The organism is Bradyrhizobium sp. Ai1a-2, from assembly GCF_000426245.1.
In the GTDB taxonomy this organism is placed as follows: domain Bacteria; phylum Pseudomonadota; class Alphaproteobacteria; order Rhizobiales; family Xanthobacteraceae; genus Bradyrhizobium.
Map to the genome: position 1 here is coordinate 1 of NZ_AUEZ01000010.1, position 57671 is coordinate 57671.

General features: G+C 62.6%; 44 protein-coding genes and 3 pseudogenes (1 of these 47 running past the window's edge). 15 read left to right on the forward strand and 32 right to left on the reverse strand.

The genetic code is table 11. The features are described from left to right. The coding region (locus K288_RS45105) for a transposase domain-containing protein (RefSeq protein WP_043159543.1) at nt 1-276 on the forward strand (276 nt) is incomplete at its 5' end. A gap of 61 nt (nt 277-337) precedes the next feature. Next, nucleotides 338-595: pseudogene (locus K288_RS50435) on the forward strand (transposase); the annotation flags it as partial. A 119-nt stretch (nt 596-714) separates the two neighbouring features. Here K288_RS50435 and K288_RS45110 read toward each other — a convergent pair. The 3 genes and pseudogenes from K288_RS45110 to K288_RS0109520 all read right to left on the reverse strand — a co-directional run. Then, nucleotides 715-2325, reverse strand: a pseudogene (locus tag K288_RS45110) (IS66 family transposase); the annotation flags it as partial. 44 nt (nt 2326-2369) lie between these two features. Next, nucleotides 2370-2717: an IS66 family insertion sequence element accessory protein TnpB gene (tnpB, locus tag K288_RS0109515; RefSeq protein ID WP_027579333.1), complete on the reverse strand. Its 348-nt coding sequence runs from the start codon at nt 2715-2717 to the stop codon at nt 2370-2372. After that, nucleotides 2714-3208: a transposase gene (locus tag K288_RS0109520; protein ID WP_152535458.1), complete on the reverse strand. Its 495-nt coding sequence runs from the start codon at nt 3206-3208 to the stop codon at nt 2714-2716. Before K288_RS0109520 ends, tnpB begins: the two co-directional genes overlap by 4 nt. A 2-nt stretch (nt 3209-3210) precedes the next feature. On the opposite strand from K288_RS0109520, the pseudogene K288_RS50440 reads away from it, so the two are divergent. After that, nucleotides 3211-3368: pseudogene (locus K288_RS50440) on the forward strand (IS5/IS1182 family transposase); the annotation flags it as partial. Nucleotides 3369-3431: 63 nt separating this feature from the next. Here K288_RS50440 and hxsC read toward each other — a convergent pair. Together hxsC and K288_RS50445 are read right to left on the reverse strand one after the other, a co-directional pair. Then, nucleotides 3432-4610 carry a His-Xaa-Ser system radical SAM maturase HxsC gene (hxsC, locus tag K288_RS45115; RefSeq protein ID WP_084799530.1) on the reverse strand — a complete coding sequence of 393 codons (1179 nt, stop codon included), beginning with the start codon at nt 4608-4610 and terminating at the stop codon, nt 3432-3434. Nucleotides 4611-4612: 2 nt separating this feature from the next. Beyond that, nucleotides 4613-5119: a hypothetical protein gene (locus K288_RS50445; protein WP_152535459.1), complete on the reverse strand. Its 507-nt coding sequence runs from the start codon at nt 5117-5119 to the stop codon at nt 4613-4615. 79 nt (nt 5120-5198) lie between these two features. On the opposite strand from K288_RS50445, the gene K288_RS0109535 reads away from it, so the two are divergent. Then, the gene (locus tag K288_RS0109535) at nt 5199-6116 is read left to right on the forward strand and encodes a TIR domain-containing protein (RefSeq protein ID WP_027579336.1); all 918 of its coding nucleotides are present in this window, start codon (nt 5199-5201) and stop codon (nt 6114-6116) included. Then, nucleotides 6113-7006: a hypothetical protein gene (locus K288_RS0109540; protein ID WP_027579337.1), complete on the forward strand. Its 894-nt coding sequence runs from the start codon at nt 6113-6115 to the stop codon at nt 7004-7006. The genes K288_RS0109535 and K288_RS0109540 overlap by 4 nt, the downstream gene beginning before the upstream one ends. A 143-nt stretch (nt 7007-7149) precedes the next feature. Here the strand turns inward: K288_RS0109540 and K288_RS0109545 are convergent, their stop codons facing one another. From K288_RS0109545 to K288_RS0109570, 5 genes are all read right to left on the reverse strand, one after another. After that, nucleotides 7150-7386, reverse strand: a complete 237-nt coding sequence (locus K288_RS0109545; RefSeq protein ID WP_027579338.1) for a hypothetical protein — start codon at nt 7384-7386, stop codon at nt 7150-7152. Nucleotides 7387-7758: 372 nt separating this feature from the next. Beyond that, entirely contained in the window at nt 7759-8178 is a 420-nt protein-coding gene (locus K288_RS0109550; RefSeq protein ID WP_152535460.1) for a hypothetical protein, read from the reverse strand. A 1379-nt stretch (nt 8179-9557) separates the two neighbouring features. Next, complete coding sequence (locus K288_RS0109560; protein WP_027579341.1) at nt 9558-9980, reverse strand: CBS domain-containing protein; 423 nt, start codon at nt 9978-9980, stop codon at nt 9558-9560. A 76-nt stretch (nt 9981-10056) separates the two neighbouring features. Then, complete coding sequence (locus tag K288_RS0109565; protein ID WP_027579342.1) at nt 10057-10527, reverse strand: YbaK/EbsC family protein; 471 nt, start codon at nt 10525-10527, stop codon at nt 10057-10059. 275 nt (nt 10528-10802) lie between these two features. Next, nucleotides 10803-11702 carry a LysR family transcriptional regulator gene (locus tag K288_RS0109570; RefSeq protein WP_027579343.1) on the reverse strand — a complete coding sequence of 300 codons (900 nt, stop codon included), beginning with the start codon at nt 11700-11702 and terminating at the stop codon, nt 10803-10805. A 176-nt stretch (nt 11703-11878) separates the two neighbouring features. Between K288_RS0109570 and K288_RS0109575 the strand changes: the two genes are divergently transcribed. Continuing rightward, on the forward strand, nt 11879-12883 hold the full coding sequence (locus K288_RS0109575; protein WP_051334445.1) for an alpha/beta hydrolase: 1005 nt from the start codon (nt 11879-11881) through the stop codon (nt 12881-12883). A 248-nt stretch (nt 12884-13131) separates the two neighbouring features. Here K288_RS0109575 and K288_RS0109580 read toward each other — a convergent pair whose 3' ends face one another. Both K288_RS0109580 and K288_RS0109585 read right to left on the reverse strand, forming a co-directional pair. After that, on the reverse strand, nt 13132-15369 hold the full coding sequence (locus K288_RS0109580; protein WP_027579345.1) for an ATP-binding cassette domain-containing protein: 2238 nt from the start codon (nt 15367-15369) through the stop codon (nt 13132-13134). Continuing rightward, nucleotides 15366-16976 (reverse strand): ABC transporter transmembrane domain-containing protein, encoded by a 1611-nt coding sequence (locus K288_RS0109585; protein ID WP_027579346.1) that lies wholly within the window; start codon nt 16974-16976, stop codon nt 15366-15368. The genes K288_RS0109580 and K288_RS0109585 overlap by 4 nt, the downstream gene beginning before the upstream one ends. 238 nt (nt 16977-17214) lie before the next feature. On the opposite strand from K288_RS0109585, the gene K288_RS0109590 reads away from it, so the two are divergent. Continuing rightward, complete coding sequence (locus K288_RS0109590; RefSeq protein ID WP_027579347.1) at nt 17215-18498, forward strand: diguanylate cyclase; 1284 nt, start codon at nt 17215-17217, stop codon at nt 18496-18498. Nucleotides 18499-18538: 40 nt separating this feature from the next. Here K288_RS0109590 and K288_RS49495 read toward each other — a convergent pair whose 3' ends face one another. Genes K288_RS49495 through K288_RS49500 form a run of 3 tightly spaced genes read right to left on the reverse strand, consistent with a single transcriptional unit; the run spans nt 18539 to nt 29365 of the window. Next, nucleotides 18539-19888, reverse strand: coding sequence for a GGDEF domain-containing phosphodiesterase (locus tag K288_RS49495; RefSeq protein ID WP_051334446.1), 1350 nt, complete (start codon nt 19886-19888; stop codon nt 18539-18541). Further along, the gene (locus K288_RS0109600; protein ID WP_027579348.1) at nt 19875-27995 is read right to left on the reverse strand and encodes a VCBS domain-containing protein; all 8121 of its coding nucleotides are present in this window, start codon (nt 27993-27995) and stop codon (nt 19875-19877) included. Before K288_RS0109600 ends, K288_RS49495 begins: the two co-directional genes overlap by 14 nt. Nucleotides 27996-28006: 11 nt before the next feature. After that, complete coding sequence (locus tag K288_RS49500; protein WP_027579349.1) at nt 28007-29365, reverse strand: HlyD family type I secretion periplasmic adaptor subunit; 1359 nt, start codon at nt 29363-29365, stop codon at nt 28007-28009. A gap of 524 nt (nt 29366-29889) precedes the next feature. On the opposite strand from K288_RS49500, the gene K288_RS0109610 reads away from it, so the two are divergent. Beyond that, nucleotides 29890-30906 (forward strand): sugar ABC transporter substrate-binding protein, encoded by a 1017-nt coding sequence (locus K288_RS0109610; RefSeq protein ID WP_043159545.1) that lies wholly within the window; start codon nt 29890-29892, stop codon nt 30904-30906. 75 nt (nt 30907-30981) lie between these two features. On the opposite strand, the gene K288_RS0109615 is transcribed toward K288_RS0109610, so the two are convergent. Together K288_RS0109615 and K288_RS0109620 are read right to left on the reverse strand one after the other, a co-directional pair. Continuing rightward, nucleotides 30982-32022 carry an alpha/beta hydrolase gene (locus K288_RS0109615; RefSeq protein WP_027579351.1) on the reverse strand — a complete coding sequence of 347 codons (1041 nt, stop codon included), beginning with the start codon at nt 32020-32022 and terminating at the stop codon, nt 30982-30984. Nucleotides 32023-33018: 996 nt separating this feature from the next. After that, on the reverse strand, nt 33019-33564 hold the full coding sequence (locus tag K288_RS0109620) for a hypothetical protein (RefSeq protein WP_027579352.1): 546 nt from the start codon (nt 33562-33564) through the stop codon (nt 33019-33021). A 459-nt stretch (nt 33565-34023) separates the two neighbouring features. On the opposite strand from K288_RS0109620, the gene K288_RS45135 reads away from it, so the two are divergent. Beyond that, a complete protein-coding gene (locus K288_RS45135; RefSeq protein WP_051334447.1) occupies nt 34024-34893 on the forward strand; it encodes a DUF3313 domain-containing protein in 870 nt (289 codons plus the stop codon). 28 nt (nt 34894-34921) lie between these two features. Here K288_RS45135 and K288_RS0109635 read toward each other — a convergent pair whose 3' ends face one another. Then, a complete protein-coding gene (locus tag K288_RS0109635) occupies nt 34922-35734 on the reverse strand; it encodes a lytic murein transglycosylase (RefSeq protein ID WP_027579354.1) in 813 nt (270 codons plus the stop codon). A gap of 98 nt (nt 35735-35832) precedes the next feature. Between K288_RS0109635 and K288_RS0109640 the strand changes: the two genes are divergently transcribed. Next, nucleotides 35833-37095: a serine hydrolase domain-containing protein gene (locus tag K288_RS0109640; protein ID WP_027579355.1), complete on the forward strand. Its 1263-nt coding sequence runs from the start codon at nt 35833-35835 to the stop codon at nt 37093-37095. Between the two features lie 10 nt (nt 37096-37105). Here K288_RS0109640 and K288_RS0109645 read toward each other — a convergent pair whose 3' ends face one another. From K288_RS0109645 to K288_RS0109675, 7 genes are all read right to left on the reverse strand, one after another. Beyond that, complete coding sequence (locus K288_RS0109645) at nt 37106-39001, reverse strand: TRAP transporter large permease subunit (RefSeq protein ID WP_027579356.1); 1896 nt, start codon at nt 38999-39001, stop codon at nt 37106-37108. Further along, complete coding sequence (locus K288_RS0109650) at nt 38998-39666, reverse strand: TRAP transporter small permease subunit (RefSeq protein ID WP_043159546.1); 669 nt, start codon at nt 39664-39666, stop codon at nt 38998-39000. The genes K288_RS0109645 and K288_RS0109650 overlap by 4 nt, the downstream gene beginning before the upstream one ends. A 109-nt stretch (nt 39667-39775) precedes the next feature. Next, complete coding sequence (locus K288_RS0109655; RefSeq protein ID WP_027579358.1) at nt 39776-40912, reverse strand: TRAP transporter substrate-binding protein; 1137 nt, start codon at nt 40910-40912, stop codon at nt 39776-39778. Nucleotides 40913-41100: 188 nt separating this feature from the next. Then, complete coding sequence (locus K288_RS0109660; protein WP_027579359.1) at nt 41101-42312, reverse strand: alpha/beta fold hydrolase; 1212 nt, start codon at nt 42310-42312, stop codon at nt 41101-41103. 39 nt (nt 42313-42351) lie between these two features. Continuing rightward, nucleotides 42352-43257: an AEC family transporter gene (locus tag K288_RS0109665; RefSeq protein WP_027579360.1), complete on the reverse strand. Its 906-nt coding sequence runs from the start codon at nt 43255-43257 to the stop codon at nt 42352-42354. Nucleotides 43258-43500: 243 nt separating this feature from the next. Then, nucleotides 43501-44520, reverse strand: a complete 1020-nt coding sequence (locus tag K288_RS0109670) for an aldo/keto reductase (protein ID WP_027579361.1) — start codon at nt 44518-44520, stop codon at nt 43501-43503. A 74-nt stretch (nt 44521-44594) separates the two neighbouring features. Next, complete coding sequence (locus tag K288_RS0109675) at nt 44595-45017, reverse strand: PaaI family thioesterase (protein WP_027579362.1); 423 nt, start codon at nt 45015-45017, stop codon at nt 44595-44597. Between the two features lie 73 nt (nt 45018-45090). Between K288_RS0109675 and K288_RS0109680 the strand changes: the two genes are divergently transcribed. Next, on the forward strand, nt 45091-45714 hold the full coding sequence (locus K288_RS0109680) for a CoA pyrophosphatase (RefSeq protein WP_027579363.1): 624 nt from the start codon (nt 45091-45093) through the stop codon (nt 45712-45714). Nucleotides 45715-46039: 325 nt separating this feature from the next. Further along, nucleotides 46040-47020, forward strand: a complete 981-nt coding sequence (locus tag K288_RS0109685) for a tripartite tricarboxylate transporter substrate binding protein (protein WP_027579364.1) — start codon at nt 46040-46042, stop codon at nt 47018-47020. 2 nt (nt 47021-47022) lie between these two features. Here K288_RS0109685 and K288_RS54490 read toward each other — a convergent pair whose 3' ends face one another. Further along, nucleotides 47023-47271: a hypothetical protein gene (locus K288_RS54490; protein WP_152535461.1), complete on the reverse strand. Its 249-nt coding sequence runs from the start codon at nt 47269-47271 to the stop codon at nt 47023-47025. 132 nt (nt 47272-47403) lie between these two features. Between K288_RS54490 and K288_RS0109690 the strand changes: the two genes are divergently transcribed. Continuing rightward, entirely contained in the window at nt 47404-48597 is a 1194-nt protein-coding gene (locus tag K288_RS0109690) for a hypothetical protein (RefSeq protein ID WP_027579365.1), read from the forward strand. A 111-nt stretch (nt 48598-48708) separates the two neighbouring features. On the opposite strand, the gene K288_RS0109695 is transcribed toward K288_RS0109690, so the two are convergent. After that, a complete protein-coding gene (locus K288_RS0109695) occupies nt 48709-48999 on the reverse strand; it encodes a hypothetical protein (protein ID WP_043159562.1) in 291 nt (96 codons plus the stop codon). 232 nt (nt 49000-49231) lie between these two features. Here K288_RS0109695 and K288_RS0109700 point away from each other — a divergent pair, with 232 nt between their 5' ends. Beyond that, a complete protein-coding gene (locus K288_RS0109700; RefSeq protein ID WP_027579367.1) occupies nt 49232-49711 on the forward strand; it encodes a hypothetical protein in 480 nt (159 codons plus the stop codon). 3 nt (nt 49712-49714) lie between these two features. Here K288_RS0109700 and K288_RS0109705 read toward each other — a convergent pair whose 3' ends face one another. From K288_RS0109705 to K288_RS0109725, 5 genes are all read right to left on the reverse strand, one after another. Beyond that, nucleotides 49715-50932: an EAL domain-containing protein gene (locus tag K288_RS0109705; protein WP_051334449.1), complete on the reverse strand. Its 1218-nt coding sequence runs from the start codon at nt 50930-50932 to the stop codon at nt 49715-49717. A gap of 440 nt (nt 50933-51372) precedes the next feature. Continuing rightward, a complete protein-coding gene (locus tag K288_RS0109710; RefSeq protein WP_027579369.1) occupies nt 51373-52545 on the reverse strand; it encodes a beta-propeller fold lactonase family protein in 1173 nt (390 codons plus the stop codon). A 135-nt stretch (nt 52546-52680) separates the two neighbouring features. Then, nucleotides 52681-53688: a tripartite tricarboxylate transporter substrate binding protein gene (locus tag K288_RS0109715; RefSeq protein WP_027579370.1), complete on the reverse strand. Its 1008-nt coding sequence runs from the start codon at nt 53686-53688 to the stop codon at nt 52681-52683. 163 nt (nt 53689-53851) lie between these two features. Next, complete coding sequence (locus K288_RS0109720) at nt 53852-54826, reverse strand: TAXI family TRAP transporter solute-binding subunit (RefSeq protein ID WP_027579371.1); 975 nt, start codon at nt 54824-54826, stop codon at nt 53852-53854. 15 nt (nt 54827-54841) lie between these two features. Next, nucleotides 54842-56881 carry a TRAP transporter fused permease subunit gene (locus tag K288_RS0109725; protein WP_027579372.1) on the reverse strand — a complete coding sequence of 680 codons (2040 nt, stop codon included), beginning with the start codon at nt 56879-56881 and terminating at the stop codon, nt 54842-54844. 378 nt (nt 56882-57259) lie between these two features. On the opposite strand from K288_RS0109725, the gene K288_RS0109730 reads away from it, so the two are divergent. Beyond that, nucleotides 57260-57671: the 5' portion of a glucose 1-dehydrogenase gene (locus K288_RS0109730; RefSeq protein WP_027579373.1), read on the forward strand. The gene runs 392 nt beyond the window's last position; only the first 412 of its 804 coding nucleotides appear in the window; its start codon is at nt 57260-57262; the stop codon falls past the right edge of the window.

Consider the following 57671-nt stretch of genomic DNA (forward strand, 5'->3'; position numbering starts at 1 on the left):
TACACCGGGGACGGCAGCATGCCGATCGACAACAATCTTCTGGAGCGCGACATCAGGGTTTTTGCAACTGGCAGGAAGAGTTGGTTGTTCAGCGATACCGTGGACGGAGCCAAGGCCAGTGCCGTCGTCTACAGCCTGATGCTGACCTGCCGCGCCTCACGTGTCGAGCCGTTAGCGTGGTTGCGCCACGTCCTCACCGAATTGCCTCAGCGCGCCGGCGACGCCGATATTACCGACCTGCTGCCCTTCAACTTCCACAAAGCCGCCACTGCCTGAACGGACCGGTATCGCCCCGATACTAGGGCAATCCATCAAAACCGCCGGCGTCAACGTGCGGGGAAAATCGCGCTTACGCTTGACCAGCAAACTTCATGCGTTGGTCGATAGCAATGGTCTGCCGGTACGGCTGGCGTTGAGCCCCGGTGAGGCCCACGACGTTCGACTTGCCGGAAAACTGCTGTCTCGTCTGAAATCCGGGTCAACGCTGCTTGCCGACCGGGGCTACGATGCCGACTGGATCAGGGAGCTTGCGATGGAGAAAGGGGCGTGGGCCAACATCCCGCCGAAAAGCAATCGCAGCGATCCGATCTGCTTCGTACGCATACGAAGAAGACCGCCTGATTGACGCATGCGCGCGGGCACGGCGAGTTCTATGATGGCGATGCGTGAAGGTCGGGCGGCTTGCAGATCGGTGGGGTTGTCGGCTTGGCGCAGGAGCTTCCATTCCCAGGGCAGCAGCTCGTGCAGGCGCGATGCGGGAAGATCGGCGATACGGGCGAGGATGTCGGCGAGCCAGGCTTTGGGATCGACGTCGTTCAGGCGACAGGTCGTGATCATCGTCAGCATGATGGCGGCGCGGTCAGCGCCGCGCAGGCTGCCGGCGAAGGTCCAGTTGCGCCTTCCCAAGGCGATGCCGCGCAACGCTCTTTCGGCGGCGTTGTTGCTGAGGCAGATCCTGCCGTCGTCGAGGAAGCGGGCGAAGCCCTCCCAGCGCCTGAGCATGTAGTTGATCGGCTTCAGGACCTCGGAAGAGTGCGAGAGGGTTTCGCGCTCTCGGAGCAGCCAGGCGTGCATGTCGTCGAGCAGCGGCTTGCTTCTCTCCTGGCGTACGGCACGCCGCTCGTCGGCATTTCGGCCGTTGATGGCGCGCTCGACCTCGAACAGGGCGTCAAGACGCCTGACCGCCTCCAGCGCGATCGGGGAGACCGGTTTGCCTTTCTGTCCGTCCCGGGCGGTTTTCTCGATGTCAGCCAGCTCGAAGAAGCCCCGCCGCGCATGGGCCAGGCAAAATGCCGGCGTGATCGGCATCCCTTTCCTTTTCGGGTCGAACAGCGGCTCGAAGCCATTGTAGCAGTCGGCTTGCAGGATACCGGCGAAGGCGGCCAGATGCTTCTGGGGATGTTCGCCCCTTCGATCACTCGAGGCGTAATAGACCGCCGCCGGCGGCGCAGGCCCACCGAAGGGCCGGTCATCCCGCACATACGTCCAGATCCGGCCGGTCGTGCACTTGCTCTTTGCCAGGATGCGGATGGTGGTGTCGTCGCCATGCAGGCGCTCGGCCGCGAGCACATGACGCTCGATCAGCTGGAACAGCGGCATGACGGCGAAGGTCCCGTGGCCGACCTGGTCGGCCAACGTCGACAGCGGTAAATCGATCCTCTCAGCCTTAAAGCGCACGCTCTGACGGTTGAGCGGGATATGCATGCCGAACTTGTCGAACAAGATTGTCGCCAGCAGTTGCGGACCGATGAAGCCGCGCGGCGTGGCGTGGAACGGTGCTGGCGGCTGGCTGATCTTCTCGCAATCGCGGCAGGTGAACTTTTCGCGCACCGTCTCGATAACCTTGAAGCGACGCGGGATCTCCTCCAGCGTCTTGGTCACATCCTCCCCGATCTTCGCCAGCCGAGATCCACCGCAGCAGTCGCAGCTCGTTGGAGCCTCGATGACGACGCGCTCGTGTTCGATGTCGTCCGGCCATGGCTTGCGAACCGGCCGCTTGCGCATGAAGGGGCGGACGTTCTGCGTCTTCGCTGCTGCCGCCTGCGCGACAAGCTCATCCTCACTCGCCGTGGTGACGAGTTCCTCGAGCTCCAACTCCAGCTGCTCGATCAGCCGCGCTGTGCGCTCGGATCGCTGCCCGTGCAGTTCGCGTTTGAGCTTCTCGATCCGAAGCTCAAGATGCGCGATCAGCGCCGCGTTCTCCGACAGCTCCGCCTGAGCGCTGGCAGCCATCGCCTCGGCTCGCAGCCGGGCCTCACGCTCGGCTTGCAGCGCCGCCAGGGCACTAACAAGGTCCGACGGGAGGTCGTCCGGCTTCGATATCATGCAGCCATTGAATCAGATCGAGCAGCAGATTCAACCCAAAACGGTTATCCGACCCGCGTCGGACGCTGGACTTCTTGCGGGGTTCGCCAATCGATTCCGGACAACAGATAGCTCAACTGCGCCGACGAGATCGTCACTGCCTCGCCCGCAACCGATGGCCAGATGAACCTTCCTCGCTCGAGCCTTTTGGTAAAAAGGCATGCTCCCTGGCCATCGTGCCAGATCAGTTTCACAAGATCGCTTCGGCGACCGCGGAAGACGAACAGATGACCGCTGAGCGGGTCCTTGCGCAGCACCTCCTGCACTTGGAGTGCCAACGACGGAAAGCCTCGGCGCATGTCCGTGTAGCCTGTCGCGAGCCACACTCGCGCGCCCGTCGGAACCGGGATCATCGGCGAACCAAAGCATCGAGAACGCGACGTAGCGCGTCTCCATCAACGTCGCCATCGACCCGGACGCGGTGCCCGCTTCCAAGATCAATCTCGATAATGCCCTGGCTCCTCCGTCGACGCGCCGCCGTGGTCGTCACCGGTGCTTCGGCCACCTCCCGCGGCGGCACGGACGGCCCAATCGCCACCGGCACGAACGGCGCTATACTCGCTTCGCCGTGCTTGCAAAGCTCTTTGCGCCACCTGAACAGCTGGCTGACATGAAGGCCAGCCACGCGAGCCACCTCGGAAACACTGGCTCCGGGCTCAAGCGACGCTGCAACCAGCCGCTCCTTCTCGTCCTGCGACCAACGGCGCCGCCGCTCAACCGATGTGATAACCTCCGCCCGCGAAATCGTCATAGCGCTTCTCCTAGGATTACCCCTAGGACCTGCAGCGCTCGCGTCCATCAAACAAGGCGGCTCCCAGCGCAGGGATACTCTGCTTCGGCCCATATCTCTACCGCGCCCGCAACTGGGTCAAGCGGTTCTTCAACAGGACCAAACAATGTCGTCGGGTGGCGACGCGCTACGACAGGCTGCCGCCAACTACCTTGCCTTTGTTCAACTTGCGTCAATCAGGCTATGGCTGCGTCTTGGTCAGTCCGCGGCCTAATTAGACAGCTACATTCTCGAATCCGGGCGCCGTGTCGCCGGATAGCCATCTCCAACTGAGAGATTATGGAACAATCGCTCTTATCCCGCGGCTCAGCCGCGGCCGCCCTGAAGTGAACAGACCGCTGCATCGCTCGCGCTCGCTGCACGGATCGCATTCTTCCACGTATCCATTTTTCCAGTCAGAGATGGATTGAACAGCGAAACGCCACACAGAGCGATCAAGAACACAGCGTGGCAGATTATAAATCGAAACGTTGATACCTGCAGCGCTCAGCACGTCTACGCCATCGGCGAGTGCTGCCAGGTACTCCATCGGATCTATCCAGAGCAGCGCATCATTTGCGAGCGCGAAGCCGGTATTCTCTAGTCCCATCAATGCAACATGATCAACGAATGGGAAGTTACGGGCCAACCAGCGGCAGGTATCTGCAATCGTGGGGGCGGTCCAAGCGTGAAGCACCACGCGAATTTCAACGCGATGACCTCGATCTTTTAGTTTTAGAATTCCAAGAATAGTTTCGTCGAACGCGCCTTTTGCCTGCACCACGTAGTCATGAATATGATCAACAGCCGAATAGACCGGAATTGCAGCCATCAAATTGGGATGCCGAATGGCACTCCAAGCATCCACAATCTTTGAATCGGCAAATGCCCTGCCGTTTGTTAAAACTTGGATTGCGGTATTGGGCAATTGGTCCCTGCATTGAGCAAGCACCTCCACAAACGCGCGCCAGTTTGTAAGTGGCTCCCCACCTGTAAACGTCAGATAACTTAGACTCGGCTCAACGAGCGGTAGGCTCTCCACTATCTCGTCCAAGATCCAGCCGTCATCTGCGTCTTTTGGCGGCTGTGAGCACATCAGGCAATAGTTATTGCATCGCTCCGTAACCAGGAAAGAGTTGTGTCTGGAATTCTTTCGATAGAGCGTGCGAAACCGTTTCGAAGCGTGATGAATGCCGATTACGTCTCCATCGGCAAGATAGTCGAATTGATGCGATACAGCTATCGCGCGGCCTGATTGCTGTCGTAAGACTGGGCTAAATTCCTCTCCCACGCAAAAGAAGGATCGCCAATCTAGTGCCCTCGCGCGCTCAAGCTCTTCGATGGTCCGAACGAGCGCGAAGTCGGACGCATGCTTCGTGCCGGACTTGTCAGCCACTCTCACCCTTGCGACGGACCGATCAGTCGCCCGGTTGAGTCCGATGCACTCGATGGCCGTCCCGAACAATTGCAGCTTCATGATCAGGCCCAGCGGCGCATAATGGAGGCATCTTCCGGCGAGTTCTCCAGAATATCGAGAAGCAGCGTCATGATTCCCTTTTGCCGCGCACAAAATGCCGAAAGAGGCTTGATACCAAGTGTGTCGCCTTGGGTAGCATGATGATAGACAGGATCAGCGCCACAATGGCTTTCAAAGGCACATGTGGAGCATTCTGGCGCGCATTGGGTAAGCGACGAAGAGACCGCTTCAATGAGCCGATCGGAGAGGATCAGCGACGTGTAGTCGTCCTCGTTAACGTGCCCAAGCCGGAAAGTGTTGTCGCCGGTCTCGGCCAGCATCCTGCCTTCATCCGACGCGAAAACACATCCATCGTAGTTGTAAACAAGCGCGCCAATGCCAACACCTGCCGGACTGCGCAGGTCAACGTAGCCGATGGGGCGGTCCGTAAGCATCCTAGTGAGAATGAGTGCCGCGTAGAATTCCCTGAACGGCGTTCCAGAGCGATTGATTTGGAGAATGCGTCGCAAGCCTCGCTCGTAGAATCCAAGCCATTTGTTGATGTCGTAACGGTGGTATAACGCGATCGTCCTCCTTCACGATGGCTATATGCAGGAGGATGCCGCCGAGTGGAGCGGCTATGTGGCGGAGTTGCGGGCCTCAATGGATGAACGCGGTGACGCTGATATCTACATCCCGTTCGGCAGCCCTGATCGGGATCCTCCCTTAGTCTCCGATAGCACCAGGCATACGCAATATGCTCGCCGTGACATCTGGGCATCTACTCTCGATGATGAAGCAGCCCGAGATGCGCGATTTCTTCTTCACTTGGTCTTCAGCCTACGGCAGCATCTGCGAGGGATTTTCGGAGGCGATACTAGAGATGAACCTCTCTTCGTAAGTCACGCGAAGGCAGATGGCGACAGAACAGCGCGGGCGATCATCGACTACGTCAACGACACGCAACATGATGTGCCGCTCCAGACGTTCTACGACGCAATGGAACTTTCTCCGGGTGAGGACTATGAAGCTCGATTTATCAGCGAGATAAATCGTGGCACGCTCCTGGCTGTCGTTTCAGATGTCTACGATTCTCGACCTTGGTGCATTTTCGAGCTCACTGTTGCGAAGCGAGCTAGGCGCCCAATTGTGCTCGCTGACATTGGACACGTTCGAACGAGTAGAACGTATCCTTATGGAGCAAATCTTCCAAAGGTGCGTGTGACGACAGATTCCAATAAGACAACTTGGATCGAACAGCTACTTGTTCAGACCCTCTCTGAAGGCCTGCGCTGCGACATTTTCCAGGCTCAAGCGATGCGGCGTCTCACAAAAGTTGGACGTCGTGGTGCTCTCGTCCTGCCGCGGCCGCCAGAGCTCTTTGATCTCATAGATCGCGATGATTTAGGAACAGCGATAGTCTATCCAGATCCTCCTCTGGGCAACATCGAGGCGGAGTTGCTTGCTAAGGCGATACGCCAACTCAGACCTGATGTACCTATTCTCACCCTGAGCGAGCTCAGATGAGCAGCAAACAGCGTCGCGCAATCGCCATATCAATCGGGAACTCCCCTGATCGCGAGAAACTTGGGTTTCCCGAACGAGAGGTGCAGCGTGTGCTGCTAACCATCTGCACGGCCTTGATTCGAGAGTCCTGCACCATCCTCTATGCCGGAGATCTTAGGCCGGGCGGCTACACGCTGACGATGTTCAAGTTTCTAACGGGAACTTATGCGGGCCAGGGAGTAACACCATTCATCAATGTTCTGCCTGAGCCCGTCGTAAGGCGACTGAATTTTCAGATGCTGATGGACTCTGCGAGAGCAGCCCATGGAGTAGCGAAAATCATGCTCGCTGCAGGTGGGGCTCTGCATCCCGTACAACGTATCGGGGGCGACTTGTTGATTGGGGAGAGGGGGGCGGATCGCCAGACTATCCGTGATCAAGCGCAGCTTTCTACGTGGCTTGCTCAGCATCCCGTTGCAGGAACTGCGGACGGGTTCAGCTTTGCGCGGCAGGCCGTTACCTCAATGGTTCAGGGTCGTGTCGCGATGGGTGGCAAAATGGGCGTAATCGGTCGTGCGAACGACCAGTACGAGGGCAGCATGCCAGGCATTGCAGAAGAGGCGATCCTGAGCATCGAGGCGGGACATGCATTTATACCGCTTGCAGCATTCGGAGGAGCCACACGCGATGTAGCCGTTGCTCTTGGGCTTCTCTTGCCTGATGCAAAGACACCTCGCGGTGAGCAGGCTCCGAGCTATTCTCAAGCAATGGACCGGTTGCAGCAACTTCAGGACAGGATTCCGGCTCCGCAGTTTCCTCGTCTTCAACGCCTTGCCAACAATGATAGTGCTGAGGACCTCGCCCAAGAGGTTCTTGCCCTCTTTAGGGAATGGATTCCAGTTCCTAGTTGATCTAACTAAATCGCTCTCTTCGGCAGAGACACCTGTTCATTGGCGGATAGGATTGTGGCGGACACGCCTGCTGTCTTTTTTGAATATATCTCAACAGACACGGAAAATGCGATCATTCACGATTAGCTCGGCGCGATATTGACTTAGACTTCTTGATAAAAGGCACTCGGTCTTGAAAGCATCCCGCGGCGCTGCCAGCGATGTTCGGGATAGCAAAGGCGGGGCAGCGCGAATGCCTCTCCGATGAGATCCACGCTGGACTCCTGGCCGCTCGAATTCTGCATCTTCAGTACGACGCGCCCGCTCTCTACCATGGCCCGGAACGTGACGCCGCCGACTTCCTGCTCGTGGAACACGAATTTCGTCACTGGCTGCTTCATGGCTTCCTCGATAGGCGATCGGGCGGATTACGCGTGCGTCGGAGGACCGAAGAGGCTGATTAGATCCCCCTCACTTTTTTAGGGTCCAAATTCGGCGAAAAAATCGAGGAGAAATTCGATAGGCGTTTCAGGGAGATCTTAGATCGAGTCGTTTTCAAAACGAAATCGAGTCGTTCTTAAAGCGGAAATCGAGTCGTTTTCAAAGTGTCCGCATAAGAACAACCGAACACAGGGCGGGCGATCCCAGCGGACTCGAACCTTCAACCAGACTGTTATGGGCGGCTAGTTCTAACCATTAAAACCACGCGTGCTAGGTCGTCGCCTGGACCGATAGCCGGCCCCCTAGTGGCGCGTTCGACGCTTTGCGGATCGCTAATCAACGACTCCTCGGCGAAGCAGGTAAAATCCGTCGCCCCATTCCTTTGGAAGCGCATCGCGCCAAGAGCCGGTGGGATCGCATCGATCTAGCAATTGTCTCGCCACGCTTCCCAATCCTTCGAGTTCGAGCACGCTCATCTGGAGAGAATCCCGCGCGCAAAACTCCTCATCGGTAAGATCGTCATCCAGAGGGCTTAGCGGCAAGTCGCGCCGACTCCGGTAGCTGTCCCAAGACTTGAATCCGAGAAGGCGGGCGGAAAGCTCAAGGCATTCCATCTCGGTGCGCTCGATGCCCACATCTTGAAGGAGACGCTTCAGTCGCTTGCCCGAGTCCATCACGCGCGTCTGCGACATGTTGATCACCACTGTCGATTGTCCTTGTCTGCTTAGGCTAGGGACGAGCGTCTTGCCCAAGCGATCCTCCATGACGTCGTTTCTCGTTCGATCCGAGTCGGCCTCAGATAGGCACCATGGACCCGGTCGGGCGAAGCTAGTCACTCGTCGCAAGCGTACCTCGCGAAGGCGCTCTCGCCACCTGATGGCAGATACCGCGCGAAGCTACAAATTCGCGGAATTCCCACCTCATGAACTCCTTGCTAGAATCGCTCCTTATCCCCGAAGGCAAGCCGAAATCACGTATCACTCCTTCGAGGAACTCAATGATTGAGGAAACCGAAAGCGACTTCAGCGGACGGCAGACGTTTCCACCGCGCGCGTCTGCCACGCAACACTCGAAGCCGGATTCCAACCTCCAAATGTCCAGATCCCAAACTGTGGAGCCTTCCCGATTGGATACGGCACCAGCAGCTTTCCTAGGGACGGTATTCTTGCGCATGCAATCCTATGCAACAAATCCAGCACCAAAGGAGTGTTATTATATAACAACGGGAAGTCGTCATGGCTGTCGTAGCTGACTTTCTCGCCCGCGTTTTCTCTTGAAAGCGCAAAGGACTGCTTGCGATCGAGATAGCTGTCGCGACCTTTGGCTCATGTTGAGCTCTCTCGCGGGAAAGGCGGTCCCCACACGACTTCGACGGTGCTCCGTGCGCTCCACTCTTTGACCGACGAAGGCGAGAATTTGAAACCCTTGTCGATCCAAATTTGGTCGGGACGCCCCGAATGCGTGCAGGCCTCATCAAGCGTAGCGACAATGTCCGGGGGATTGTGGAATACCGCGGACGCTACAATCAGTCTCGTTCGCATATCGACGGCCAACGCGCAGAAGTGGCTCTCGAACAGGTCCAATGTCGTGATCTCGACCTTCCAAATGCAGGGTTCACGCCTTGGTTCGCCAGAAAAAGTCGTACGATCCATAGACTTCCCACGCCTTAGAGGAGGTTTTGCGGAAGATCTAACGGCAACAAGCGCAGAACGTGTGCTCAGCTTTGCTCGGAACCGCTGGAAACTAACACTGCGCGGAACTCCTTACCTGATGCAGTGCTTACGGTAACGAACTTCAATGATTTCAGGGCGATGCCCAGCGACCGGCCTCTCGCATTGCGGCCGCACGCACCTGCTGGCAGACTCAGTTCCAAGATATGTGGCGCGTGGACGTTTGAAGTTTCAGCCAACGTGGCGGGGAGTTGCAAATGCCTGGCGGGGATAGAAGAAAAAAGCAAGGAAAATCAATGCACAGAGTTTTAACTTAGCTGTCGCGCTACAGCTTCGCCTATCGGCTACGCGCGGCGAGCCGGACGAGCGTTTCCGCGGAGATCATGCTCAAACAAAGAGCCAGAGCGGGATGACGATTCGAAGAAAAGTCATCACGCTTCAGTTGTCACGCCGGTCGCGCCTCAGTGATGGGCCGAAACGCTCCTGAAGCACTCGGACAGCAGATTGTCGCCAGACGCAGAATGGCTGAGATCACCCAGACTGAGGATGCCGACCATCCGCTTGCTCTTATTGATCACCGGCAGCCTGCGGACCTGCAGCTTCTCCATGTGATGTATCGCCTTTGCGAGGTCATCGTCCTCCCGGCAGCAATGGATGCCTTCGGTCATGACATCGCGTGCCATCGCGCGACGAGCATCGAAGTTGGTGCTCGCAAGCCCTTTGCAGACGATATCGCGGTCGGTGACCATCCCGATCAGCCGATCGTCCTCTCCGATCGGAATGCAGCCGATGTCATGCCCCCGCATCAATTTCGCGATTTCGGTGATGGGGGTGTCGGGGCTGACCCAGTCGACGCCCTTGTGCATCACTTCTTTTACTTTCATGGCGGACCTCCGTTACTAAATTCAGGTGCACTTGCTGCGACGCATTTGCCCGACGGCAGATGCGAGCGACCAAGCCTCAGTCGTGTGCGCTAAAGCGCCCATGCGGCGCGTTCGCCGTCAGGCGCGCAAACTGCTCATGCGTGAGATGAAGCAGGGTCTCATGATCGCCGGCTTCGATGTAGATTTCCGGCTGTGTCTCGATGCTATCGTCGACGATGATATCGAGCCCATAGCACTTGCCGATGGCAGGAACGGCGCCGCGTGCGCAGTCGCGGAACAGTTGATTGATTTCGGTTTCATCCGCCATATCGACATTGTCACCGAGGGTTGTCCGCAGCTCCGACAGGCGGAGGTGATGCGATGCGGGCACGACGGCGAGAATATATTCGCCGTCGCGTCGCAACACGATGCCCTTGGCAAGACGATCGCCCGAGATATGGCATGCTTCGGCCGTGCGCGTGGACGACATGCTCAGCTCGTGCTGGATCTCCTCGTATTGGATGTTTTCAGCGGCCAGGTACTTTTGCAGTGTGGGAGCGATGGACATGACGTGACCTCCTGTGCGGGTTGGCAAACCATCCGCCGTAAGGTCTTCCTGCAGAGCCTCGCCTTACGATGGGCGGCTGCGTCATTCTAGGGCCAACATATTCCTTCCATCCGCCAGCTGCAATTCTTCGTCAGTGATTGGGGTGCGATGCAACGCCTCAACTTTGGGGTTAGAGGATCTCTCGCAAGGGAACTCAAAATCGCCGGCAGATCCGCTGTGGCGATGGATCGGCCCCGTCCCTTTGGCACCGGCCGTCGATCGAAATGCCTCGATATTTAAGCAAGGGCGAGCTGGTCTTTGAGACGCGGCGTCATCCAATTGAGAAAAGTGCGCAGCTTGAGCGGCATCGGCTTGCGTGGTGGGTAGAGGATGTGGACCGGCAGCGGTTTCGGCTCGAATTCATCGAGGACGATCGCAAGCCTTCCCTCGCGCATCGCGGTATCCATCTTGTAGGACATGACCCGCGCCAGGCCAGCGCCATTGATGGCGGCGAGCACCGCGGCTTCCGACGTATTCACGCAGAGCCGCGACCTTATCGGCGCCACCTTGGGGCGATTGCCGCACACAAATCGCCAGGCTGCAGGCGCGGCGTGATCGTCGATCGTGATGCAATCATGCTTGGCCAGCTCGCTGAGCTTCCTCGGCCGCCCGCGCGTCTTCAGGTATGAGGGGCTGCCGCAAACCACGACGCGGATCGAACCGATCCGCGTCGCAATCATGCTGCTCTCCGGCAGAGGACCGAGCCGGATCGCGACATCGATATTCTCGTCGGTCACGTTGACGACGTTGTCGGTCAACATCAGCCGCAGGGAAATATCCGGATAGGCGTTCAGAAATTCGATCGCGTGCGGCAGCAAATGCGTGTGGCCGAGCCCCCATGGCGCCGTCACCGCCATCTCGCCCCTTGGCATGCGGTACTCGCCCGACACCTCGCGCTCGGCATCCTCCACCTGCTCGATGATGCGCTTGCAGGCGTCTATGTAGGAGCGTCCCGCGTCGGTCAGCGTCATTCGCCGCGACGTGCGTTGAAACAATTGAGCCTTGAGGCGGGCCTCGAGTTCGGCGACCTTCCGGCTGATGGTCGCGACCGGCGACTTGAGTCTGCGTGATGCCGCCGAGATGCTGCCGGTCTCTGCCACAGCGACAATCACCGACATCGCCTCCAGGCGATCCATTTGCCTTCCTTTCCAAACTTCCGAAAGCTCCTTCTCAATCATATGGGCTGCCCGGCGGTCGCACAATGCGGTACGCCGCAATCCATCGATGACGGCCCGGCTCGAACGGCTCCCTGGCGGACTGCCGAACGGCGCACGTCGCCGCATCACACGTCACTCTGCAATCGGAGCCTGATATGAAGGACGCTCGTTTGATCGACACGCTCGTTGCCGTGAGCCGCCGGCGTTTCTCTTTGGGCCTGCCACTGTTGACCGCCGGCGCAGCCCTCTCGCAGAACGCGCTCGCGGCGAACGGTGTGCCGGCCGGCAAGGCGCCGATCGTCACGCACCACCGCACCAAGACGGTCGACGGCATCAAGATCTTCTATCGCGAGGCCGGGCCGAAGGGAGCGCCGGTCGTGCTGCTGCTGCATGGCTTCCCGACATCGTCGCACATGTTCCGCAACCTCATTCCGGAGCTTGCCGATCGTTATCACGTCATCGCCCCCGACTATCCGGGTTACGGGCAGAGCGATATGCCCGACCGCGCCAGGTTCGCCTACACCTTCGACCGCTTCGGCGAGCTGGTCGACGGCCTGCTCGATCAGTTGGGTGTGGGCCGCTTCGCGATGTATGTCATGGACTACGGCGCACCCGTCGGCTGGCGCCTCGCGCTCAAGCATCCCGAACGCGTCACGGCGCTCATCGTGCAGAATGGCAATGCCTATGACGAGGGCTTGAAAGAATTCTGGGATCCGATCAAGGCCTACTGGGCCGACCATTCGGAGGAGCATCGCAAGGCGCTCTACAAGCTGGTCACGCCGGAGATCACCAGGTTCCAGTACACCGACGGCGTCAGCGACGTGACCCGCGTTTCGCCCGACAATTGGGTGCATGACCAGGCCCTGCTCGACCGGCCCGGCAACGCCGAGATCCAGATGGACCTGTTCTACGACTACCGCACCAACCTGCCGCTCTATCCGCAGGTGCAGGCCTATTTCCGCAAGCATCAGCCGCCGACGCTGATCGTCTGGGGCAAGAACGACAAGATCTTCCCGGCCGATGGCGCCTATCCTTACAAGCGCGACCTGCCGAAGGTCGAGTTTCACCTGATCGATACCGGGCACTTCGCGCTCGAGGACAAGTCCGATGAAATGGTGCCGCTCATCCGCGATTTCCTCAACCGCAAGATCGCTTCGTGAGTTGCCGCGTGGGTGCAACCGGCACCCGGCTTTCCCTGCGCCCGCTGATTTCGAGGCGGGTGGAAAGTGACGAAAAGCTCGGACGCAACGCGCCGCGAGAATGCGGACTCACATCCGTCGTTTTGAAACAGACGTAGGATGGGTAGAGCGGAGCGAAACCCATCATTCTCACGGCTCGCTCCATCGCGATGGGTTTCGCTCCGCTCTACCCATCCTACAGGCCCGCTGTTTGACATTTGAAAGCTAGATCATCTAGCCACCGTCGGCTGGGGCACCAGCGCGGGAGGCGGCGCCGTCGGGCCGGCGCGCACCACGTTGCCGCGCTCCAGAACGACGATCTGTTGACAGGCCTGGATATGCGCCGCGATGTGAGGCGCCCAGATGACCGTGGTCTTGCCGCGAATGGAATCGAGATAGCGCAGGATGCGAGCGTCCCACTCCGGGGTGCCGGCGATGCCATCGCCGTCGAGCAGCAGGATTGCCGGCTGGTTCAGCGTCGCCGCGACAAAGGCCATGAGGTAGCGGAACTGCAGCTCGGCCACGTCGTCGGAGAACGGGTTGAGCTCGCGGTCCAGGACCTTGTCGGCGCTGCGACCGAACAGTTGAAGTTGTCGCCAGTCGGTGCCGATCACCCGATCGAGCGCAGCAAAGGCTTCCTCATCGGTCAGTGTCGGCGCGCGCAGGCGAAAATAGTCGCGGACGGTGAGCGGCAGCGCCGGGACAAATTGCGGCACGTAACCGATCCAGGCGCGATACTCCGTGGTGTCGAACTGCCGGATGTCGCGTCCACCTATCAGGACGCGGCCGGAGTGAGGACGTCGGAGACCCGCCAGGCACTCCAGCAGCACCGTCTTCCCGCCGGCGCTGGGGCCGACAATGGCGATGCGCTCTCCGGCCGGCACGTTGAAGGATACGCCATTCAGCGCGGCATCGTAGTCGGCGTCGGGCCGATAATAGACGCGGTCGGCGGTGAGCATGACATTGGCGAGGCCCACCGGGCTGGTGAATTCGGAGCCCGAGCTTTCCGCCGGTGTCGCCATCAGGCGGTCGATTTGCTGGACGGAGCTCTGCACCTGGCGCAGCCGGACCACGGAGCTGAACGCCTGCTGCGCGGGACTCGTGATCCGCCAGATCAGCATCATGGTCGCCACCAATCCGCCGGCATGCATCGTACCGCCGAGCACCAGGACAATGCCGACGCACAACGTCGCCAGCACCGTCAGCGAGCTCAGCATCTGTCCGATCGCCTGAGCGCGGGCGACAGCAATCGCGTAGTCACGGTTGCGCAGCGCCGATTCGCGCGCGAATTGGGCAAATCGGCCGAGCCACTGGCTGTCCGCGCCGGCCTGATGGAAAGCGTTCATGCCATGAAAGGCCGACACCGCATGCTCTTCGAGACGGCCCGAAGCAATGCCTGCGGCAGTCGATCTGCTCGCCACGTAGTCGGACATCGGCAAGGCGAGCGCGGCGTAGACGAAAAGAGCAACGATCGGCACAAAGACCAGCCAACCGCCCAATAGCGCGATCACCAACAGGAAGATCACGAGAAACGGGTAATCGATCAGATTGAGGCCGCCGGCGCCGCTCAGGAAAGAGCGCGCGTTCTCGAAGCCGCGCATGCGGACCATGTTGTTCTGGACGCCGAGCCGCGTCGTCATCTCGACGGGGAGCGCCAGCATCTTGCGCATGGTCGCGGCACCGATGCGCGTGCCCGCCCATGCTCCCATCCATGAACTCACGATCTGGCGGCCGATGCTGAGCGCCCAGCCGCCGATCGCTGCGACGGTCGCCACCAGCATCAGGCCCCAAATCGTGGATATCGCGCCCGAGGGAATCACGACGCTGTAGACCACCATGGTGTACAGCGACACCGACAGTGCCAGCACGTTGATGACGAAGCTCATCGCGAAGAGCTTGAAAAGCTCATCACGTATCCGTTCGAAGAGACCGCGAAACCAGTTCGGCCGGGCCTCATTGACCGGGTGGAAGTCGATGTCAGTCTCGACTGCGAGGATCGTGTCACCTTTGCCAAGCGGAAGGCGGCAGTAGCTGTCCCTGGCGAGCCAGAGATCCTCGCCGTCGGGCCGGCCGAGATAGACTCCCACATCTCCGGCGCGCGTCTGGACGAGGCTGCCGGCGCGCAGCTTGTTGGTGTCCGATGGCGTGCCCGTCGCCTGCAGGCGATGGGTCTGGAATCCCATGACGGGAAGAATCTGCTCGAGATGATCAAACGTCATCGGCACGTCTGCGGCAGGCAGCAGGGCCGCCAGGGTCCGCGCCGTGCCGAGCCAGCCGAGCGCCACGAGCATCGCGGGCAGGGCATCGGCGACAGGTGATGCAGCGCGTCGATCGGCTCCGACTGCTGATTCCAAACGCTCCAGCCACACCGTCTCGGTCCACGTCGGCGGCCTCTTCGGCGCCACGGCCGTCGCGCTTGGTGCGCTCGGTGCAGTCGGCAAGGCAGAGGGAATGGACGCGTCCGTCATGTCGGTGTCCTTCTGCGATCGACGCGTATTTTCATATCCGCGAGCTCTGTAAGGTTAGGCCTGCTCGATACGAGGAACACCGTCGTTTGGCCCTTCAGCCCCTTCAAAAGTTCACGGAGTCTCGCCACGCCGTCCAGATCAAGCGACCCGTCGGCGTTGTCGAGGCACAGGACGAGGGGCCGTCGCACCAGCGCCCGGATCAGGCCGATGCGCGCGGCGATGCCGGGACTTATGATCTCCGCCTCACCGGGGCCGACCGGCGTCATGAAGCCCTGGCGCAAGCTATCGACGAACGTACTCAGGCCGAGCAGCTCCGAAAGCTGGATCGCCGCCGCCTCGTAGTTCGGGCTGAACAGGGTAAGATTTTCGAGGAGAGTGCCGCGGATCAGTTCGCCGCGCGAACTTGCCTCCGTCACGCCTTGCCGGAAGCTCTGCGGGTCATAGGCGCTGTTCGGCACCCCGTCAAAGGTGATGGAAAGATCGAGCGAATCCTCCAGCCGCACCACTGTTCTCAGCGTCATCGTGGCGACTGGAGCATTCGGCGCGTCGATATGAACGAAGGTGCCCTGCGGGATGGAGACGGAACCGCCCAGCCTGTGCAGGGCCGGGCCCGACAAGACGATGGTGCCACCGGTAAACGGGCGGGTCTCGTCAGCGGTGGTCCATACCGGAGCCCGCGGCAGCGACAGGACTTTGCGGATTCGCCCTTCGGCCTCGACGCGCTGATTGCCGCGGCTGAGATAGCCGAAGGCGCCCATCGCCGGCCCCACTGAGCGTCCCGCGAGGAGCGTGCATGCGGCAAGGCCGCCTGTCGTCAATTCTCCGCCGACCACCATGAAGGCGCCGGCGGTCACGATGCCGATCGTCGAGAGCTGCGACATCAGCTTGCCGTTCTCGGCGATCAGCGCCATCCGGTTCTCCAGTTGCGCCGACGTATCCATCACGCGCCCGACAGCATCGCGATAGCGTCGCGTCAGCAGGGTCTCGGCGGCCATGGTCTTTGCTTCGAGCAGGCCCAGGAAGATTCCCCAGCCAAGCTTCTGGCGCTGCACCTGCGCTTCCTGCGTCTCGCGCTGGACAATGGCCGCCGACCGAACGACGACGAGCGCCGCAAGCAGCGCGAGGGCCGTAAAGACAAGGGGAATGACCGCAAGCCACGAGCCCAGATACGCGATCAAGGCGATGTAGATCACGGCGAACGGCAATTCGTGCAAACCCACGGCGGCGTTACCGGACCAGAAGTCGCGGACCTCTCCGGTGGCGCGCATCGCATCCGACAGGTCCGGGATACTGAGTTGATGGAGGGCCTTGCTGTTGGCGTGCATCACATGATCGACCACGCGGACCGTCATCTCCGACTCGAATGCCGATCCCACATAGGCGAACAGCACCGAGCGGGAATATCGCAGCATGGCCTCCAGCAGGATGGCCACGGTCACGCCCACGGCCAGCACGAAAGTCGTACCGTAGGCCTGGTTCGGCAGGATGCGGTCGTAGGTCTGCAGCAACGCCAGCGGAAGGGCGAGGGCCAGCGTGTGGCTTGCGAGGGACGCGGCCACACTGAGCGGAACCGCTCCCGGAGGCTTGGCTAGGTCGAAGCTCGCCATGGCTCACCATCCTTCCGCACGCGCGTTCGGACAACTATTCTATCCCTGGTAGCGCCGCTTACCAAGGCCGGTCAGGGCCGCCCGGGCCGCATATCTACTCTACCCTCCGTTGTTTCGTGCCGACTTCTCTCCTTTGATCGTTGGCGCTATCCTAGGGTGTGGCAGTGAAAGTTCCATTCTGTCGTCGACGATGGCGCGGGGATCTGACGTTCATTCGGGGCTCGGAAGCGAGGTTCACATGGCGGACAAGTCCAACCCACTCCAGGAATTCGTTGATGGAATTGCGGCCAGTGTTGCGATCGTGGGACGCGGGCAGGGAGGTGAGCTGATCGTTACCGCCTGCAACGACGGCTTCTTCGACATGACGGGCGGGCGGCGTGGAGGGCTCCGCGCTGCCTCCATGCTGCTCGATACGCTGATGCCGAGCTATGCGCGGCACGAGTTCCGAAAGAAGCTGATGGAGTGTTTCAGCACCGGGGTCGCCCAGGAGCTGGAGCAGGCCTATGACTTCAAGGACGGAACGCGCTGGTGGCGTCTTTCGCTCAAGCCGTTCCGGCATGCAGGCGGGAATTCGTCCGTGCTCGAGATTCTTGTCACGGGCCTCGATATCACGCCGAAAATGACCCTTACGCATGAGCTGGAGGTGAGCACATCGCGCTTTCGGTCCGTCGTAGATGCCGCTTACGATGCGATCATCACGGTCGATCAGGAGCACAACATCACCCTGTTCAATCGTGCTGCGGAGAATCTGTTCGGATATGACGCATCCGAGGTGATCGGCCATCCCCTCGTCAGCCTCTTGCCGGAGAAATTTCGGCCACGTCATTCCGCCTATATCCACCAGTTCTCCCGTTCGCCGGTCAATTCGCGGCAAATGGACGAGCGCAATCGGATCTGGGGGCAGCATCGTGATGGAACGCTGCTACCGGTCGAAATCGCGATATCCAAGATCAACGTTGGCGGCTTGCTGGAGTACACGGCCGTCATCAGGGATATCACGGACCGTGTCCGCCTGATGGACCTGCTTCAGAAGCAGGCCGTGACCGACGAATTGACCGGCCTGCCGAACCGAAGAGAATTCCTCGAGGTCATGGAGAACGTTCTGAGCTCGAACGAGCATCTGGCGGTACTGATGCTCGACGTCGACTACTTCAAGAAGGTCAACGATACATATGGCCACGACGCGGGCGATGAGGTGCTTCGCGTTCTGGCCAAGGTCGGGATGGCTGCGAGCCGCAAGATGGATGTATTCGCCAGATGGGGCGGCGAGGAATTCGTGGCGGCGCTGCCGGGGTCGGACGTCGACCAGGCGCGGGCTATTGCGGAGAAGCTGAGAGCGACATTCGAGAAGCAGGATTTCGAGCACGATTGGAGCGTCGGTCGTGCCATTCCCTTCACTGTCAGCATCGGTGTGGCGACGCGGGTCGATGGAGAGAATGATCTGGACGCGATCATGAAGCGTGCGGACGAGGCTCTGTACCAGGCAAAGGAAAGCGGACGAAACCGGGTCGAGGTCGGATAGGATTTCAAGGCTTTGGAGCTGTCCGAACGGCGCACTCGGCCTACGCTGCGGATGTGCCCGCAACGAATTGCTCGAAGCTGGCCGGATCGAGCGGCGGCGAAATTGCATTGCCCTGACCGATATCGCAGCCGTGCTCGCGCAACCAGGCGAGCGAATCTCCGTCCCTGATGCCCTCCGCCACGACCTGGCAGCCGAGGTCGTGCACGAGGTCGATCGTCGAGCGCACGATGATCTGGTCGTTCCGATCGCTGGCGAGCTGGGAGACAAAGAGCTGGTCGATCTTCACGAACGTCGCCGGAATGTATTTCAGATATGAGAGCCCGCTCTGGCCAGTCCCGTAATCGTCGATCTCGATGCCGACGCCCAGCCGCCGAACCTCATCGAGGTGACGCCCGACGCGCACCGGGTCCTTCATCAGGGCGCTTTCCGTCACCTCGATATTGATCCAGCCTGGCTGAACAGCGTGGCGCTCGAGCAGCTCGGCCAGTCGCGCCACGAAACGGTCGTCGCCCACGTCCCGCATCGAGACGTTGATCGAGATCAGGGGATCAAGACCGGCCGCTCGCCAGCGCGCGACCTGGGACAGTGCTGACTGCAGCGTCCAGTTCGTCATCGCATGCACGAGCGTCGTGCGTTCGACGAGCGGCACGAAATCGCCCGGTGGAATGGACCCAAGCGTCGGATGATCCCAGCGAAGCAGGGCCTCGGCGCCGATGCAGCGGCCGGTCGAGAGATCCGTCTTGGGCTGATAGACGAGATGGAGCTGCTCCTGCCCGGCAAGCGCCGGGCCGATATCGCGCAAGAGATGCGCGGCGCGGTGCGAAGCGCGATCAACCACCGGACTGTAGGGGCACCAGGGTTTGCCGCTCTCCAGGGAGCTGCGGGCACCGGCGATAGCGGCCTGCAACAGTTCGGCCACATCGCCACCGTGATGCGGGTAGCAGGCGACGCCGATGCCGACCGAGGTCGCCGCCGGCATGGTCGGCCCGATCGGCTCCCAGCCCCGTATCCCGTATGCGAGCTTGTTGAGGAAAGTCTCGATGCGGTCTGCGGTGTCGACTTGCAGGACGCCGAACCGCGCGGCCGAGAGGCTGTAGAGCCTGGCATTTGTCGGCAAGCACGCGCCGATCGCGGCAGCAGCGGCTTCGTCGAACAGATCCGCGGCGTCCGGTCCCAGGGTACGCGTGAGCTCGTCGTGCTGGTTTGGCGTAGCAGCATCGATAACGACGACCGCAATCTGCCCGTCGACGCGCTGGGGATCACCGATGAAGACGTCGATGTCGCCTAGAAATCGGGCTCGATCGGGAAGGCGCCCCACCGAATGAGGATGCTCCGCTGCCTGCCGCGCCCGAAGGTTCGAACCGCCGGCCATGACGCTAGTGCCCGCCATGGCCTTGGTCCTGCTCTGCAGGCATCGGCTCCTGGGGCGTAGCCGCGGCGGCGAGGCCCGCATCATCGTGGCCGGCCGCCGCGTGAGAGTCGTGACCGTCGGCTCCCGAGCCATGACTATGGTCGATCTGGGCGTCGGCAAAGAGATGATCGGGCGGCGGCGGTTCGTGCGCTCCCTGGTCGGCTCCTGTGACCATGTGGGCATAGTCGGCGGCGCCGCCATGTGGTTGCTGGTCGGCCGCTTGCGCCATTGACGCGTGATCGCTGCTCGGCGACTGGACGAATTCCAGGTAGGCGCCGGCCGTCGAAGGTGTCGTGAATGCTTGATCCGCACTGACAGGACTGGTGGCGGCCTGCGCCGCGCCGCCCATCGCATCATGATCCTGGCCGATGTGCAGTCCCATGTCGCCGTGGCCGTCATGGGCCGCAGGGTCCTGGCCAAGATGCAATCCCATGTCACCATGATCGTCATGGCCAGCAGGGTCCTGACCAAGGTGCAGTCCCCTGTCGCCATGGTCGTCGTGGCCGGCCGGGTCCTGGCCAAGATGCAATCCCCTGTCGCCGTGATCGTCATGGCCAGCAGGGTCCTGACCAAGATGCAGTCCCATGTCCTCATGGCCATGGCCCTGACCGTGATGCGCCCCGTGATCGGCGCTCGCCCCTATATCCGAGTCGGCACGTGACGTCGCGTCCGCGGCAGCGCTTCCGGCCGCCGACTGATGCTCATCGCCGGCACTCGTCACGGAAATATCGCGATCGGCCGCGCCCGCCTCGGCCACCGACGCATGGCCGGTCTGAGCATCTGCCGTCGTCTGGCTCTGGTCGGAGCTCTGCCCATCGCTTGTAGGCGCAGCCGCATCGGCATGCGCCGTCGCCTCTGCTGGCGTACTTGTGGCCGGATGCTGCTGGGCGTCGCTCGCAGCACCGCCTGCGTGAGAGGAATCGTGCGCGACTTGTTCGCCAACCTCCGCCGGCACGAACGCCGTTTGCATGTCGGCGGCATCCGCGGATAGTCCGACATCCTGCACGGTTGCTGCGGCGCCTGCGCCGTCGCTCGCTGCCGCCGTTGCGGGCACGGGATCGAGGTCCTGGAACGAGAACGAGATGTCGTTCCTGTCGAAGCCGGTGTTCTGCACCTGGACGGAGAACTGGATGGTATCGCCCGCATGCAGCTCAGGCTGGTAATCCTGGCCTGCGTTGCTGAACGTGCCCGTCGCGGGATCGAAGGCGACCGTGCCATTGAATCCGTCGAGCCAGCCGGTCGAGACGACAGCGTTCGGATTGTTGACGCCGATCTGCAGGCTCCATCCCTCGATGCTGCCGCCCTTCAGCATGTCGTCGGTCAGGGTGAGCTGGAAGGTCGCGTTATAGCCGCCGCCCCAGCTCGGATTGTACCAGTCGTTGACGCTCACCAGCGTGATGTTTCCACCGGCATCGACCGGAGGCGCAATCTCGCTGACGCTGTCCTGCGCGGCCGGCCCGGACGCTGCATCGCCACTCGCCGCCGCGCTGCTGGAGTCGTGTGCGGATGACGAGGCGTCCGATGGTGACGTCGCCGGCTGAGCCGCATCCTGTGCGCTCGCATGCTGGCTGGGCTCGCTCGCACCTGACGCAGCCGTGTCCGCCTGCGAAGCGGTGTCCGCTGGTGCAGTCGCGGCCGTATCATGCTGGTCGCTGCCGACCGCAGTTGCGCCGGTGTCGGTATGAGCCGCATCCGTCGCCGGCGCGTCACTTGCGGGCGTTGATGACGAGGCATCCGACGATGACGTCGCCTGCTGGCCTGCATGCTCTGCGCCCGCCTGCTGGTCCGACTCGCTGGTGCCTGAAGCCGCAGTCGTGTCCGCCTGTGAAGTGGTGTCCGCAGGTGTGGTCCCGGCCGCATCATGCTGGTCGCCGCCGACTGTAGCGGCGCCGCTGTCGGCATGGGCCGCATCCGTTGCCGGCGCATCACTTGCGGGCGCAGCGCTTGGCTGCTGCGCGTCCGATGAGGCCGACGGCTCGGCTGCCGGCTGCGCGGCGGCCGCAGTCTCTGTTGCATCGCTGGACGCGGCGGCCGTGGACTCTTGTCCATCTGCAGCCGCGACCGTCTGGTCGGCCGGGTGGGTCGCAGTCCCAGCCGCATCGCTGGTGCCGGCTGTCGTCGTGTCTGCCAGATGATCGGATGAAACCTGATCGCTGGTGTGATCCGTCGTCGCGTGTGTGCTGTCCGTCGATGGCGACGCGTCGTGATCCATTGCGACTGCGGCAACGGCAGCAGCAGCGTCCGCGGCCGTGGTATCCGAAGATGTATCGACATCCGGCGCTGGCGCCGCGACGCTGGCGCTGAAGCTCGCCGTTCCCGTGGGCACAAGATCCCTGTCCTGGAACGAGAACGAGATATCGTCCTTGTTGTAGCCGGTGCCCTGCACCTCGACGGTGAACGAGATTTTATCGCCCGCATGCAGCTCGGGCTGGTAGTCCTGGCCTGCGTTGCTGAACGTGCCCGTCGCGGGGTCGAAGGGGACGGTGCCATTGAAGCCGTTGAGCCAGCCGTTCGAGATGGTCGCGTTCGGATTGTTGACGATGACCTGCAGGAGCCATTCCTCGAGGCTGCCGCCCTGCAGCATATCGTCGGTGATGGTAAGCTCGAAGGTCGCTTGATAGCCGCCACCCCAGCTCGGATTGTACCAGTCGTTGACGCCGACGAGCGTGATGTCTCCACCTACATCGACCGGAGGAGGAGGCGCGTCAGCGGTGCCGGTCACGTCGACCGTCACGACCTGCGTTGTCGTCGCGCCGGACTCATCCGTGGCCTGGACCGTGAAGCTGTCGTGGACAACCTGTCCTGGCTGCAGCGACTGGGCGGCATCGTTGTTCAGGGTATAGACCCAGTGGCCGGTCTCGGGGTCGACGGTAAACGAGCCATAGTCCGACGTCGCCGATCCACCCACCGACCAGGTTACGCTATCGCCGACATCGACATCCTTGGCGACGAGATCTCCGCTCGTCACCAGCGTCACGTCCTCCTGCGTCTCGCCTGTGTGTGTACCGGAGATCACCGGCGCGTCGTTGGTGCCCGTCACCGTCATGGTGATCTGTTGCTCGGAGACGGCGCCGTCGCTGTCGGTTACCTTGACGGTGAAGACATCCTGCGCGTGCTGGCCATTTTGCAATCCCTGGGCGGAGTCGTTGTCCAGCACGTAGCTCCAATGGCCGTCCTGATCGAGGGTCAAGTGTCCGTAGGTGCCTTGACCATCGTCCACGACGCTCCACGTCGCCGTATCACCGATATCAGGATCCGTAACCGAAAGCCTGCCGCTCGCGGTCAGGTCCTGGTCCTCGGTCACCTCGCCGGCGAAGGTGCCGGAGATCACCGGCGCGTCGTTGGTGCCGGTGACCGTCACCGCGACCTGATGCTCGCTGGTCGCGCCCGCGCTGTCGGTTACCGTGACCGTGAAGATATCCTGCGCGGTCTGGCCGTCCTTCAGCCCCTGCGCCGAATCGTCGTCCAGCGTGTAGGTCCAGTGGCCATTCTCGTCGACCGTGATCTCGCCATAGGTGCTGTGACCATCGTTCACCACGCTCCAGCTCGCGGTGTCGCCGACGTCGGCATCGCTGCTCGTGAGCGCACCCTGCGCCGTCAGCGTGCCGTCCTCGCCGACTGCACCGGTCGCGGTACCGGAGATCACGGGCACGTCGTTGGTGCCGGTGACCGTCACCGTGACGTGCTGTGTGACCGAAGCGCCTTCGGAGTCGGTCGCTTTGACGGTGAAGATCTCCTGTACGGTCTCGCCGGCCTTCAGGCCCTGGGCGGCATCGCTGTCGAGCGCGTAGGACCACGAACCGTCCGCATTGAGTGTCAGCTCGCCGTAGTGGCCGGTGTCGCTGCCGACCACGCTCCATGTGGCAGTGTCGCCGATATCGGCATCGCTGCTCGTCAGCGCGCCCCGCGCCGTGAGGGTGCCGTCCTCGCCGACCGCACCCGTCGCGGTGCCGGAGATCACTGGCACATCGTTGGTACCGGTGACCGTGACGGTGACATGCTGCGTAACCGAGGCGCCGGCGGAGTCGGTCACCTTGACGGTGAAGATCTCCTGCACGGTCTCGCCGGCCTTCAGCCCTTGCGCCGCGTCGTTGTCGAGCGCGTAGGACCACGAGCCGTCCGGATTGAGCGTCAGCGCGCCATAGTGGCCCGCATCGTCGCCGACCACGCTCCAGGTCGCCGTATCGCCGATGTCGACATCGGAGGAGGTGAGCGCGCCCCGCGCCGTCAGCGTGCCGTCCTCTTGCACGGTCCCCGTCGCTATGCCGGAGATCACAGGCGCATCGTTGGTGCCTACGATTGTGACCGTCACTGTGTGGTCGGTGCTGGTGCCGGAAGCATCGGTCACCCGCACCGTAAATATCTCTTGAACGGTCCCGCCTTCCCTCAAGCCCTGCGCGGCATGGTTGTCGAGCACATAATGCCAACCAGCGTCATTGCCCCGGGAGTCGAGGCCGAGACTGCCGTACTGGCTGTCGCCGTCACCGACGATCTGCCAGGTAAGGCGTCCGCTCTCGTCGTCCGTGGCGGTAAGGACCCCCTTGGCGGTCCTGTCGCCATCCTCTTCGACCGTCCCTGACCCTGTCCCCGAAATCAACGGTGCGTCGTTGGTGCCGGTGATCGTGATCGTCACCTGCTGCGTCACGGTCGCGCCAGACGAGTCGGTCACCTGGACGGTGAAGATGTCTTGCGCAGTGTCGCCCTTGCCAAGCGCCTGCACGTTGGCCGCGTCATTGTCGAGCGCGTAGGACCAAGAGCCATCGGGGTTGAGCGTCAGCGAGCCGTACTGGCCCGTGTCGTCGCCGACCAGCGACCAGGTTGCCGTGTCGCCGATGTCTGCATCCGAGGAGGTCAGTGCGCCCTGCGCCGTCAGCGTGCCATCTTCGGCCACCAAACCCGTTTCCGTGCCGGAGATCACCGGGATGTCGTTGGTGCCGGTGACGGTGACCGTGACCGTCTGGGTGACTTCCGCGCCGGCGGCATCCGTCACCTTCACGGTGAAGATCTCCTGCGCGGTCTCGCCGGCCTTCAGCCCCTGCGCGGCATCGTTGTCGAGCGCGTACGACCAACTGCCATCGGAATTGAGGGTGAGCTCGCCGTAATGGCCGGTGTCGCTGCCGACCACGCTCCATGTCGCGGTGTCGCCGATATCGGCGTCCGAGGAACTGAGCGCACCTTGCGCCGTCAGCGTGCCGTCCTCGCCGACTGCACCGGTGGCGGTGCCCGAGATCACGGGCACGTCGTTCGTGCCGGTCACCGTCACCGTCACTTGCTGTGTGACCGAAGCGCCTTCGGAATCGGTCGCCTTGACGGTGAAGATCTCCTGCGCGGTCTCGCCGGCCTTCAGCCCCTGCGCGGCATCATTGTCGAGCGCGTAGGACCAAGAGCCATCCGCATTGAGGGTCAGTTCACCGTAGTGGCCGGTGTCGCCGCCAACCACCGACCAGGTCGCCGTGTCGCCGACGTCTGCATCGCTGCTCGTCAGCGCGCCCTGCGCCGTCAAGGTGCCGTCCTCGCCGACCGCGCCGGTGGCGGTGCCGGAGATCACCGGAACATCGTTGGTGCCGGTGATCGTCACCGTGACCTGCTGGGTGACCTCGGCGCCCGCGGAATCGGTTGCCTTGACCGTGAAGATCTCCTGCACGGTCTCGCCGGCCTTCAGGCCCTGGGCCGCATCATTGTCGAGTGCGTAGGACCACGAGCCATCCGCATTGAGCGTGAGTTCGCCGTAGTGGCCGGTGTCGCTGCCGACCACGCTCCAGGTCGCGGTGTCGCCGACATCAGCATCGCTGCTCGTGAGCGCGCCTTGCGCCGTCAGCGTGCCATCCTCGCCAACGGCGCCGGTGGCGGTGCCCGAGATCACGGGCACATCGTTGGTACCGGTGATCGTCACCGTGACCTGCTGGGTGACCTCGGCGCCCGCGGAGTCGGTGGCCTTGACCGTGAAGATCTCCTGCACGGTCTCACCGGCCTTGAGTCCCTGCGCCGCGTCGTTGTCGAGCGCGTACGACCAGGAGCCATCCGCATTGAGGGTTAGCTCGCCATACTGGCCCGCGTCGCTGCCGACCACGCTCCAGCTCGTAGTATCGCCGACATCGGCATCGCTCGTCGTCAGCGCGCCCTGCGCCGTCAGCGTACCATCCTCGCCGACTGCACCGGTGGCCGTGCCCGAGATCACCGGCGTGTCGTTGGTGCCGGTGATGGTGACGGTGACTTGCTGCGTGACCTCGGCACCCGCGGAGTCGGTGGCCTTGACCGTGAAGATCTCCTGCACGGTCTCTCCGGCCTTCAGCCCCTGGGCCGCATCATTGTCGAGCGCATAGGACCAGCTGCCGTCGGAATTGAGCGTGAGCTCGCCGTAATGGCCGGTGTCGCTACCGACCACGCTCCAGCTCGCCGTGTCGCCGACGTCGGCATCGCTCGTCGTGAGTGCGCCTTGCGCCGTCAGGGTGCCATCCTCGCCGACCGCGCCGGTGGCCGTGCCCGAGATCACGGGCACGTCGTTGGTGCCAGTGATCGTCACCGTCACTTGCTGTGTGACCGAAGCGCCTTCGGAGTCGGTCGCCTTGACCGTGAAGATCTCCTGCACGGTCTCGCCGGCCTTCAGGCCCTGCGCGGCATCATTGTCGAGTGCGTACGACCAGGAGCCATCCGCATTGAGCGTGAGTTCGCCATAGTGGCCCGTGTCGCTGCCGACCACGCTCCAGCTCGCAGTATCGCCGACATCGGCATCGCTCGTCGTCAGCGCACCTTGCGCCGTCAGGGTGCCATCCTCGCCGACCGCGCCGGTGGCCGTGCCCGAGATCACCGGCACATCGTTGGTGCCGGTGATGGTGACGGTGATCTGCTGCGTGACGGAAGCGCCTGCGGAGTCGGTTGCCTCGACCGTGAAGATCTCCTGCACGGTCTCCCCGGCCTTCAGCCCCTGTGCCGCATCGTTGTCGAGCGCGTAGGACCATGAACCGTCCGGATTGAGCGTCAGTGCGCCATAAGTGCCGTCGCTGTCGCCAACCACGCTCCATGTCGCGGTGTCCCCGACATCGACGTCGCTCGCAGTCAGCGTGCCATCGGCCTTGAGGGTTGCGTCTTCGCCCTTGAGGGCTGCGTCTTCGGTAACCTCGCCTGTGTGGGTGCCGCTGATCACGGGAAGATCGTCGGTTCCCTTGATCGTGACGGTGATCTGCTGGTCGACGACCGCACCAGTGTCATCCGTGGCGTGCACCGTGTAGATCTCCTGCACGGTGTCGCCGGCGTTCAGCCCCTGCACGGCAGGGCTGTCGTTGTTCATGGTGAAGGTCCACCGGCCGTCTGCGTCGATGGTCAGGCTGCCATAGACGCCGGTGCCGCCGTCGACGGTCCAGTGGATGGCGCCTGGCTCCTCATTGGTCGCGAGTTGGCCGCTGGAGGTAAGGATCTTGTCCTCAGCAAGCTCGCTGTCGTGCGCGCCGCTGATGACGGGCGGGGCGTGCGGGCTGACGGTCGGCGGAGTGGTGGACGTGTCGGGCAGCGGCTGATCCGGATAGCTTTGCCCCGGCTGGTTCTGGTTCGCGTCATCATGGCTCGAGCCGCCACCGCCGCCCCCGCCCGGTGCGGCACGCGCCGGCTGCGAGCCGTCGCCAGGATCAGCCGGCCGCGGCAACGGTGCGATCGCGTCGAGAGAGCCGCTCCCGCTGCCATGCACCGTCGGTCCTGACGGGTGGCTGCGCTGCCCGCCGTCCTCTCCCGCGGCATCCTCGACGTAGGCTGCGGCTGCCGCGCCGCCATCGGCGGACGCAACAGGTGCAGCATCATCGGATACGTCCGAGCGATTTTCATCGCCTTGATGGCCGCTCGCCTGGTCTGCCTCGGAAGCAGGAGTCGCATCCGCCGGCGCGCCTTCGTCTTGGCCGGGGATGATCGGCGCCTGGCCTTCGGGGCCGAAGTCCCAACCGATCGGCACTTCCTCGCGCGCCTGGTCGGGCGCGCCGATGGGCTTGTCGATGGCCTTGCCCAGCTTGCCGCTCGTCTCGGTGCCGGCTTTGCGATTGGAGGGGGCAGGCCGTTTCTTATCCCTGGTCTTGTCCTTGGGCTGGCTAGACTTTGCCATCCTACGCTCCTTCAACGTTCGCGCAGGGCCGAATCCAAAGTGACGTAGATGGGTTTCAGCAGGTACTGAAAGATCGTCTTGTCGCCGGTGAGGATGCTCACCTCGCCGGTCATCCCTGGCGTCACGACATGGGATCGGTCAACGCCGACATGGTCCTTTTCGAGCTCGATCTCCGCCACGAAGTAGGGTTCCTGCCCTTGCGGGGTCTTGTCGCTCGAGGGCGAGATGCGGGCCACCTTGCCCTCGATTGCGCCAAAGCGGCCGTATTCGAAAGCGTCGGCTTTCACGAGCGCCTTCTGACCGACATGCACGAAACCGATATCGCGCGGCGTGACCCGCGCCTGCATCAGCACGCCGCCATCGGTTGGCACGATCTCGCACACCGTTCCGCCGGCCTGTATCACCGTTCCGATCGGCGTCTCCGACACCTTGTGCACGATGCCGTTGACGGGCGCTGTGACCTCGATGCCCTGGGAGCGGGTGCGGAGCGCCGCGAGCGTGACATTGGCCTCGTTCAATTGCCCGATGCGCTCGCTGCGCTCGTTGCGCGCATCGCTCGCCGCCTTGGCAGTTATCGAAGCCTGCTCGGCCTCGATGCTCCTGATGCGCGACTTGAGTTCGTCGAGTGACGACACGAGCTCGACATAGGTCCGCTCGGATTGTGCAGCCTGTTCCTCGACGCCGGCGACGCGATTGCGCGCGATCACGCCGAGGCGCGCTCCTTCGCGCGTGCGCTCCAGCAGGTCCTGGGTTGCCTGAAGGCTAGCTTTCGCAGCCGGGATCTTCTGTTCAGCGGATGCAATCGAGGTCTTCACCTCGTTGATGGTATGATCCTTCTGTTCGAGGTCACGCTGCAGCCGCAGCGCTTCCTGCTTGTGAAGCTTGAGGGCTTCATCGACCATCTGCGGATACTGGGCCCGGTACTTCTCCAGGTCGGGGTCCCGTCCGCTGGCAAAGGAGTCCAGCCGCTCGATGTCGATTTCGAGCCGGCCGATGCGTACGTTGCTCAGATCGATATCGCGCAGCAGGTCTGTGGCGCGGAACTTGGCGAGGACCTGACCCGCTGAAACGCGATCGTCGTTGCGCACCAGGATTGCTTCGAGCAAGCCGCCCTCGGCAGTCTGGATATTCTGGACGCGCCGTACCGGGATGAATTCGCCGCGAGCCCGGGCGACTTCCTCGATGTTCACGAATAGCGACAAGAGGACGAGGAGCGCCACCAGTCCGATGACTGCGACGAGAAGATTCCGGACTCCGCGCGTCACCCTCTGGTAGCCGACATCACTCCCGATCTGCGGTGTCTCCCGACGGTCGCGGGCAATCGGCGTCGCAATCCCCTTGTAGGTCTCGCTCTTGGTTAGGCTGTCCACCTTCGTCTCCCGTCATTCCTGACAACCGCTTGCGGTGTCGTCCGGGTCCAGTGCACCTCCCGCTCGAGAACGACGCTTGCTGCAGAACGTCGAGCGATGTTGCCCGACCTTCCCGATTGCAGCGGCGCGCCCATCCCGATCTCGACACGCGGGGTCCGCCGATCGATCTCTGCGATAACACTACTACGTTAACACACGCTATGATAGCGGCAACTCGGCCGCGCACCCGGGCTGCATTGACATCATGGCGTGGCGCATCAAGCCTGAAACTGTCGATCGATAAACTTGGCGCGAAATCCGGAACCGCACGACGTTGGAACTTTTCTAATTGCACAATCTTGAGGCGAGCAGCGAGCGATGCTTTGGAACCAACAGGAACGCGCACTTTTCGTAATCGGCAACGCGCTCAGCGCGAGCGGGCAGCAGGCCGCCAAGTTGATATATGATAAGCTTGCAACCGGATGCGCGTACTGCCACACTTCCACGCAACATCGACGCTGGACGAGTTGACCCAGGAGGCAGGGATGACCGACACGTTGAACAAGAGCAGGCGTGATTTTCTGGCCGGAGCGTCGGCTGGAGGAGCGGCAGCAACGTTTGGTGCCCTGGCTTTCGGCGAGGCTCGAGCGGAGGCGGCTTCTGGCCGCCTGGACAAGCCGCTAAAGGCTGCGTTCTCCAATGGCGGGCTGCAATCGACCTGGTGCGCTCAGGGCAAGGCGGCGGCCGAGTACTGGGGCAGACTGTTCAACGTCGACGTGACCTGGTTCGATGGTGAGCTCGACGCCAACAAGCAACGCGCGGCGATCGACAGAATGGCGTCGCAGAAATGGGACTTCGTTGCCATTCAGGCTCTTGGCACCGGCACGCTGATGGAGCCGGTGCAGAAAATGATCGACGCCGGCATTCCCGTGATCGAGATGGAAACCGTCATCGCGCCCACAAGCGAGCTCAGCATCTATAGTCACCTGGGAGCCGACAATGAGACCATGGGCCGAGCTGTTACCCGCGCACTGGTCGCCAAGCTTGACGGTCGGGGCAAGATCGTCATGACCCAGGGGCCGCTCGACCACAGCGCCGCGCAGGAACGCGCCAAGGGTTTTGAGACCGTGGTGAAGCGGTTTCCCGGCATCGAGGTGCTCGACACGCAGTCGGCCGACTGGGACCTGGCAAAGGTGGCGCGACTGTGGGAGGCGCTCCTCGCCAAACACGCGCGAATTGATGCAGCCTTCTTTCACAGCGACGACATGGCGCTCGCCGCCTACGATGTGATGAAGGCGCACGGCCGCACGAGCATCCTCATTGGCGGCATCGATGCCATGCCACCTGCTCTCGATGCTGTCTTCGAGGGACGCATGTTTGCGACCGTGCGCAATCCGTCGTGTCTCATCCATGGCGGCGCCGTCCTCGCCGGCATCGCGGCGGTCACTGCAGGGAGCAAGCCCGGGATCAACCTTCCCAGGCGCGTCGTTACGGATGGCCCCGTCGTGACCTTCGAGAATGCCGCCGGGGTACGCTGGCTGCAGGATCAATTCCTGATGTGATCTGATGCGATTTGCCCGGTGATCACGCAGGGAACGCCAAACAACCTACGATACGCCTACGCTGCTGGATCACCGCTATTTCGTCAGCGTCGCTCCGGTCTCCGGATGTTGCAGCCATCCGAGCACGGCGTCGTGGAAGCGGGCTGGCGCCTGGATTTGCGGGGCGTGGCCGAGATCGGGAAATTCGATCAGTTGCGCGTGCGGGAGGCGCTTGGCCGCCTCCTTGCCGAGCACGGGATAGTTGCCGAGCTTGGCGCGAATGTCCGGCGGCGCGAGGTCCTTGCCGATTGCGGTGGTGTCCTTGCCGCCAGTCAGGAGCAGCACCGGCGTATTGATGTGCTCGAATTCGTAGAACACCGGCTGGGTCGCGATCATGTCGTAGAGCCGCGCCGAGCTCGACGCCACGGTCTCCCGTCCGGGACCGCGATACAGGCCGGCCAGCATCTGCACCCAGGGTTCGTAGGACGCATCCCAGTTGCCGGAATAATAGGTCGCGCGCTCATAGGCGCGGATGGTGTCGGCGGTCACTTTCTTCTCGCGCTCGTTCCAGCCGTCGAGGCTGAGCCACGGCACGCCCTTGGCCGCCCAGTCCTCCAGGCCGATCGGATCGACCAGCACGAGCTGATCGACGGCGGCCGGATACATCAGCGCATAGCGCATCGCGAGCATGCCGCCGGTCGAATGGCCCATCATCACCGAATGCTCGATGCCGAGTGACGCCAATAGCGCGCGGGTGTTGCCGGCGAGTTGCTGGAACGTGAATTGATAGCGCTCGGGCTTGCTGGATTTGCAGAACCCGATCTGGTCGGGCGCGATCACCCGATAGCCGGCCGCCGTCAGCGCCTTGATCGAGCCTTCCCAGGTGGCGGCGCAGAAATTCTTCCCGTGCAGCATCACGACGGTACGGCCGTTCGGGTTCGACGGCTTGACGTCGAGATAGGCCATCTCCAGTTCCTGGCCCTGCGAGGAGAACCGATAGCGCTCAACCGGGAAGGGATATTCGAAGCCCTGCAATTCCGGTCCATAGGCGGGCCCCTCGTCGGCGGCTGAGGCCGGTGAAATCAGGCTCGCAGCGGTGGTCAATGCGAGAGCGAACAGGGCGGCAAAACGGCTCATCAGGCAATCCTGCAGGTTGGAACGTGAAGCGTCGGACTAACGCAGCACTGTGACGCTATCCAGAAGGCCCGCGATGATTTGTTTGTGATCGGTTTCGGGCCTGGCCGTCTGCTCACGCCGTCATTGCGAGGAGCGGCAGCGACGAAGCAATCCACGCCTCCGCAAGTTGCGCTATGGATTGCTTCGCTCCGCTCGCAATGACGATGTGGCTGCTTTGGGTGCGACATAACAACCCGTCGGGCAAATCAGCCAAAAGTCTGTCCAGCCCTTCGCGTGAAAATATTCCGCTTCCGTCGTCGGGCAAATCAGCACTATGACTCCGCGCGTCTCACGGCGGATGAGGGGCGGCTCGCGATCGTCACGAACGTTGCGGTGGGATGCGGTGGACGTGATGCGCGTGACTGACGAGCATGTGCATCACGGACGGCGAAGTCGTGTGGTTCTGGCGCCCCGACGCTGGCGCTAAGTTTCTGGTGATCGAGCATCGCTGGAGGCGACGGTGGCAAAAAAGCCCGGTCACCGGGAAGAGCACGAAATAAGCCGTAAAACCATCGCGCAGGGAAAGCCGGAATGCTTCGGTTGAACCTGTGGTCCTACTCCCGTGCTTTTTGTTGCACGGGACCCACGGGTGCAACCAGCACCCGGCTTTCCCTGCGCCCTCTGATTTCGAGGAGGGTGGAACGGATGCAAAGCTCGGACGCAACGCGCCGCGAGAATGCGGACTCACACTCGCTGTCAAGTCAAACGTAGGATGGGTAGAGCGAAGCGAAACCCATCATTCACGCGGCTCGCTCCGTCGCCGCGATGGGTTTCGCTTCGCTCTAGAGCATTTTCGGTTCTGATTGAATCAGAACCGAAGCTCTAGATTCTTGTTTTGACGCGTTTTCTTCACGCGAACCGGTATCCACTTCGCTCGAAAACGCTCTACCCATCCTAACGAGACTGCTGTTTGACATTTGAATCGGAACCCCGGCGCGACCTTAGCGCGGGCACAGGTCAAGCGACCGACTTGTCGCGCGCCGAATACCATCCCGTGAATTTCAAGGCTCCAACGATCGCGCCGACGATCACAAAGATTCCGATGCGCGGCGACAGTTGCGGGGCGTGAAGCAGAGTGAGCTCGGTCGCCATGAGGACGGCGAACGCCAATGCCCAGACGCTGGAAATGACGTAGTTCTTTTGCAGAAACTCGGGACTTGCCCAGAACTGCTCCGGGACCGTCTCGCGCGCATATTGGATCGTGAAGGGCCTGCCGGACACCAGCGACAAGACGACAATGAGGAACAGGCCGCAATCGACATAGAGCCGTACGGCGATGATCGACCAGTCGGGATCAAACGTGACGGCATAGAGCGCGATCCCGCTGAACAGGACCGCCGCTCCGATATCCAGCACCTTCGGTGTCTTGCCGGCGATTGCCACGTCGCGAATGAGCAGCGCGGTTGCCACTACCGCCCCGGCGAACAAGCCTGCAACCGATCCGAGCAACCTGTCGATGATCGCAAACGCGATAAACGGCGCAAACGCGAGCAACATTGTCATGCCCTATGATCCAGCTTTACTCCTTGTAGTGTAAGCGTTTGTCAGCCCCGCGGATAATAGCCGTTTCCTATGCCGCCATCTGCCGCGCCAATAGCTGGCCGCTCGACGGGTGCGGGGCAAATCTCAGTCCGCGGTCAAGAGCGAAGGCAGAAGCAATTCCCACCACGATACCGGCAGAGGTTGCGACAGGATTTCGCAATCTTCGATCTGTATTGATCAGAGCATATCTCCGCCTCAATCGGTCGTGCATCTGGCGGTCGTCAGCATTGCCGTCAGGAACAGGACTGCCAGATGGTCGTTCATCGCCCGCTAGAGCATGATCCGGAAAAGTGGAAACCGGTTTTCCCTCGCGACAAACGCGAAGCGTTTGCGCGGAGATCATGCTCAAACAAAGGGCTGGAGCGGGATGACGATTCGAAGAAAAGTCATCACGCTCCAGGGAAGCTGCTCCGATGGCGGATGCGAAATGTGTCCGGTCGCGCCGCGTTGCGGGTTGCGGCGGCGTTGACCGCCGCTTCCCTGATGCCCGGCTGTGCGACGGTGGCGCTGGATCAGGGCGGCTCGCTGACGTCGTATAGTCAGCTCCAGCCCTCCGACGGCGTGGTCACGAAGTCGAAGCTCTATGTGCGTGAAGGTGAAGTGTTGGCGGCGCGCACGGTGCGGATCATCCCCGCGACGATTGCTGACAAGGCAAAGGTGGAGGGGATCACGGACCAGGAGCGCAGACTGGTTGCCAACGCGATCGATCGCTCTCTTTGCGCCGGCCTCAGCGAACGCTTCACCGTGGTGGGCGCGAGCGACGACGCGGATATCACGGTTCATTCGCTGGTCACGGTGATGACCCCGACCGACGAAAAGGCGGTGGCGGCATCGAAAGGGGCATCCATCGCCAAGACCGTGCTGCTGCCCGGCGTGCCGGTACCGGTCCCTCGCATCCCCATCGGCCTCGGCTCATTGTCGGTCGAAGCGGAGGCGCGGGCGCGTGATGGCAAGCAGGAAGCCGCCATGGTCTGGGGGCGCGGCGCCAATGCCCTCTCCGGTTCGGCGCGCGTTTCTCCGTCGGGCGACGCCTACGAACTGGCGAGCGCGTTCGGCGACGATTTCAGCCGGATGCTGGTCACCGGCAAGACGCCGTTCGGAGGGCTCGCGAAGCCGCCTTCGATGGATCGCATCCAGTCATGGGCAGGCGGCGCACCGAAATATGCGGCGTGCGAAGCATTCGGCCGCGAGCCGGGCATCGCGGGCCTGGTCGGGGGAGCGATCGGCGTGCCGCCGGATTGGAACGACAAGGTGCCCGACGCGGGCACGGCGACCGCGCAGGCTCAATAGCGAGACAATGCGCGTGCGATCGCCGCTGTCACCGCGCCGCCGACGCGCGGCCCTCGCCGTCGATCTGCCGGCCCATGATCGCGATCGCCTTCTGATAGACGCCGGCGGCATTCCAGGCTTCGATCGCCGCGAAGTTGGGTTCGCCGGGCTGGTAGCCCGCGCCGGCGCGCCAGCCATGCGCCTTGAGGAAGTTCGCCGTCGAGTTCAGCGCGTTGGCGGCAACGTCGAGATTGCCGGTGCCGTAGGCCAGGATGTTCTTGGGCATGAACTGGGTCTGGCCGACCTCGCCATGCATCGAGCCGCGCGTGGCTCCCGTCAGCACACCCCGGTCGATCAGCTTCAGCGCCGCGTAGAGCTGGTCGGTGAAGAACTCGGGGCGGCGGCAGTCATAGGCGAGGGTGGCGATCGACGACAGCATGTTCTGATTGCCGCGCTGGCTTCCAAAGCCGGTCTCCATGCCCCAGATCGCGATCAGCGGCCCGGGCGGGACGCCGTAGCGCTGCTCGATCGACGCAAACAGCGCCGCCTGGGACTGCTTCAGCGAACGGCCGCGCGCGACGATGGTCGAGGCGCCGCGCTTGGCGAGGAACTGGTCGAGCGACAGGCCAAAACTCCGCTGGCCGCGATCGGCGGCGATGGTCGCGCTGGCATAGTGCGTCTGCATCAAGGCGGCGACGGCGGTCTGTCCGATGCCCTTGCCGCTTGCCTCCCGGGCGAATTCCGCCTTCCAGGCCTCGTAACCTCCCGGGCCGTTACCGCATTGCGCGGCTTTGGCGATGCTGCCGAAAGGCGCCAGCGTCGCCAAAGCGATGAAGGTGGCGGTTGCGAGTTTCCTGGTCATATCGAACTCCGTTGGTCGCCAGACATGATTTAAGCATAAATTTGGCAGACCGATAAATCGCATAACAATCGGGCGAAATCCGCCCCCTGGGAGGAATCATGAAAAGGCTCATCGCCGCGGCCGTGGCTGCCGGTCTCGTTCTCGAAATGGCACATGCCGCGCCGTTGCCCGAAGCCAGGCCGGATGAGCTCGGCTTCTCGGAGCAGGGTCTGGCCCGGATGGACGATTTCTTCGCCCGCGAGATTGCGGCGAAACGGGTGCCCGGCGCGGTGGTTGCGATCGCCCGGGACGGCAAGCTCGTGCACTACAAGGCCTATGGCCAGCTCGATCCGGTCAAGGGTACGCCGATGCCGCTCGATGGCGTGTTCGCGCTGGCGTCCATGACCAAGCCGATGGCCGCCGTCGCCGGCTTGACGCTGATGGAGCAGGGCCGCCTGCCGCTGCAGGCCAGCCTCGCCAATTACTATCCGGCCTTCGCCGACATGAAGGTAGGCGTTCCGCAGGTGGACGGTTCGTTGAAGATGGAAGCGCAGGCTTCGCCGATCACCATTCATGACCTCTATCGCCACACCTCCGGCCTGATGTACGGCGGCCGGCCGGACAGCGCGAGCCCGCTCGCGCGCCTTCACCCCGACGGCACGGCGCCGGCGATCGAGGGCGATACGTCAGCCTTCATCGATCGCATCACGAAGCTGCCGCTGGTGCACCAGCCGGGGACGGAGTTCGAATACGGCTTCTCGATCGACGTGCTCGGCGCGGTGGTCGAGAAAGTCACCTCGCAGCGGCTCGGCGATTATCTGGCCGCGAATGTGTGGCAGCCGCTCGGCATGAAGGATGCCACCTTCCACCCGTCGGAGGGGCAGCACGATCGTCTCGCTCGTCCGTTTCCGAACGACCCGCTGACGGGCAAGCCGCAGAGCATCAAGCTGCTCGACACCGCGACCAAGTTCGACTGCGGCGGCGCCTGCTCGTTCGCCACCGTCGGCGACTATCTCCGTTTCGGCCAGATGCTGCTCAACGGCGGCGAACTCGACGGCAAGCGCATCCTAGGCCCCAAGACGGTGCATCACATGATCTCCAACCACCTCGGGCCTGAGATCAAGAACAACGTTGCGAACGTCGAGCCGCATCGCGGCGGCTTCAGTTTCGGCCTCGGGGTGGCGGTGCGAACGAGTGAAGGCCTGTCAGCGGTCCCCGGCAACCCCGGCGAGTTCACCTGGAACGGCGCCTACGGCACGCAGTTCTTCTGCGACCCGAAGGAGCGGCTGGTCGTGGTCGTCGGTACGGCGGCGCCCGGCGAACTCCGGAAATACTACCGCGAGCAGGTCCAGGACATCGTCTACGGCGCCATGGTGCGGTGAGGCGACCACCTCAATTCCCGTAGAGATAGTTCGGCAGCCACAGCGTCAGGCCGGGCCAGATATACATCAGCACCATGCAGATGATGACGATCAGCATGTAGGGCATCATGCCGGCAAAGATCTGGTTCAGCGTGACGTGCTTCGGCGCCACCCCCTTCAGATAGAAGGCCGACATCGCCACGGGCGGCGACAGGAACGCCGCCTGCAGGTTCACGAAGACGAGGACGCCCCACAGAACGGGATCGATGTTGAAGTGCTTCAGCATCGGCAGGAAGATCGGCACGAAGATCACGATGATCTCGGTCCATTCCAGCGGCCATCCCAGCACGAAGATGATCGCCTGCGACAGGATCATGAACTGGACCGGCGACATGTTGAGCGACAGCACCCAGCTCTCCAGCAGCGCCTGGCCGTCGAGGATCGCGAACACAGCCGAGAACAGCGCCGAGCCGACGAACAGCCAGCACACCATCGAGGTGGTCTTGGCGGTCAGGAACACCGCTTCCTTGGTGCGCTTCCAGTCCAGCGTCCGCGCCTGGAAGGCGAGCAGGAAGGCACCGGCGGCGCCGACCGCGGCCGACTCGGTTGCAGTCGTGATGCCGAACAGGATCACGCCCAGCACCACCACCGTCAGGATGCCGAGCGGCATCACCGAGGTGATCAACAGCCGCAGCACCTCGAACTGCTCGGCCTCCATGGTCCAGTAATAGTAGAGAAGCAGCAGGCCGCAGATGCCGGCGATGAACGCGAAATAGGTGTAGAACTGCGGCGGTGGTCCAAGCTCCGCTGGCGCTGCGGTGGTCGTGCCTCGCAGTTCGGCATTGCCCATCTCCTGCAGCACTTCCGGCCCGTTGTTGGTGGCGGCCTCCGACCTGCTAGCGCCGCCGCCTAGCTCCTCGAGTTTCTCTTCGCTTTCTTGCGCAGGCTGCGCGCCTGCGCCAAGCGGCTGAAGCGTCTCAGGCGCTCGTTGCTGCTGCGCGGCGGCCGGCACCTGCGGCGCAATATCCGGCTGCTGGTGAATCACGACGTACCACCAGGCAGCCCACAGCGTGGCCAGCGTCAGCACCAGCGGCACGAGGGCGTGGGCGAGGCTCGTCAGCAGCATCGAATAGGTGACGCGGGTGCCGTCGACGCTGGCGTTGACGGCTTTTCCAGGCATCACCACGGCCGCCAGCAGCGCCGGCAGCATCTTGCGCGAGTACGACTGCTGCAGCTTGGCGATCCAGGGCCGCACCGGCACCCTGGTTTCGCTTTCCGGAAGCTTCGGGGCAATCTTCGGGTTCAGGAGCGCCCAGCCGACGATGTAGAGCAGATAGAGGAAGGCGAGGAAGAAGCCCGGAAACATCGCCGCAGCATAGAGCTTCACCACCGACTGCCCTGCGACCGCGGCGTAGACGATGATCATCACCGATGGCGGGATCAGGATGCCGAGCGTGCCGCCCGCGGTGATGACGCCGGAGGCGAGCTTGACGTCGTAGCCGGCCTTCAGCATCGGGTTGAAGGCGATGACACCCATCAGCACCACGACGGCGCCGACCAGGCCTGAGGCGATGCCCCAGAACGTGCAGACGATCAGCGTCGCCACCGCGAGCGAGGCCGGCAGGCGGCGGAACGCGAGCTGGATCGAATAGAACATCTTGTCGACCAGCGCGCCGCGCTCCATCACGTAGCCCATCAGCACGAACAGCGGGATCGAGATCAGGACGTCGTTGGTCATCGCGCCATAGGTGCGCTGGACCATCAGGTCGAAGATGTGATTGTCGCCCCAGGCCTCGCCGCCGCGGTGATAGGCGAAGAAGCCGAAGAACATGCCCAGCCCCATCAGCGTGAACGCCGTCGGGAAGCCCATCATGATGACGACCACGATGAGGACGAGCATCAACAGCCCGAGTGCCGGATCGCTCATCGTTGCAGGTCTCCGCCCATGCCGCGCTGCCGCGCGCTTTCCTCGATGTCCTGCGCATGCGCGATCGCGACCTTGCGCGATTCCTCGTCGACATATTCGCTGTGCGCGAGCTGCTCCTCGACGACGTCGATTTCAGAAACGTCCTTGAGCCGGCTCGGCCAAACACCGTTCTTGAGGCACATGATGCAGCGCGCGATCTCGGCTGCGCCCTGCAGCAGCACCAAGGCTCCGGCCAGTGGGATCATGAACTTGAAGTGGTAGACCGGCGGGCCGTCGGCGGTCACGTTGGAATGCTCGTTGATGCGCCAGGAGTCCAGCGCATAGTCCCAGCCGGCGTAGACCAGCGCTGCGATGCCGGGCAGGAAGAACGCGAAATACAGCACGAGGTCGAGGGAGGCCTGCATGCGCGGCCGCATCGAACTGTAGAGGAAATCGCCGCGGACATGTGCGTTCTGCGCCAGCGTGTAGGCGCCCGCGATCATGAACATGGTGCCGTACAGCATGTTGGAGGCATCGAAGATCCAGGCCGTCGGCATGTTGAGGATGTAGCGCTTGAAGACTTCGGCGCAGACGAGGCCCATCAGCCCGACCACGAGCCATGCCGCCGCCTTGCCGGTCCACGTGCTGACGCCGTCGATAATGTACAGGAAACGCTGTGCGTTCATCTGTGTTTGCTGCCACCCGTTTGGAGGCATCCGGTTGCCGTAGAGACAACGGAAGCGCCATCCGGGATTGGTGTCCCGGATGACGCTTTCGGTCGTGCGAGGCGCCCGGTCAGCTCTTCTTCTTGGCGTTAGGTCCGAAATAGTGGTTGTAGGCCATGCGCCGGTTGACCACGGTGTCCTGCTCCCATTGCGTCGCGCGCTTGGCGAAAGCGAGCTGGGATTCGACGATCTCCTTGAACAGCGGGTTCTCGGCGGACTTCTTCTCGACGACCTGGTCGTAGACTTCGAGCTGCTTCTGCAGGATCGCGTCCGGAGTCTTGTAGAACTTGACCTTGTCCTTGGTCTGCAACTCCTCGTAGTCCTTCGAATAGCGGTCGATCGCCTTCCAGGTCATGTCCTGGCTTGCCGCCTCGACAGCATTGGCGATGATCGCCTTCATCTTCTCCGGCAATGCATCGAATTTCGTCTTGTTGAACATGATCTCGAACTGCTCGGCGTTCTGGTGGTAGCTCTGCAGCATGCAGATCTTGGAGACGTCCGCGAAGCCGAGGACGCGATCCGAGGTCGCATTGTTGAACTCTGCGGCATCCAGCAGGCCGCGGTCCATCGCCGAGACGATTTCACCACCCGGCAATGCGTTGACCGCGGCGCCGAGGCCGGTGAACACGTCGATGGAGATGCCGACGGTGCGGAATTTCAGGCCCTGGAAGTCCTCGACCTTGGTCATCGGTTTCTTGTACCAGCCAAGCGGCTGGGTCGGCATCGGCCCATACGGGAATGAGACGACGTTGGCGCCGATCGAGGCGTAGAGCTTGGCGAGCAGCTCCTTGCCGCCGCCGTATTTGTGCCAGGCGAGCAGCATGTTGGCGTCCATTGCGTAGCCCGGACCGGAGCCCCACAGCGCCAGCGCGGTTTGCTTGCCATAGTGATAGACCAGCACGCCATGGCCGCCATCGAGCGTGCCCTTGGAGACGGCGTCGAGCAGGCCGAAAGCGGGCACCACGGCACCGGCGGGCAGCACCTCGATCTTGAGGTCGCCGCCGGTCATGTCGTTGACCTTCTTGGCGTAATCGAGCGCGTATTCGTGGAAAATATCCTTGGCCGGCCAAGTGCTTTGCCAGCGCATGTTGATCGGGCCCTGCGCGCTGACAATGGTGGGCGCTGCAACACTTGCTGCGGCGCCCGCGGCCGCAACCTTCAGGAAGCGACGGCGGCTGGACGTACTGTCTTTATTGGATTTGGTCATGGTTTCCTCCCTGCCCATTTTTGATCTCGATCCGTTGGGGATCTGTTTTTTAGGAAGGAAGACAAAGGCGTGCGCGGCGGTTTGGCAAGAACGTTCCCGATGATGCGACGCTAGGACGCGGCCTGTGGAGCAAAAGCCTCGTGGCGCGCTTCCGGGTTTATTCCCTATCGGACAGAATAAACCGGGTGCTACGAGAACTGTTCATCCAGCCAGTCCAGCATCCTTAGATTGAGGAGCGAGCGATTCCTCATCTCGCAATGCTCGCCGGCGCCCTCGTTGGCGGAGAAGCACATCAGCGTCTTGCGGCAGCCGAGCGCATGGAAGAAGGACGGCGTCGCCGCCGCAATCGGATCGCTCTCGGGCATCGTCAATAGCGTGGGGCAGCGGATCAATTCGGCATGCCCCTCCATGGTGAACTGCTCGGCGGAGCGCAGATAGTCGCGGAGATTGTCAACGCCGTGGACCCAGAAGCCGCGCTGCACCACCTTCCAGCGCAGGTCCCGATCCGCCTTGATGATCGCGTCAAGATGGTCGAGCAGCGGCTGGTCCAACTCTCCGAGGTCAGATGCGGCCTCGCGCGTCGCGCCCAGCTTGTTCACGACGAAATCGCGAAAGCCTCCGGCCATGCTCCAGGTGCCGGGATCGGCGATGAGCGCTGCGATCCGGTGCTCCTTCGAGGCAGCGCGCGGTGCGAGGTAGCCGCCGAGACTCCATCCGCTCAGGGCGATCCGATCCGGATCGACGATCGGCTGCGTCAGGGCGAAATCCACGACCGCCGCAATGACCGTCTCCCAGTCCGGCCGCAGGCGAATGCCGTATTCGTACAGCATCGCGCCCTGGCCCGGACCATCGAACAGCAGGCAATGATAGCCGCGCCGGGATGCTGCGACCGCAGAGGCGAAATACATGTCGGTGATGGTGGCGTCGTAGCCGTTGGTGAGAATCAGGAGCGGCCGGACTTCGCGCGCGCGACCTTGGGCAGGAATGAGATAGGCCGGCATCGATGCGTCGCCGAAGGCGATGCAATGCGGTTCGACCGGCGGATCGGACAGCGCGAGACCCCTGTCGAAGGCGTAGAGCTGCTTGCGAAATGCTATCAGCAGCCGGGGATCGACCGGCTCGCCATAAAGCGGATGGTAGGAGGTGGCATAGAACACGCTTGCCCGGAGATACAAATCCCTGGCGCTCTCTCCGTGTCCCTTCGCAAGCGCCGAGGCGGCCTCCTGCGCCAGCCGGTCGGCGGCCGCGTTCCATGCCGCGTAATAGGCGCTGTCGTCGCCACTGCCGACGGTCCGGGCCACGGCTTCGATTTCGCCGAAGTCGGCGCCGCCATAGGGGATGTAGGCCAGTGGCCAGGTGCCGAATTCGTCCTGAAGCTTGTCCTTGAAGAGAATGGTCATGGGTGCATCCTCCGGATGCGTCTTCGTTGGGCCGTCGCGTCACAGCAGCGCGATGACCGACCACCAGCCCCACGCCGTCAGGATCGAGAGCGGGACGCCGATGCCGATCAAGAGGGCGACGAGGTCGGGCTCGAGATCGTGGTCGATCGCGATGATGCTGGCGCCGAGCATCGGCGGCATCGCCATTTCCAGCATCGCCACCTTGGCGACGGGGTCGCCGGCCTGGCGCAGGGCGATGTACATCAGCATAATTGCAAGCGGCGCCACGAACAGGCGGAAACCCAGTCCGACGCCGAGCGCCGCGAGCCGCCCCGAGATGCGGTCGAGCCGCAGCGCATAGCCCACCGCCGCGAGCGCGATCGGCGTCAGCGTCTCGGCGAGGGAGTTGACGATCTGGGTCAGCCATTCCGGCCGCTCCAGGTGATTGGTGGCGAAGGCGACCAGGATCGCGATGAAGGGCGGAAAGGTCACGATGCGTTTGGCGACCGCGCGCCAATCGAAGTGGCCCGCGCTCGCAACGGAAGCGATGGCAAGCCCGAGCGTCGACAGCGCGAGATAAGAACCGAACAGATCGATGACGATGCCAAGGCCGAGCCATTGGCTGCCTGCGAAGGCTGCGATCATCGGCAGGCCGACGAAAGAAGTGTTGCCCCATCCCGCGACCAGCAGCAGCGCGCCAGCGCGGTGCGACTTCCATCGGAAGGCGTGGCAAAGCGGGATGATGACGATCAGCGCCAGCACGACGCCGATCCACGGCGTCGCCGCCGCAAGCCACCAGTCGGGATGCAGCTTGAGTTCATGCACGCTCCGCAGGGCAGCGGCGGGCAGGGCGACGTTGATGACCCAGCCGCCAAGCGCCTTGGTGGCCGTATCGGGCAGCCGCCCCGACCAGCGCAGCGCAATGCCGATAGCAAGACTGACAAAGATCAGGATAATCGGTTGCATTGAGTATCTCGCAAACAAAACATTTGCCGGCCGGCACGATCCGTGCCGGCGGCGCACGCAACGAAAGCGATAATGGCGTTCTCGGGAGCGCGTACGGCGCATCACTCGCCGAACGCGGCGCGCAAAACAAATACTGTTTGAATATGCGGGTATAGCGGGCGCCAATAGCGGCGCGATCGGGCCATCAGGTGGCGATGATGACCCATGAAGGCCGCATGCGGCCTATTGCAATCTTGAACGCGGCTATGACCGCTCCGCCGTCCGCGCCCGCCGGCCCTCGATCGGATAGGCCGGATCGTTGTAGCCGGGCGTGGAAGGATGCCCGCTCACGACGAGACCGTCGATCAGCGCCTCGTCTTCGGCGGTGAAGCGATAGTCGAGCGCGGGGATGTAGTCGTCCCATTGCGCTTCCGTGCGCGGACCGGCGATCACGGCGGAGATGAAGGATGAATTCAGCACCCAGGCGACCGCGAACTGCGCGGCGGTGATGCCGCGGGCCTCCGCATATTGCTTGATCTCCTGTGCAAGCCTCAAGGATTCCGGCCGCCACTCGGTCTGCATCATGCGCTTGTCGCTGCGCCCGGCGCGGGTATCCTTGTCGGGGCTGGCATCGGGGCGGTATTTGCCGGTCAGGACGCCGCGGGCCAGCGGGCTATAGGGCACCACTCCGAGGCCGTAATAGTCGCAGGCCGGGAGATGCTCGACCTCGGGCATGCGGTTCATCGCGTTGTAATAGGGCTGACTCACGATCGGGCGGTCGAGGCCGAGCCGGTCGCAGATGTTGCAGATCTCGGCGAGGCGCCAAGCGCGGTAGTTCGAGACGCCGAAATAACGCACCTTGCCCTGCCTGATCAGGTCACCGATCGCGCGCACGGTCTCGTCCAGCGGCGTCGCGTGGTCTTCCTTGTGCAGGTAGTAGATGTCGATGTAGTCGGTGCCGAGCCGCTTCAGGCTCGCCTCCGCGGCCTGCAGCACCCAGCGTCGCGACAGCCCGCCAAAATTGGGATCGTCGCCGATCTGATTGGCCAGCTTGGTGGCGAGGATCCAGTTCGGCCTGTTATTGGATATCGCGCGACCCACCACCTGCTCGGAGTTGCCGCCATTATAGGCATCGGCGGTGTCGATGAAGTTCACGCCGGCCTCGCGCGCCTTTGCGATGATCCGCACCGACGTCGCCTCGTCGGTCGGTCCGCCGAACATCATGGTGCCGAGGCAGATCGGCGAAATCTTCAGGCCGCTGCGGCCGAGTTGACGGTACTGCATGTATCGGACCTCCGCGTTGTCGCGTCATTCCGGGTTCGATGCCTTCGCATCGGCCCGGAATGACGGGTGCAAGCCTATTCGTTCTTCAGTATCTTGAACACGCCGTTCGCCATGGCGATGCAGCGTCTGTCGACGGTCACTTCCGTGGTGATGAAGATCAGGCTCCTGGTCGAACGCACCACGCGCGGCTTCGAGATCAAGGTTTCGCCGATCTTGCTGGCCTCGACGAAATGGGTGTCGAGCTGCACGGTCGCCAGTGTCGGCTTGCCCGAGACGTAGCGGGCCGTCATGCCGCAGGTGCGGTCGGCGAAGGTCATGATCACACCGCCTTGTACCATGCCGCGGCGATTGTGATGCTTGTCCTCGGTGATCAATGCATATTCATGCTCTTCCGCGACGAGGCGCTGCCACACCGGTCCGACCAGATGCAGGAAACCGGATGTATCGACGATCTTCCAGCCGTCGGATTTGAGCTTTTCCGCGGCCAGTTTCATCATGTGATGCTTTCCGTACGGCGAGGCATGATATCAGGTCATTTCATCGAACGCGGGACTGTTGTAGTCAAGGTCAATGGCCCGCACATTTGATGATGCCACCCGGCGGAATATCGCAGAGCTCTGTACGGCGTTCACGCGCCTGCCGGATGACAGCGCACCGCTGCTCAAACGCGCGGCGGTCGCGATCGCGCTCACCAGGGGCGAGGGCGAGGAGACCACATTCCTGCTCACCCGCCGTGCGGCCAGTTTGCGCAGCCACAGCGCGCAATGGGCGTTGCCCGGCGGACGATGCGACGCTGGCGAGACGCAGGCGGAAGCGGCACTCCGCGAACTGCACGAAGAGCTTGGCCTCCGCGTCGATGACAGCGACGTGCTCGGCGTGCTCGATGATTATCCCACCCGTTCCGGCTATCTGATCACGCCGGTCGTGGTGTGGGCCGCGACCCGAGCGCCGATCGTGCCCAACCCGGATGAGGTCGCCTCCGTCCACCGCATCACGCTGCAGGCGATCGAAGCGGACGACGCGTTCAGCTTCACCACCATTCCGGAAAGTATCAGGCGCGTGATCCGCTTCCGTCACGCCGGCCTGCACATTCACGCACCGACGGCCGCCTTGATCTACCAGTTCCGCGAAGTCCTGGCCGGCCGCGACACCCGCGTCGCCGACCTCGAGCAGCCGGTCTTCGCCTGGAAGTAGGCAGCGCAAGAGTCGCGCACTCGCATCTATCCCCTCACCCCGACGAGACCGCGCAGCGGTCGTCTCGAAGGGCGAGGCCCCCGGTGGGGCCTGATGATTCGAGACGCGCTGCGCGCTCCTCACCATGAGGTCTAAGAGCGGTACCAACCACGTCATTGCGAGGAGCGCAGCGACGACGCAATCCACGTCGCCACAAGTGGCGGGATGGATTGCTTCGCTCCGCTCGCAATGACGAGTGGGAGAATTGCCGGAACTCCGGTTGCCGACCCCAGGCAATTGAGTGACAATGCCGCACAACAACAAACCTCAGGGGAGGCTTTCGGACATGCTGTCCTGGAAGACACAACTTCGCGCCGCCATCGCTGCGCTTGCCGTCGGCACAGCATTCTGGCCGGCGCAAGCGCAGGATTACCCGAACCGGCCGATCACGCTCGTCATCCCCTTCGCGCCCGGCGGCAGCACCTCCATCGTCGGCCGCGGCATCGCTGACAAGATGAGCGAACTGCTCGGCGAGAAGATCGTGATCGACAACCGCCCCGGGGCCGGCGGCACAGTCGGCACCAAGGCGGTCGCCAAGAGCGATCCCGATGGCTACACGCTGGTGCTCGGCTATACCGGGACGCTCGCGATCGGCCCGTCGCTCTACAAGAAGGCGGGCTACGATCCGCGGAAAGATTTCGCGCCGATCGGCATGATTGGCAATGCGCCGAATTCGCTGGTCGTGCATCCGTCGTTCCCGGCCAAGAGCGTTGCCGAGCTGATCGCCTATGCCAAACAAAATCCCGGCAAGATCAGTTTCGGCTCGGCCGGCGCCGGCACTGCAAGCCACATCACGGGGGAATATTTTGCACGCAGCGCCGGCATCTCGCTCGTGCATGTTCCCTACAAGGGGACGGGCCCTGCGCTGGTCGACCTGATCGGCGGGCACATCCCGATGGCATTTGCGCCGATCCCGGCCTCCCACGCCAATGTCAGCGCCGGAACGCTACGCGCACTCGCGGTGACGAGTTCGACCCGCTCCGGTCTGCTGCCTGAGGTGCCGACGATTGCCGAGGCCGGCGTTACCGGGTTCGACGCCTCGCTCTATTACGGCCTCGCCGCGCCGGCCGGCACGCCGCGGCCGATCGTCGACAAGCTCAACAAGGTGCTGCGTGATGCGCTCGCCTCGGACGAGGTGAAGCGGCAATTGAGCTCTGATGGCACCGAAATCACGCCGGGCTCGCCCGAGGACTATGCCGACTTCATCGACAAGGACGAGAAGAAATGGGCGCAGCTCGTGAAAGCCAGCGGCGTCGAGCCGGAGTGACGCTAGTTCGCGCGAATCTTGCGGTGAGGCATCACAGTTGCCTTGCCGGTGGCCTTGCCAGTTACCTTGGGCCTGGACGTAACCGGCTTCGTGATTGTCTCTGGTTCCGGATTGGGCGCTCGCGACACATTGTCGTAACAGGCAAACCGCGAACGATCGTCCGGAAACAGTCCGCAATCCGGACGCTCGGCATAAGCGGGTGCAGTTGATGCCAATGCCGCTATGGCAAGAAGCCACAATGCGATCCGCATGGAACACTCCATCGGTTTCATCCGCGAACACCGCAGTCTCGCACTTATTCTGGCCCGCGGCGGGGCGTTTGGTCGCTTTTGCGTGATTCAATTGGAGGCTGACATCACGCGCGTCCTTGCTACAAGGGTGCAATGCGCTTGCCATTGATTCGTTTTTTCCCCGGATTGGTCGCGCTCGCGCTGTTCGCGAGCGCGCCGGAGGCCGTGGCGGTCGAGGCTGCCGCCCTTTCGGCATCCACCGCGGACGCGAGGGCGCAAGCCGCGACGCCCCAGGCGATCGCCGAATATCGCCGCAAGCTGCGCGAATATCAGGAAGCGCGCACCGCCTTCGAGGAGGATGCGGGTGCCTACTGGAGCGCGATCGCCGAGAAGCGCCGCACCCGCAACGCCAAGCGGCGCGAGCGGCAGCCGATTGCGCTCGATGATTACGTGCTCGACCAGCCGCCGGTCTATACGGGGCCGAAACGGCCGGTGAATCCGGAGCCGGAAGAAGAGGAACCGTCGCGGCCACGCAAGGCCATTCCCGTTGTCGCCGATTTCCTGAAGGCCGCCGCCGAGCAGTTTCAGTTCACGCCAGAGCGGCCGGCCAGCGAGGTCGCGTTCAAGCGCGCCTACGCCCGCTACGCGCTCGCGGCCGGCTTGACGCGCGAGCAGGCGGTGCGGGTCTATTCCTTCGAGACCGGCGGCACCGGCAATCACGACATGCAGTCGGGCTACCGCGGTCCTGGCTCAAGGGCGATTTCGACCGCAATCGGCTACAATCAGTTGCTCACCACCAACACCGTCGAGTTGATCGCCCAGCAGGGCTCTGAATTCATCAAGGTGCTGACCCAAAAGGCCGCCACGCTGTCCGGTCCCGCGCGCAAGGCGATGGAGCACAAGCTCGCCGTACTGAAGAAGATGGTGGCGTTCGCACGCACGGTGCCGGACGACTGGTCGGCGCATGAGCGGCTCGCCAGCACGCCGCAGGGCTGGGGTGTCCATGCCATGGTGCTCGATATCGACGTCGGCCCGATGCTGCAGACCCACAAGCTGCTGACGTCAGTCATCTTCGCGCGCACCAAGGGCTACACCCGCCCGCTGACCGCGGCCGAGCTCGAGATGATGAACCTGACCGGCGACGGCACCGGCTACGACATGGTCACGATGCCGCAGGCGATGCGCGAGAAGGTGCCGACGTCGAACTTCTTCCAGCGCGGCGGCTATGAGCGCAACCCGGTCGCGATTCGCCACAACACGGTGGCCAAGCTGCTGGCGGTGACCGACGAGCGGATGGATTTCAACAGCAACAAGCCGGGGGCCAAGGAATTGGCGTCCGTGTTTTAGTTGGTGGGCGCAAATCGTAGGATGGGTAGAGCGCAGCGAAACCCATCAGTCTGCGGGGCGCCAAATGGTGGGTTTCGCTTTCGCTCTACCCACCCTACAAGCGAACGCCGCCTAGTTCGATCCGAACATGAACCTGCCATCACCCTCCAGATAGGGGCCGGAGCGCATGTAGAGCTGGCCGTTCTGGCCGACGAAGAACAGCGTGCCTCTCGGCACCTTCTTGGCGCCCTTGAGCAGCAGGCCGGCATTGTTGGTCCCCATCTTGTAGGCGACGGTCGCGCCGTCCTTGCCGTAGGCGTAGCCCATGTCGGGCTTCAGCTCCCAGGGCGCCGTCGATGCATCTTGCGCAAGTGCGGGTGCGGCCAGCGTCGTCAACGCTGCCGCCGTCAAAAACGTCGCCATCAAAAAAATCTTGGTCTGAAATCGCGTCATGATCATCCTCCCCATCGTCGCTACTGAAATCGGCGCCCTTGTCTTGAACAAATCACGAACGCCATTATTCCGTCAATACGACGGAAGTCGCCGTGCGGCATCACGTGCAACCTGCGGGTTTGTGATTTTCTGCTGCGCGACTATGTTGCCGTTTCCATCTACAAGCGCATGATTGCGAAAAGCTCGATAGGGATGATTCGAAATGAACTCCGGCATGAATATCGGTTTCGGGATTGCGCTCTCGCTCATGACGATGACCACCGCGGCTTGTGCCGACGAATTCAAGCTCTCCAACAACCAGCGTATCGCCTGCAGCCGGGGATTGTCCGCCGGCAAGCTCAACACCGCGACCTGCAGGTCCTACGCCTATCTGTTCAACACCAGGACCTCGGAATACTTCCGCTGTCAGGTCTCGTTGGCGCTGACGCGCGACAACAAGGAAGTCATCAACGTGCAGGCCGATGGCGGCTGCACCAAGCGGCCGCGCATCTTCGACACCGACGGCAACTACTCGTTCGACGCCACCGAAACCGAACCGCCGAACACCAACTCGTTCTTCGGTCCCGGCGGCTATTCGGTCTGGGCCAGCGACAACAATGTGCAGAAGGTGCGCGGCTGCATCATCATCTCCTCCGGCCTCGGCTCCGACATCTCGAAATGCATCGACATGACGTTCCAGTAAACGTCACGATTTCGATTCGGCGCTCGCGGCAGGGGAAGGTCGCGAGCGGGCGAACTTCTTCACTCCCAACGGCTTGCCGAACAGATAGCCCTGCACCAGGTCGAAGCCGACCGCGTGCGCGGTGAGGAAATCGGCGCGGGTCTCGACGCCCTGGGCGAGCGCCCGCGCGCCATGATCGTGGGCGAGCTCGACGACATGCTTGCATACGGTCTGCTTCAGCCGGTCGTCGGCGGCGCCGGTGACGAATTGATGATCGATCTTCAGTTCGACGAAGGGAAAGCTCTTCACTCCCATCAGCGACGGCCACTCCGTGCCGACCTGATCGACCGATATCGCGATGTTGTGGAACCGCACCTGCCGCGCCACCTCGATCACCAGGTCCAGGTTCTCGATCACCTCGGCGCTTGCGAGCTCGAGCAGCAGGCCGCCGAAGGCGGGGTGCTGCGGCACGCGACGGCATAGTTCGCGCACGGCTTGCGGATCGCTCAGGAACGACACCGGCAGGTTGATCGAGAGATCCACCGGTCCTTTTTGCTCCAGCAGATAGTGCCAGTCCTCGATGGCGCGACCGACCACGAATTCGGACAGCGCATGGAAATGCGGATCGCTTTCATCGGGAATGAAATAGGCCGGCGGCACCACGCCCCACGCCGGATGCCGCATCCTGACCAGGGCCTCCGCGCCCGCGGGGACCAGCGTGCGCAGGTTGATCTTCTGCTGGTACCACAATTCGAGCCAGCCGGCTTTGAGCGCCTCTGCCACATCGACCGCGGGGCTCGGCGCGGGCTCTTGCGGCAGCAGCATCGCGACGCTGTCGCGCAGCGTTCCTGCGCCAAACGGCGTCGCCAGCGGCGGCAGCATGGCTACGCCGTATTCTTCGCCAATTTGCCTGACGGCTTTTACCATAACCGACTCGGGCGGGCCGATGACGAGAACCTTTCCGGCGAAATTCTTCCTGACGAGAACCTCCAGAATCCTGCCGACCTCGATCCCGTTGACCGAGACACCGAGCACAAGCAGGTCCGGTCGATGCTCGTCGAGAGCGCCATCCAGTTCGGTGGCCTCGCCGCACTCCGAGGTGATGAACCCGAGATCCTCGAGAGCGTCAGAAAGGAAGGTACGAAGGTGCTTCTTGCTATCGGCGACGCAAGCCCGCGGCGTCAATTTGCGATGACCGAACCAGCCGGGTCGTGCGTATTCTTTGGGGTTGATTTGATTCATGCCCGCCCTTTCCCGTGATGTCGATTTGACTCGTACATCTCCGTGGCGGCCTTAATCGGGAAATTTGAGGACGCTTTCTGCAAATCCCCACGAATGCTTAGGTAGGGTTAAAGATGCAAATAAAGCTAAAATTGTAATGAAAAATCGAAGCGGATGAGAGCATTTGCGGCCACAGATACCGCGCTCCGACGCCATTCGGTCTGAACTGGTCGCGGACGATTGCAATGATGCACCGCCGCGTCGTCTCGCCGGCGGCAGCACGCGTTAATGTCTGTGGTTGTTTATCGTTGCCGCCGTGATCGATTCCCGTTTTGAGAATAGCGTTCACGTGATCGATCGCGTTAGCGATCGTCACTCCGGCTTGATACCGGCCTTGCACGGGATTCTTCGAGGACAGACCACCTCACCGCGGGTGACGACACCCGCGGTGACGCGCGAGTTCAGTGCCCCATGCGTGCCGAAGCCGGATGACCCGGCACCTTGAAGCGTTTGCCGGTATCGCTGACCTTCCCACCATCGACTTTCAGGATCGAGAAATCCTGGGTCAGGTAATTTCCGGCCAGGAGGTACTTGCCATCCGGGGTGAACGCGACGGCCTCGGGCAAGCCACCGACCTCGATGTCCTGAGTCTTGGTCACCTTCTTGCCGTCGATCTTCAGCACCGTGAGGCTGCCGTTCTTCTGATAGTAGTACGCGTTCTTCATGTTGGAGCCGCGCAGAATGGCGGCGACAGCGAGATCTCCCTTCGGCGAAATTGCAAGGCCCTCGGGACCGTCGCCGACCACCACACGATCGATGATGCGCGGCGGATTGGCTTCGAGATCGATCACGCTCGTGGTGTCGACGCTGCCGTCGGATGAGCCGGCGCCGCCATTGTCGGACGTCAGTGCGAGTTTGCCACTCGGCGTCACCACGACATTGTATGGCCATTGGCCCGTCGGCAGATCGATCTTGTTGTAGGTGACCTTGTCTCCGGCAATATCGAGCACCGAGACCTTATGTGCGGGAAAGCGGACAGCGAGCGCCCGCTTGCCGTCCGGCGTGAACGCCACATGGGCGACGCTGTCGGGCAATGTGATCGTATCGGTGACCTTGACGTCGGTTCCGTTGATCGAGAGCACACTGACGGAATTGTCGCCACGATTGGCGACCAGCGCCATCTTGCCGGACGGGCTGATGCTGAGCCCCGAGGGCTGCTTGCCGACGGTAACGGTCCCTGCCAGCTTCGGCGGGCTCGCCTTGAGATCGATGACGTAGACCTTGTTGTCGGGCACCTGCTTCAGCGCATCGCCGTCCTTGGTCACATCGACGGAATCGGCGACGAGGGCGATCGAGCCGGTCGGGTCGATGTCGAGATTGACCGGCGGTCCCACCACCGAATTCTTCAGCGGCAGTGAGGCGACAGTCTTGGGATTTTCCGGATTGGCGAGGTCGAGGATGAGAACCTGGTCCTTGCCGGGTGCCGACAGGATCGGTTTTCCATCGTCATCCCACACTAGCTTCTCGTCGAGCCCGACGATCATGAAAGGCTTCGCATGCACAGGATTGATGGTGAGATTGCAGAGCAGGACTGCGGCACCCAAAGATAGTCCGACGGCGCGGTAAGCAGGCATTGGCGTTCTCCCGGTTGCGCCGGCCACTGGCGGGCCGGTTTGCGCAGGGAAATTAAGCAGGGAACGCGAGCGTTGCCAATGACAGAACTGACCTGCGTGAGAATTGCGTTCGCCTGCTCTATGCCGCCGCGATCGTCACTCCGGATTGATGCCGGCGAATTTGGCGACCTTGCCCCATTTCTCGGTCTCCGCCAGCACGTAAGCCCGCATGTCTTCGGCCGAGCCGCCGACGGCCTCGGCGCCGAGCTTGCGCAGGCGCACAATCCCGTCCTCGGTCTTGAGGAATTTATCGACGCTCGCGTTGAGGCGGTCGATGATCTCCTTCGGCGTCTTCGCGGGAGCCGCGATCGTGAACCAGGAAGCGGCGTCATAGCCGGGCACGGCCGCCTCCGCGATCGTCGGAAGATCAGGCAATAGCGGCCAGCGCTTGGAGGTGGACACCGCAAGCGGGCGGATCTGTCCGGCCTCGGCGAAAGGCTGCGCGGCCGGGAGGTTGTCGATCATCAGATGCACGCGGCCGGCGATCAGGTCGGTCAGTGCCGGCGCGCTGCCTTTGTACGGCACATGTGTCATCTCGACGCCCGTCATCGAGCGGAACAGCTCGGTCGAGACATGGGCGGTGCTGCCGAGCCCGGGCGTGCCGTAGAACAATTCGCCGCGCTTGGACTTGGCGTAGTCGATCAGTTCGGCGACCGACTTCACCGGCAGCGAGTTGGTGACCGAGCAGAGATTGGGCACCCGCGCGATGATGATGACCGGCGTGATATCCTTCAGCGGATCGAACGGCATGTTCTTGAACACGAACGGATTGATCGCATGCGTGCCCGGCGTGCCCACGAGGAAGGTGTAGCCGTCGGGGTCGGCCTTGGCGACGGCGTCGGCCGCGATATTGCCGCCTGCGCCGGTCTTGTTCTCGACGATGAACTGCTGGCCGAACTCCTCCGAGACCTTGGCCGCGACCACGCGGGCCAGGATGTCGGTGGTGCCGCCGGCAGCAAACGGCACCAGGAGCTTGACCGGCCGCGTCGGCCATTCGGCGGCGCGCGCCAGGCGTGGCAGCAGCGATGCACCGGCAAGCGCGGCGGTGCCCCGCAGCAGGGCGCGGCGGCTGGGATGTGACGAAGCGACGGTCGAAGAGGGCATTTGAAAGTCCTTGAGTGATGCGGGCGGGCAGCCGCCGAAAAACCGAACGGCGCCCCATGGCGCCGCTCGGCCGCTGGTCAGGAATTTAGTTGGAGGTGCGCTATAGCGTTTTCGAGCGAAGTGGATACCGGTTCGCGTTAAGAAACGCGTCAAAACAAACAAGCTAGCCGCCGATTCCCTTTTCCTTGAAATACTTCAGCGCGCCGGGATGGAACGGGATCGGGGAGCGATCCTGCACCTGGTTGTCGAGCGAGAAGCTTTCGGCTTCCTTGTGCACGGCGACGATGTCAGCCTTCTTTTCCACCAGCGTCTTGACGATCGTATAGGCGTCGTCGTTGCTCATCTTGTCGTTGGTGACGATCAGGTTCCAAACCTCCGTGATGGAGTTGTCCTTGTCGTAGCCCGGATACGAGCCCGCCTTGATCTTGCTCGGGGAATAGAGCTTGCCATATTTGGCGTTCATCTTCTCGGCCAGGTCGCCATGGTCGATCAGTTTCATCTTGATGCCGGGGGTCGCCGCCAGATCGGTGACCGCCGCAGTCGGAATGCCGCCGACCCAGAAGAATGCGTCGATCTTGCCGTCCTTGATGGCGTTGACGGATTCGGCAACGCCGAGCCGCTCGCGCTTCATGTCCTTGTCCTTGTCGAGGCCGGCGGCTTCGATGACACGGAATGCCATCACTTCGGTGGCGCTGCCGGGCGAACCCGTCGAAACCCGCTTGCCCTTGAGGTCCGCCATGGTCTGGATGCCGGTGCCTTCGACGGTCACCACGTGCATGCGGTTCGGATAGACGACGAGGAGGGCCTGCAGCGGCACCTTGTTGTTCTTGAACTTGTCATGGCCCTGCAGCGCATCGAGCGCGGCATCGGCCATGGTGAAGCCCATTTCGCTCTGCCCGGTGCCGATCAGCTTGAGATTGTCGACCGAGCCGCCGGTGACCTCAGCGGTGGCCTGCACGTTGGGAAGGCTCTTCGAGAGCACGTTTGCGACCGCGCCGCCAAGCGGATAGTAGACGCCGCCGGTCCCGCCGGTCCCGATCGACATGATCTTCTGCTGCGCATGGACGATGCCGGCGAAAGCGAGCCCGGCTGAAATCGTCACAGCAAGTATTGCTACAGTCCTTTTCAGTTTCCTCATCGTATCACTCCCTGACTAAATCGTAAGCGCCGGTTCCTTCGGCGTCGGTGTTCTCGCCTGCCACAGCAGCACGCCGAGGCCAATGATCAGACCCGGCACGTAGGTGTAGCTGATATCGCGGCCGATCATCCATTCGACGATCGCCTCGATCAAACTCGGGAACACCAGCAGCAATCCGGATAGCAGAAGCAGGCCGCGTTCGATCGGCGTAGTTTGTCGCAGGGCCCAGTTTTGGGCGAACGCAGCAAGCGCGAGCAGCCCGAGGGTCGCCTTGATCGTGATTTCGAGGATGTCGACCCAGGAGCCGCCTTTGGGGATCGCCAGCAGGAGACCGACGCCCTGCGGGTCGAGCACGAACACGAACGGCACCAGGAAGGCCGGCAGCGTATATTTCCAGGACTGCAGCGTCGTACGGTAGGGATCGCCGCCGGTGATGGCGGCAGCCGCGAACGGAGACAGCGCTGTTGGCGGCGACACCTCCGACAGCACGGCGTAGTAGAAGATGAACATGTGCGCGGCGTAATCGGGCACGCCGAGCTTGATCAGCGCCGGGGCTGCGATCACGGCGCAGATGATGTAGGAGGCGGTCACCGGCACCGCGAGACCGATGATCCAGACGATCAGCGAGGTATAGATCGCGGTGAGCAGCAGGCTGCCGCCGGCATAGCTGATCACGATCGACGAGAATTTCAGGCCAAGACCCGTCAGCGTCACGATGCCGACGACGATGCCCGCGCATGCACAGGTGGTCGCGGCGTTGAGCGCGCCGATCGAGCCGTCGGCCAGCGCCTTCACCAGCTTCTTCGGCATCAGCGCCGTTTCCCTTCGCAGGAAGCTCAGCACAAAGGTGACCACGACGGCGTAGAACACCGACAGCGACGGCGAATAGCCGATGATCATGAACACGACTACGGCGATCAGGGAGATGAAGTGAAAGCCGTAGCGCTTCGTCATCTGGCCGAGTGTCAGTTCCGGCTTGAAGTTGACGTCCTTGGCGCCGAACTTGCGGGCGTCCAGTTCGACCATGAACAGCAGCGACATGTAGTAAAGGCAGGTCGGGATGGTCGCCATCCAGATCACGTCGAGATAGCTGATCTTGAGAAACTCGGCGATCAGGAACGCCGCCGCCCCCAGCACAGGCGGCGACAGGATCGCGCCCAGGCCACCGGCCGCCAGCAATCCGCCGGCGGCGTTTTTCTCAAAGCCCGCCTTGGCCAGCATCGGATAGGCCACCGTGCCGATCATGACGGTGGTGGCGACGCCCGAACCCGAGGGGCCGCCGAGCAGGAATGACGACAGCACGACCGTCCTTCCGGCGCTGTTCGGCTTGCCGCCCATCAGCGCGAGCGAGAAGTCGATGAAGAATTTCCCGGCGCCGGATTGCTGCAGGAATGCGCCGTAGATCGTGAACAGGATGATCAGGGTGGCCGACACATCGACCGCGACGCCGAAAATGCCTTCCAGGGTGATGAAGAGATGGCCGACCAGGCGGGACAGGTCGTAGCCGCGGTGGGTCCACGGCGCGGGCAGATGCGGACCGAGCATCGCATAGGCGATGAAGAACAGCGACACCACGGGCATGATGGGCCCGGTGGTGCGCCGCGTCGCCTCGAGCAGTAGCACGATGAAGACAAGGCCGACGATGACATCCAGGTGGTCGGGCGTGGTGGCGCGGTCGGTGAAATCCTCGCCGCCCCACAGCGCATAGACGATGGTTGCGACCGCAACGATGCCCGGCACGATGTCCCACCAGCGGACGCGGTTGCGAAACCGCGTGGCGAGCGGAAACAAGAGGAAGCTCAGCACCAGCGTGAAGGCGACATGGGTATAGCGGAGTTCCTGGGTCGGAACGATCGCGTAGGCCGCATAGAGGTGAAACAGGCTCATGACCACTGCGATCGTGGTCGAAATGCGCCCCGCCCAGCCCATCAGGCGGTTGGTCGCGCCTTCCTCGGCCTCGACGAAGGTTTCCGCCTTTTGCAGCGCCTCCTCGGAGATGGCGACGACTTCGTCATTGGGCGACGATTTGCCTGACGGTCGGCCTTCTGTGGTCATGCTTCCCCCGGTACTCTCTCTATAGCCCGACTGGACGGCCGGGTCTTGGGCGGCGCATTCATGCTGGTTTGAGGGAAGCCTTGCAAGGGGCATCGCGCCTGCGACTTTCGGATGATACATGCGGCGTATGCATCGGGCACATCAGCCAGATTGGGTTGACCGCGGGCGCGCGTCCGGCCAATTTCCCGGCAAGGGGAATACCCATGAATTCGAGCTTGGCAGCGCCCGTTGCGGTTGCTGCTTTCCTGGTCGGCACGTGGTGCGTCGGCCTGTAATCCTTAAGCGGGATCTAGCGAGGCGAATTTCGGGACCGCCAAGTCCCGGATTACGCTCCGCTTCATCCGCGCTGCAATGCGAACAACGACAGGGGAGAAGCCAATGGATCGGCTCAAGGGCAAAATCGCGATGGTGGTCGGCGCCGGTTCGATCGGGCCCGGCTGGGGCAATGGCAAGGCGACCGCCGTCACCTTTGCGCGCGAGGGTGCCAGCGTGTTCTGCGTCGATCGTAACGCGGCTGCCGCGGAAGAGACGGCGAGCATCATCACCGGCGAGGGCGGCAAGGCGACCGCGTTCACCGCCGATGTCTCGCGTGCAGCCGACGTCGAGGCGATGGTCGCGGCATGCCTGAAGACATACGGCCGCATCGACGTAACAGACAACAATGTCGGCATCGCCGAGATGGGCAGCGTGGTCGAGGTGAGCGAAGCGGAATGGGACCGCGTGTTCGCCGTCAACCTCAAGAGCGCCTATCTTGCGATGAAGCACGTGATCCCCGTGATGCAGAAGCAGG

What these genes read in the sequence shown, in the direction of transcription:
- K288_RS0109705 (WP_051334449.1), bottom strand. Translation starts at nt 50,932, where the DNA reads ATGAATCAAATCAACCCCAAAGAATACGCACGACCCGGCTGGTTCGGT.
- K288_RS0109570 (WP_027579343.1), bottom strand. Translation starts at nt 11,702, where the DNA reads ATGGATCGCCTGGAGGCGATGTCGGTGATTGTCGCTGTGGCAGAGACC.
- K288_RS0109680 (WP_027579363.1), top strand. Translation starts at nt 45,091, where the DNA reads ATGGCCCGCACATTTGATGATGCCACCCGGCGGAATATCGCAGAGCTC.
- K288_RS0109715 (WP_027579370.1), bottom strand. Translation starts at nt 53,688, where the DNA reads ATGCCCTCTTCGACCGTCGCTTCGTCACATCCCAGCCGCCGCGCCCTG.
- K288_RS0109620 (WP_027579352.1), bottom strand. Translation starts at nt 33,564, where the DNA reads ATGACAATGTTGCTCGCGTTTGCGCCGTTTATCGCGTTTGCGATCATC.
- K288_RS0109575 (WP_051334445.1), top strand. Translation starts at nt 11,879, where the DNA reads ATGAAGGACGCTCGTTTGATCGACACGCTCGTTGCCGTGAGCCGCCGG.
- K288_RS49495 (WP_051334446.1), bottom strand. Translation starts at nt 19,888, where the DNA reads ATGGCGGGCACTAGCGTCATGGCCGGCGGTTCGAACCTTCGGGCGCGG.
- K288_RS0109540 (WP_027579337.1), top strand. Translation starts at nt 6,113, where the DNA reads ATGAGCAGCAAACAGCGTCGCGCAATCGCCATATCAATCGGGAACTCC.
- K288_RS0109615 (WP_027579351.1), bottom strand. Translation starts at nt 32,022, where the DNA reads ATGAGCCGTTTTGCCGCCCTGTTCGCTCTCGCATTGACCACCGCTGCG.
- K288_RS0109640 (WP_027579355.1), top strand. Translation starts at nt 35,833, where the DNA reads ATGAAAAGGCTCATCGCCGCGGCCGTGGCTGCCGGTCTCGTTCTCGAA.
- K288_RS0109655 (WP_027579358.1), bottom strand. Translation starts at nt 40,912, where the DNA reads ATGACCAAATCCAATAAAGACAGTACGTCCAGCCGCCGTCGCTTCCTG.
- K288_RS54490 (WP_152535461.1), bottom strand. Translation starts at nt 47,271, where the DNA reads ATGCGGATCGCATTGTGGCTTCTTGCCATAGCGGCATTGGCATCAACT.
- K288_RS0109535 (WP_027579336.1), top strand. Translation starts at nt 5,199, where the DNA reads ATGCAGGAGGATGCCGCCGAGTGGAGCGGCTATGTGGCGGAGTTGCGG.
- K288_RS0109675 (WP_027579362.1), bottom strand. Translation starts at nt 45,017, where the DNA reads ATGATGAAACTGGCCGCGGAAAAGCTCAAATCCGACGGCTGGAAGATC.
- K288_RS0109580 (WP_027579345.1), bottom strand. Translation starts at nt 15,369, where the DNA reads ATGACGGACGCGTCCATTCCCTCTGCCTTGCCGACTGCACCGAGCGCA.
- K288_RS0109695 (WP_043159562.1), bottom strand. Translation starts at nt 48,999, where the DNA reads ATGGCGACGTTTTTGACGGCGGCAGCGTTGACGACGCTGGCCGCACCC.
- K288_RS0109600 (WP_027579348.1), bottom strand. Translation starts at nt 27,995, where the DNA reads ATGGCAAAGTCTAGCCAGCCCAAGGACAAGACCAGGGATAAGAAACGG.
- K288_RS0109710 (WP_027579369.1), bottom strand. Translation starts at nt 52,545, where the DNA reads ATGCCTGCTTACCGCGCCGTCGGACTATCTTTGGGTGCCGCAGTCCTG.
- K288_RS0109685 (WP_027579364.1), top strand. Translation starts at nt 46,040, where the DNA reads ATGCTGTCCTGGAAGACACAACTTCGCGCCGCCATCGCTGCGCTTGCC.
- K288_RS0109645 (WP_027579356.1), bottom strand. Translation starts at nt 39,001, where the DNA reads ATGAGCGATCCGGCACTCGGGCTGTTGATGCTCGTCCTCATCGTGGTC.
- K288_RS0109520 (WP_152535458.1), bottom strand. Translation starts at nt 3,208, where the DNA reads ATGGGCCGAAGCAGAGTATCCCTGCGCTGGGAGCCGCCTTGTTTGATG.
- K288_RS0109635 (WP_027579354.1), bottom strand. Translation starts at nt 35,734, where the DNA reads ATGACCAGGAAACTCGCAACCGCCACCTTCATCGCTTTGGCGACGCTG.
- K288_RS0109650 (WP_043159546.1), bottom strand. Translation starts at nt 39,666, where the DNA reads ATGAACGCACAGCGTTTCCTGTACATTATCGACGGCGTCAGCACGTGG.
- K288_RS0109565 (WP_027579342.1), bottom strand. Translation starts at nt 10,527, where the DNA reads ATGTCCATCGCTCCCACACTGCAAAAGTACCTGGCCGCTGAAAACATC.
- hxsC (WP_084799530.1), bottom strand. Translation starts at nt 4,610, where the DNA reads ATGAAGCTGCAATTGTTCGGGACGGCCATCGAGTGCATCGGACTCAAC.
- K288_RS0109725 (WP_027579372.1), bottom strand. Translation starts at nt 56,881, where the DNA reads ATGACCACAGAAGGCCGACCGTCAGGCAAATCGTCGCCCAATGACGAA.
- K288_RS0109590 (WP_027579347.1), top strand. Translation starts at nt 17,215, where the DNA reads ATGGCGGACAAGTCCAACCCACTCCAGGAATTCGTTGATGGAATTGCG.
- tnpB (WP_027579333.1), bottom strand. Translation starts at nt 2,717, where the DNA reads ATGATCCCGGTTCCGACGGGCGCGCGAGTGTGGCTCGCGACAGGCTAC.
- K288_RS0109585 (WP_027579346.1), bottom strand. Translation starts at nt 16,976, where the DNA reads ATGGCGAGCTTCGACCTAGCCAAGCCTCCGGGAGCGGTTCCGCTCAGT.
- K288_RS45135 (WP_051334447.1), top strand. Translation starts at nt 34,024, where the DNA reads ATGCGAAATGTGTCCGGTCGCGCCGCGTTGCGGGTTGCGGCGGCGTTG.
- K288_RS0109545 (WP_027579338.1), bottom strand. Translation starts at nt 7,386, where the DNA reads ATGAAGCAGCCAGTGACGAAATTCGTGTTCCACGAGCAGGAAGTCGGC.
- K288_RS0109700 (WP_027579367.1), top strand. Translation starts at nt 49,232, where the DNA reads ATGAACTCCGGCATGAATATCGGTTTCGGGATTGCGCTCTCGCTCATG.
- K288_RS0109665 (WP_027579360.1), bottom strand. Translation starts at nt 43,257, where the DNA reads ATGCAACCGATTATCCTGATCTTTGTCAGTCTTGCTATCGGCATTGCG.
- K288_RS0109690 (WP_027579365.1), top strand. Translation starts at nt 47,404, where the DNA reads ATGCGCTTGCCATTGATTCGTTTTTTCCCCGGATTGGTCGCGCTCGCG.
- K288_RS0109720 (WP_027579371.1), bottom strand. Translation starts at nt 54,826, where the DNA reads ATGAGGAAACTGAAAAGGACTGTAGCAATACTTGCTGTGACGATTTCA.
- K288_RS0109670 (WP_027579361.1), bottom strand. Translation starts at nt 44,520, where the DNA reads ATGCAGTACCGTCAACTCGGCCGCAGCGGCCTGAAGATTTCGCCGATC.
- K288_RS0109560 (WP_027579341.1), bottom strand. Translation starts at nt 9,980, where the DNA reads ATGAAAGTAAAAGAAGTGATGCACAAGGGCGTCGACTGGGTCAGCCCC.
- K288_RS0109610 (WP_043159545.1), top strand. Translation starts at nt 29,890, where the DNA reads ATGACCGACACGTTGAACAAGAGCAGGCGTGATTTTCTGGCCGGAGCG.
- K288_RS0109660 (WP_027579359.1), bottom strand. Translation starts at nt 42,312, where the DNA reads ATGACCATTCTCTTCAAGGACAAGCTTCAGGACGAATTCGGCACCTGG.